Consider the following 49,949-nt stretch of genomic DNA (forward strand, 5'->3'; position numbering starts at 1 on the left):
GGCAGGGCGCCGAGCAGGCCCTCGCTGCTCGGCGCCACCGTCTGATCGGCGCTCGGGAAGATCGCCGCGGCTGCAAGGACCATGGGACCGGTGGCGAGCGTATGCGCCAGCGTGGCGTCGCCGATCGCGGCACTGCGGTCGACCAGCAGCAGGTCGATCCCCAAGACTTTCGGCTTGAACTGCACGATGGTGTCGACGATGCGCGCGAGATCGGCGCGCGGCAACGGATAGCTGCCGCCGCGCTTCACCACGGTGTCGTCGATCGCGACGATGGTGACGAGATCGGGCGGACGCTGCACGCCACGGGCGAGCGTGCGCAGGTCGGTCAGCGTGGCCTCGAGCCGATCGAGAAAGCGCAGATGGCCGCTGGCGTGGGCCGCATAGATGCTGCCGCCCCATAATGCGGTGAGGACGAGGGCCACCAGGATCTGAACGCGTCGGCTCATCATCACGTCGTACTGCAATCTTCTAGCCTTATTGTCCAAGCCTTGTTGTCCAAGCCTTGTTGACCGAGCCTTATTGACCAAGCCTTATAGTCCAAGCCTTGCCATCAAGGCGTCGATGCGCGGCTGGCCCCATGGCTTGACGGCCAGCGGGCCGGTCGCTTCCACGTCGACGCCTTCGCCGGGGCCGAGTACGACGCCGCGCCCACGGGCCCTGCGAATTACGCCGACGCGCCCATTGGCGGCGAAAACGGACGTCTTCGCGTCACCGACGTCGACCGCCCATTTAGTGCCGCGCACCGCTGCGATCGCCTGCGGCGTCAGCACCTTGAAGGGATTGCCGCCGGGCTTCTTCGGCACCTCGATCAGCAGGGCTTTGCTGCTCAACTCGACGGAGTCAATATGTCCGTCGCGGTTGGCGTCCTTAAGTTCAAATCGGGCGCCATTTTCGGCAACGATGGTGATGCCGTTGTCACAGCGCCAGGTTTGCGTGCCGGCAGCCGACGCCGAGGACGTACAGCCCGCATTGGCCGCAGGCTGCGCGGCAGCCGACCCCGTCAACACAAGCGAGCATGCCAGGGCAAAAAATCCGGCGCGCGCAACCTTTGCCATGCCAGCCTCCATTTCAGCGCTCGGCACATCTCAAGGGTGAGGTTGATAGAGAATAGTATCTTACGCGGAGGCTACCGAGAATGCGTTGCCTGCAGCTATTTTGTAGCTGCAGTCTTTGCCAGAGCGCGCGCGATCAAGTTTCGGTCAGCCGAAACGCACCAGCTTCGCGCAACGCTGGTCGCTATGAATCGACGGCATCGAAGATCACGGAATGGACGCAGTTGGATGCGTCATAGGCTGCGGTCGGAGACGCCAGATCATCGCGCCGAACCGGCCGAGAAACATGGTTAACAGTGCCGCGTAAGTCCGTAGTTCTGCGGGATTTTTCTCTAAATGGGACACCTCTGGCCGGTTGCCCCAGCTCCGCCAGAACTTAATCCGCATTTAACTAAAAGTCGCCTTAATGCCGCTCCGAGCCTCTGCGAAATGCTGTCTCCGGAACGTGACCAGCGGCACTTCGAAGGGGGACTGAGTGACACCGTCCTGGACGCAAGGCGAATGAGTACGAGTATCGCTGCGCAGAGTAACGCGGCACGGAAGCCCAAGAATCCAAATCGGAAGCCTTCCCGGAAAATGGCCACCCACAGCGGGCTTGGCGCCGCATTGATCGGCTGCGTCGTGCTTGGCGCCGGCTGGACCGTCTACACCAACATCCTCGCCGCGAGCGTCTATCCGACCGTCGGCAGCATTGGCTACGACGAGCCCGTGATCAAGCGCGCGCCCAAGGTTGCGCTGCGCGAGGCAGGTGCGGCGATCAAGGAAGCCTTCTCGCTGCTGCCCGACCGGGTGCAGGTCGTCACGCCGATCTCGCGCGAAATGTTCAACGAGCGCTTTGCTGCGGCTGCGACCCAGGGCGTGGACTCCAACGCCGCGAGCGCTGCGCCGGCAACGAAGGTCGCCGAAGCCAAGGAGTCCACTAAGGAGCCCGCGAAGCCCACCGTCGTCGCGAGGGTCCCGGAAGCGCTGAAGCCGCTGAACCCGTCCAAGGTTGCTGAAAAGCTCGCGGATGCCGCCAAGCCCAAGCGTGCCGATGCCCCGGTGCAGCTTGCTTCGGCCGATCCGGCCGAGATCGTGCCGGCGCCCGCGCCGAAGCCAAAATCCTTTGCCGATCGCGCCAAGGCTGCGGTGATGTCGATCACCGGGCCGCGGCAGTCGATGGTCGAAAAGCTCTGGGGCAAGCGCGAGCCCTCCGGCGGCCTGCTCGCCTATGCGTCGGCCGATGCCAGCGTCACCGCGAGCATCGCGCCGAAGGAACAGAACCCGATGCTCGGCGGTTCGGCGCCGTATGACCGCTCCACCGCGGTCTACGACATCACCGCCAAGACGGTGTATCTGCCCGACGGGACCAGGCTCGAGGCGCATTCAGGCCTCGGCTCCAATCTCGACGATCCCCGTTCGTCGCGCGTCCGCATGCGCGGCGTGACCCCGCCTCACATCTACGACCTTAAGCCGCGCGAAGCGCTGTTCCACGGCGTGCCCGCGCTGCGGCTGATGCCGATCGGCGGCGAGAGCGCGATCTACGGCCGCGACGGCCTGCTCGCGCACACCTTCATGCTCGGACCGAACGGCGACTCCAACGGCTGCGTGTCGTTCAAGGACTACTACGCGTTCCTCGATGCCTACCGCAACAAGGGCATCCGCAGGCTCGCGGTGGTCGCGCGGATCGATTGATCCGCGCCTAAACTGCGCCGGTCTTCCGAAGCGCGCTTTCGGTGGCGATCGCTTCCCGCACGGCGGGCCTCGCCTGCATGCGTTCGAGGTAGCTGACCAGCGACGGATGGCGGTCGATCTCGACGCGGGCGTAGCGAAGCAGCAATAGCGCCCAGGTCAGATGGGCATCGGCCACCGTGAAACGATCCCCGACCAGATGCGCGCGGCTGTTCAGATGGTCGGCCGCGAACGCCACGCTCTCCTCGATCCGCACGCGTGCCGCCTTGGCTGCCTCGTCCTTGTACCAGAAGGTCGGAAACAGAAATCCCTTGTGGATCTCGGCTCCGATGAAGCTCAGCCATTCCTGGAGCCGGTAACGATCGACGTGGCCGGGAGGCGGGGCTAGCCCCGTCTCCGGCCTCAGGTCGGCGATATATTGCAGCACCGCCGCGCTCTCCGTCAGCCGCTCGCCATTCTCCAGCACCAGCACCGGCACTGCGCCTTTCGCCGAAATGCCGCGGAAATCGCCATCATCCTCGATGCGCTTCTTGGTCACGAGATTCACGCGATGATAGCGCGCGTTCAGCCCCGCCTCCATCAGCGCGATGCGGCTGGCGAGCGAGCAGGCCATCGGCGAAAAATAGAGTTGCAGCATGTGGCCTCCCGGATCAGACGAGCGCGTCACTGCGCGCGATGAGGGCGAAATGGTCCGACCGCAAGACTACCGCGGGCACGGCCTGCCATTGTGCAGGACTATTGCAGCGTATGGCTGCGAATTTGCAGGACCAGTGGGCGCCTGCTAGGCTGGGCGGACGATGAACTGGGACGATCTGCGCATCATCGCCGCGGTGAGGGACGAGGGCACCTATGCCGGCGCCAGCGCGCGGCTGCGCATCGACGAGACCACCGTTGGCCGCCGGCTCGCGCGCATCCAGCGCGACCTCGGTGTGCCCTTGTTCGATGCCGTTGACGGCTTGCGCCGGCCGACGCGGCATTGCGAAGCCGTGCTCGAGCACGTCGGCGCGATGGCCGCGCATGTCGCGGCGATCGATCGCATCGGTGAAAGCCAGCCCGGCCCGGTCGGCCGCATCCGCATTGCCTCGACCAATACCGTGGCCGAGCAGCTGCTGGCGCCGCATGCGCCGGGCTTCCTGCACGACAATCCGGGGCTGACCCTGCAATTCCTCACCGCCAGCGGCAACGTCAAGTTCTCGCGCTGGCAGGCCGATCTCGCGATTCGGCTGCGCAAGCCGGAGAAGGGCGACTTCACGATCTCCAAGCTCGCCGATCTGCGGCTGTATTTCTTCGAGCCCGTCGACCGCGCGGGCGGCGAGCCGATCGCTTGCGTCTTTCCGGATGAACTCGACGCCATTCCCGAGGCGCAGTTTCTGCGCGCCAGGCGGTTGAAGAACGCGCGCTGCGTGACCGACAATTTCCGCGTGGTCAGGACCATGATCCAGTCGCATCAGGCGATCGGCGTGCTGCCCGAACTTAGCTGCGCCGACCTGCTCGCCGACCGCAGCCTGCGCGCAACGCTGCTGACGAAGCGCCGCGACGTCTGGCTCCTGGTGCAGAACCATCTCAAGCGCGATCCGGCGACTCGCCTTGCGATCGAATGGGTCCGCCACTGCTTCAAGGATCTGTCACGCAACTGATCGCTTGCGGAATCGGGAGGCTCGGTGCGGTTGAACGCAGCCCGAGAGCCGCACGACCAAATCGACGAAGCACGGGATTCGCCTGCGGGTTAGACGCCGGCGCGAAAATCAAGCGCTGGCGCGAGACGCTGCCGAACGGCGCCAGCTATTTGACTTACGACTGCATCGATGGCGGTTACCTCGACAACAGCAGCGTCTTCACGGTGCCAGCGGGTCACTTCTTCGCGCTCGGCGACAACCGCGACAACTCCACCGACAGCCGCATGACGTCGGCGATGAGCTTCATTCCCATGGACAACCTCGTCGGCCGGGTGACGCGGATCTTCTGGTCGCAGAACGACAGCGGCGAGTTGCGCTTTAAGCGACTGGGAAAAATTCAGTAGGCGCCTCGTCATTCCGGGGCGGCGCGTAGCGCCGCGCGGAATGTGTCCCAAACAAAAACCCCGGCATCGCTGCCGGGGTTTCGCATTCTCGAGTTTGCCTGAATGGCTGGACTTAGAAGTCCATGCCGCCCATGCCGCCGCCCGGGGGCATTGCGGGGCCGGCGCCGGCCTTCTTGGGCAATTCGGCGACCATGGCTTCCGTGGTGATCAAGAGAGCCGCAACCGAGGCTGCGTTCTGGATCGCGGTGCGGACCACCTTGGTCGGGTCGATGATGCCCTTCTTGACCAGGTCGGCATATTCGCCGGTCTGGGAGTCGAAGCCGTAGGCGTAGGTCTTGTTCTCGAGGATCTTGCCGACGATCACGGAGCCGTCTTCACCGGCGTTGATCGCGATCTGGCGAGCGGGCGCGGAGAGCGCCTTGCGCACGATCTCGACGCCGGTCTTCTGGTCGTCGTTCTTGGTGCGCAGGCCCTTGAGCTGCTCGGAAGCACGGAGCAGGGCGACGCCGCCGCCCGGGACGATGCCTTCCTCGACCGCCGCGCGGGTCGCATGCATCGCGTCATCAACGCGATCCTTGCGCTCCTTCACCTCGACCTCGGTCGCGCCGCCGACGCGGATCACCGCGACGCCGCCTGCGAGCTTGGCCAGACGCTCCTGGAGCTTCTCACGGTCGTAGTCCGAGGTGGTTTCCTCGATCTGCGCCTTGATCTGGGCCACGCGCGCTTCGATGTCGGCCTTCTTGCCGGCGCCGTTGACGATCGTGGTGTTCTCCTTGTCGATCATCACCTTCTTGGCGCGACCGAGCATGTTGAGCGTGACGTTCTCGAGCTTGATGCCGAGATCTTCCGAGATCGCCTGGCCGCCGGTCAGGATCGCGATGTCCTGGAGCATGGCCTTGCGGCGATCGCCGAAGCCCGGAGCCTTGACGGCCGCGACCTTCAGGCCGCCGCGCAGGCGGTTCACGACCAGGGTCGCGAGGGCTTCGCCTTCGACGTCCTCGGCGACGATCACCAGCGGCTTGCCGGTCTGCACCACGGCCTCGAGCAGCGGCAGCAGCTCGTTCAGCGAGGAGAGCTTCTTCTCGTTGATGAGGATGTAGGCGTCGTCCATTTCAACGCGCATCTTGTCGGCGTTGGTGACGAAGTAAGGCGAGATGTAGCCGCGGTCGAACTGCATGCCTTCGACGACGTCGAGTTCGGTCTCGAGCGACTTGGCTTCCTCAACCGTGATGACGCCCTCGTTGCCGACCTTCTTCATGGCGTCGGAGAGGAACTTGCCGATTTCGGCATCGCCGTTGGCGGAGATGGTGCCGACCTGGGCGATCTCGTCGTTCGAGGTGACCTTCTTGGAGTTCTTGACGAGGTCGGCGACCACGGCTTCCACGGCCAGGTCGATGCCACGCTTGAGGTCCATCGGGTTCATGCCGGCGGCAACCGACTTGGCGCCCTCACGGACGATCGCAGCCGCGAGCACGGTTGCGGTGGTGGTGCCGTCGCCGGCCGCGTCAGCCGACTTGGAGGCGACTTCGCGCACCATCTGCGCGCCCATGTTCTCGAACTTGTCCTCGAGCTCGATCTCCTTGGCGACGGTGACGCCGTCCTTGGTGATGCGGGGAGCGCCGAACGACTTGTCGAGCACGACGTTGCGGCCCTTGGGGCCGAGCGTCACCTTGACGGCGTTGGCGAGGATGTCGACGCCGCGCAGCATTTTGTCGCGTGCATCGACGCCGAATTTGACTTCTTTGGAGGCCATCTGAATTTTTCCTTGAGGGTTTGACTGGAGAGGGTGAGGCTCTTAGGCCGCCTTCTTCTTGGACTCGCTGACTTCGAGAACGCCCATGACGTCGCTCTCCTTCATGATCAGCAGGTCCTGGCCGTCAATCTTGACTTCGGTGCCGGACCACTTGCCGAACAGCACGCGGTCGCCGACCTTGAGGTCGATCGCGATCAGCTTGCCGGCTTCGTCGCGGCCGCCGGGGCCAACAGCGACGATTTCGCCCTGCGAGGGCTTTTCCTTGGCCGTGTCGGGAATGATGATGCCGCCAGCGGTCTTCTCTTCTGCGTCGATGCGCTTGACCACGACGCGGTCGTGAAGCGGACGGAATTTCATGCAGTCCTCCTAAGCAATTGCTCGGGTTGATGATTTCGGGGTGTTAGCAGTCGATACCCGCGAGTGCTACGCAGGCAAGCTTCAAATAGGGCAGGATTTTTGCGGGGGCAAGGGCTTCTAGCAGAAAAATAAGCACTCGGAAGCGCCGGCTGCCAGAATTCCTTGCCATCGTTAACCAGCCTTGAGCCGGGCTATAGGGACCGTATTAGCACGGTGCCCCTTCTGCTGCTAACGCATTGAATTTCAACAGCTTGTTAAACTTTTGGGCTTGAGATGGATTGTCAGTTTGCGTCACATTTGTCTCATGTGAGCGCATCTCCACCGGGTGGCTCCCGGTGAAACCGAGCCACCCCTGAATATGCGCTCCTGCAAAGGAGGTTGGCATGGTCACGCGGGTTGGGGTTGTTTCGGACGATTTCCGCAAGCAAGTGCTGGGGTATGGGCTGACGACGGCGCAAATTCTCTATCGAATGCCGGATCATCCCTCGCTGCTCCAGACCTATGTCTGGCAGAACTACGACATGTTTCCGAAATTCCCGGCGCTGAAGGATTTCCTGGCCTTCTGGCAGGAGAAGCTCGATGGTCCCCTTCATTCGGTGACCGTCGCGCATTCCAAGCTGATCAAGCCGGCCGAACTGCGCGCCGTGGACGGCGTGTTCAGGCTGCATTGAGCGAGGTCCTGCAAGGTGGGCGACTGGGCGCGCACTTCGCGCGCCGTGCCCACCATCTCTCCGCGATCGCGTTTTGCTAATGGTGGGCACGCTCCGCTTTGCCCAAGCTACGAAATCGTTTCCGTGCTAGCGTCTCCCCCACAACAAAAGCGGGAGGCGGCCCATGGCCAAGAAAGCAAAATCGCGCAGCGCAACGCAAGCCGCGGTGAAGAAGCGGAGCGGAGCCAAGGCGGCTGCGCGATCATCGGCGCGCAAGGCGGTGAAGGCGAAGGCTCGTGCTGTCACTCCGAAAAAAGCTGCGCGCCCGAAGCAGCGGATCGCGATCAGCCATTACCGCGAGGAAGACTTCAAGGCCGACGGTCTGCGCGCCTATGCGAAATACCGTGACCTCGGCATCGCCGCTGCCTCCCACGGTCTGGCGCAAGCGCACGTGATCCGCCTGCAAGGCCCCTGCAATACGGAGGAAGTGTCGAAGCTCCACTTCCATGCCGTCGACTTCCAGATGGTCTACGTGCTCAAGGGGTGGGTGAAGACCTACATGGAGGGCGAGGGCGAGACCCTGATGAGGCAAGGCAGTGCCTGGACCCAGCCGCCGAGGATCAAGCACATGATCCTGGATTATTCGGATGACGTCGAGCTGCTGGAAGTGATTTTGCCGGCGGAGTTCAAGACGGTGGAGTTGAAGGCGTGACCTCCTTGTCATTCCGGGGCGCGCCGCTTGGCGCGAACCCGGAATCCATCGGGCGGCATCACGCGAAGTGAAATGGATTCCGGGCTCGATGCTGCGCATCGCCCCGGAATGACGGCGGGGAGAAACCTACGTCAACACCCCCACCACCGCCCCCATCAAACACGTCGTCAGCGTGCCCGACACGATCGACTTCAGCCCCAGCGCGTTGATCTCCTCGCGCCGCTCCGGCGCCATCACCCCCAAGCCGCCGATCATGATGCCGAGGCTGGCGAAATTGGCGAAGCCGCACATCGCGTACAGCATGATCAGCCGCGAGCGGGCATCGAGCGCGTCCGGCGCAAGTTTTGACAGGTCGACATAGGCGATCAATTCGTTGAGGACGGTCTTGGTGCCCATCAGGCTTCCCGCCGTCACCGCCTGATCCCAGGGCAGTCCCATCAGCCAGCACACCGGCGCCATCACCAGCCCAAGCAGGCGTTGCAGCGAGATCGCGCCGCCGCCGATGTTCGGCAGCAATCCGAGGATCGCATTGACGAGATAGACCAGCGCCACCAGCACCAGCAGCATGGCGACGATGTTGAGCAGCAGCTCGAGGCCTGCGCCGGTGCCTTTCACGATCGCATCCATCGTGCTGGAGACTTGCATCTCCGGATCCTCGAGCGCACCGCCGGTGCGCTTGTCGCTGGTCTCCGGCACCATGATCAGGCTGACGAGGATCGCCGCCGGCGCGCCTAGCACGGAGGCGATGACGAAATGCGCGGCCGCGTCAGGGATCAGATGAGCAAGCAGCGTCGCATAGAGCACCAGCACGGTGCCGGCGATCCCGGCCATGCCGCCCGTCATCACCAGGAACAATTCGCTTCGGCTCATCTGCGCCAGATACGGCCGCACGAACAGCGGCGCCTCGACCATGCCGAGAAAGATGTTAGCCGCGGTCGACAGCCCCACCGCGCCGCCGACCCCGAGCGTGCGTTCCAATAACCACGCCATGCCGCGCACGATCGGCGGCAGCACACGCCAATAGAACAGCAGTGTCGTCAGCACGCTCATGACCAGCACGATCGGCAGCGCCTGGAACGCCAGGATGAAGTCGGCGCCCGGCACTTTGACCTCGAAGGGCAGGGTACCGCCGCCGATATAGCCGAACACGAACGAGGAGCCGGCGCGCGAGGCCGCGGAGATCGCGCTGACCGCGTCGTTGATGGCGCCGAAGGCGTGCGCGACGACGGGCACCTTCAATAGCACGATCGCGGTGACGAAGGTCATGGCAAGACCGATCGCCGCCTGGCGCAGCGAGACGGCGCGGCGATTCTCCGCCAGCGCGAAGGCGATCAGCAGCAATGCGAAAACGCCGAGTGCCGATTGCAGCCGCAGCATGATGTCCCCAATCCCGCAATGATTATGGCAGCGCCGGCGTTGCAAAGGCAATGCCGGGAGGCCGCCAAAACCGCCCGCTGTTGACAAGCAGGTCCGCGTCGGCCACGCGGGGCGCGTCGATATCAAGGGGCGGATCGTCCGGGCGTGACCGAACAGGCAAAGACAGAGCAGCCGATCTCAGCAAATCAGCCGGTCAGCGCCCGCGCGCTCCTCTCCCACCGCGCCTTCCTGTTCTTCCTGCTCTCGCGCAGCCTGTCGCGCTTCTCCAGCCAGATCGCGGCGGTCGCGATCGGCTGGCAGATCTACGATCTCACCGGCTCGGCCTTCGACCTCGGCATGGTCGGCCTTGTGCAGTTCCTGCCCACGGCGCTGCTGGTGTTCGTTGCCGGCCACGCCGCCGATCGCTACGAGCGCAAGCGCGTGGTCCAGCTCTGCCAGCTGGTGGAAGCGGCAACGGCGCTGTATCTCGCCATCAGCACCTATCTGGGCGCGGTCGGCGAAGTGCAGATTTTTGTCGCGACCTTCGTGCTCGGCATCGCCGGTGCCTTCGAAAGCCCGACCAGCGCGGCGCTGCTGCCGCTGATCGCGCCGCAGGGATCGCTCCAGCGCGCAACGGCCATCGCGAGCGGCGCCGGGCAGGTCGCGACCATCACGGGTCCCGCGCTCGGCGGCTTTGCCTATGCGATCGCGCCGCATCTCGCCTATGGCCTGATGCTGCTGTTCTGGATTGTTGGCATGATCCTGACCGGCTTCATCCAGCCGCGCCCGCAGGCGGTCGCCAAGGAGGATAGCACCGACAACATCTTTGCCGGCGTCCGCTTCATCCGCGGCAATCCGGCGATCCTCGGCACCATCTCGCTCGATTTGTTCGCGGTGCTGTTCGGCGGCGTCACTGCGCTATTGCCGATCTATGCCCGCGACATCCTCCAGACCGGCCCGATGGGGCTCGGCATCCTGCGCGCCGCGCCGGCCGTCGGCGCGCTGCTGATGACCATGGTGCTGGCGCGCCACGCCATCACGCGCCATGTCGGCATGCGCATGTTCCAGGCCGTGATCGTGTTCGGGATCGCCACCATCGTGTTCGCGCTGTCGTCCTGGATGTGGCTGTCGGTGCTGTCGCTCGCCATCCTCGGCGCGGCCGACACGATCAGCGTCGTGATCCGCTTCTCGCTGGTGCAACTCGCCACGCCCGACGAGATGCGCGGCCGGGTCGGCGCGGTCAACTTCCTCTTCATCAACGCCTCGAACCAGCTCGGCCAGTTCGAAAGCGGAGTGGCCGCCGCGCTGCTCGGTGCCATGCCGGCCGCGGTGTTGGGCGGCGTCTGTACCGTCGCGGTGGCGCTGCTGTGGATGAAGCTGTTCCCGACCCTGCGACGGGTGGAGAGCCTGGAGTAGGGGCCGGACGAGGCTTGAGGACGCCCGATATTGCGGCGCCCAGCCCAGAGATGTCAAAAGAGTATCGGTTCGGCATCTGAATCGTGGTGGCGGCAGCGGCCACCACTCGCTAGGTTTCGAGCAATAGCGAGAGCTGAGCAAATTCAGCCATCGGGGACGAGCCCGGATATTTAGAAACCGGGCCGGCCAGGAGGGAACGGGCATGGAACCAGACCTGGAAGTCGTCCAGATACGGCGCGGTGAGTCATTCAAGGCTTGGTCGCACGGGTATCCGTTCCATACCGTCAGGTGGCATTTTCATCCGGAATACGAGATCCACCAGGTCGTGGCGACCAGCGGTCGGTATTTTGTCGGCGATTTCATCGGCCAGTTCGACCCGGGCAATCTCGTGCTCACTGGACCTAACCTGCCGCACAATTGGGTAAGCGATCTGCCGGCGGAAACGACGATCCCGCTGCGCGGCCGCATCATCCAGTTCAGCGAAGAATTCATCGGCGACACGATGAGGCTGATGCCCGAGCTGTCGGGTCTCGCCGCGCTGCTGGAATTCTCCCGACGCGGTGTCCTGTTTGCCGGCAGCACAAGCAAGGAGCTGGCCCCGCTGATGGAGGAGATCGTGGCGGCCAAGGGCGTGCGTCGGATCGAGCTATTCATGATGATCCTGGGAACGCTCTGCCGCGCCCGCGGTGCACTGCCGCTGTCCAGCCCGAACTATTTGCCCGATCCGTCCGGCTACATGTCGGCTGGAACGAACAAGGCGCTGGCCTTCATCCGCGAGAACCTGACGCAGCCGTTCGGCGAAGCCGATCTCGCGGCGATTGCCGGTCAGTCGCAAAGCGCGTTTTCGCGTTCGTTCCGCCGGCACACGGGAATGTCACTTGTGCAATACGTCAAGCGGCTCCGCATCAATCTCGCCTGCCAGATCCTGATGAGCGACGAATACGCTTCTATCACCGACATCTGCTTCCAGGTCGGCTTCAACAATCTTTCCAATTTCAACCGTCAGTTCCTGGCCGAGAAGGGCATGCCGCCCTCGCGCTTCAGACGATTGCTGGCCGACAACATCAACGCGGCACGCGCCGCCTAACCGGGAGGAGCAAGGGAGGAGGACGATTACGGAAAGAATGACGTGGGCGTGCCGATGGCAGCCTGCGAAGGAGATTGTCTGTCCGGAAATTCCGCATGGCTTCGAAGGACTTCGGTGGTGACCGCCGTTGTCATCCGGCTGCAGAAGCAGGGAGGACGTGTCTCCGAAATATCAACGAGCAGCACTTTAACACCCAGTTTCTGAAAGGGAAGTCCGAATGACCAAGCCCTCGTTCAAGACTACATGCTCCGCCGCTCTCGCCCTATCGCTACTCGGCGCAACGGCCATGTCCTCGCGTGCCGCGGAGGTGAAAGACGCAACCGTCGCCTTCCTCATGCCCGACCAGGCCTCCACCCGCTACGAGCAGCACGATTATCCAGGCTTTGCTGCCGAGATGAAGAAGCTCTGCCAGAGCTGCAAGGTCGTCTATCAGAATGCCAGCGCGGACGCCGCGCGGCAGCAGCAGCAATTCAACTCGGTGATCTCGCAGGGCGCCAAGGTGATCGTGCTCGATCCGGTCGACTCGGCCGCCGCCGCTTCGCTGGTCAAGATGGCACAGTCCCAGGGCATCAGGGTGATCGCCTATGACCGCCCGATCCCGGATGCCAAGGCCGACTTCTACGTTTCCTTCGACAATGAAGGCATCGGCAAGGCCATCTCGGAATCGTTGGTCAAGCACCTGAAGGACGCCAAGGTCACGCCGAAGAACGGTGAAGGGGTGCTCGAGATCAATGGATCGCCGACCGATGCCGCCGCGGGGCTGATCAAGAAGGGCATTCACGCGGGCCTCGACAACAGCGGCTATCCAATTCTCGCCGAATACGACACGCCCGAGTGGGCGCCGCCCAAGGCGCAGCAGTGGGCGAGCGGCCAGGTCACCCGCTTCGGCAAGAAAATCCTTGGCGTCGTCGCCGCCAATGATGGTACGGGCGGTGGCGCAATTGCCGCTTTCAAGGCCGCCGGTATCGACCCGGTGCCCCCGGTAACGGGCAACGATGCGACGATTGCCGCGCTTCAGCTCATCATCGCCGGTGATCAGTACAATACGATCTCCAAACCCAGCGAGATCGTTGCGGCCGCCGCGGCCCAGGCGGCGGTGGAATTCCTCTCCGGCGCCGCGCCCAAGGCGGAAACCACGCTCTTTAACACGCCCTCGAAGCTGTTCATTCCGGCGGTCGTGACCCAGCAGAACCTGAAGGCGGAGATCATCGACAAGAAGATCCAGACAGCCGATCAGCTCTGCACGGGCCGATATGCCGCCGGATGCAAGAAACTCGGCATCACGCAGTAAGCGAAGCAGCATCCCGGCCGCTCGATGCGGCCGGGATGAACGAAGGGAAGGCGGGACGCGAAAATGTCCACGATCTCGGATGTCGATCACCCGCAGGAGGGGCCAGGCGAACCCGTCCTGAGGCTTCGCGGCATTTCCAAGAATTTCGGCGCCGTGTCCGCCCTTGCCGACGTCGATCTCGACGTGCATGCGGGAGAGGTCGTGGCGCTTGTCGGTGACAACGGCGCCGGAAAGTCGACGCTGGTGAAGATTCTGGCCGGCGTGCACCAGCCCACCTCGGGGACAATCGCCTTCGATGGCGAACATGTTGTCCTGCCCGATCCGGCCACGGCGCTTCGCCTCGGCATCGCCACCGTTTTCCAGGATTTGGCACTCTGCGAGAACCTCGATGTGGTCGCCAATATCTTCCTCGGCCGCGAGCTCAATCCAATCAGGCTCGACGAGGTGTCCATGGAGATCCGCGCCTGGACATTGCTCAACGAACTGTCGGCGCGCATTCCGAGCGTGCGCGAACCCGTCGCGTCGCTGTCAGGCGGGCAGCGCCAGACCGTGGCGATCGCGCGTTCGCTGCTGACCGAGCCGAAGCTCATCTTGCTCGACGAGCCTACTGCAGCGCTCGGCGTCGCGCAGACCGCAGAGGTGCTCGACCTGATCGAGCGCGTGCGCGCCCGCGGCTTGGGCGTCATCGTGATCAGTCACAACATGGAGGATGTGCGCGCCGTCGCCGACCGGATCGTGGTGCTGCGCCTCGGCCGCAACAACGGCGAATTCGGACCCGACGTTTCCAACCAGGATCTCGTCACGGCCATCACGGGTGCCGACGAGAATTCGGTCTCCCGGCGCGCCAGCCGACGCCGCGCGCAGCAACCGCGGGAGGTGCGACCATGACCGACAACACGCAACGGGTTTCGACCGCTCGGTTGCTGGACCGTCGCGACGAGCGGGTCGCACATGCGGACACGATCGGCGGCACCATCGGCGCCTTTGTCGACCGAGTGCGGTCGGGCGACCTCGGCTCTCTGCCGGTCGTGGTCGGTCTGCTGATCATCTGCACCGCATTCCAGAGCCTCAACCCGGTCTTCCTGGCCCCTGACAATCTGGTCAATCTGCTGTTCGATTGCTCGACCGTCGGCGTCATCTCGCTCGGCATCGTTTGTATCCTGATGGTCGGCGAGATCGACCTCTCGGTTGGTTCGGTGAGCGGGTTCTCCTCCGCACTGGTCGGGGTGCTGTGGGTCAATCAGGATTGGCCCCTGGCGCTGGCGATCGTCACCGCGCTGGGGCTCGGTGCCGCCATCGGTGCCCTCTATGCCTTCTTGTTCAACCGTCTTGGCATGCCGAGCTTCGTCTCGACATTGGCCGGCCTGCTGGCGTGGCTCGGCCTGCAACTCTATCTGCTCGGCTCGTCCGGCTCGATCAACCTTCCCTATGGATCTCCGCTGGTCAATTTCGGACAGATGCTGGTCATGCCACCGGTCGTATCCTACGTGCTCGCAGCACTTGCCGGCGCGGTCGTATTCGCGACCGGCTATCGGATGGCCGCGCGCAGGCGAGCGGCGGGACTATCTGCAAGTTCGCTCGGCCGCCTTCTGCTGAAGGGTGCGCTAGTCGTCATCGTGCTCGAATTCATAGTGTACTATCTCAATCTCGCCCGCGGCGTTCCATGGATGTTCGGCCTGTTCGTCGGCTTGTGCGTGGTCATGAACTATGCGCTGAAGCGAACCAAATGGGGTCGCTCAATGAGCGCGGTCGGAGGCAATCGCGAGGCCGCCCGTCGCGCCGGCATCAACGTTCGCCGCATCCATGCGAGTGCCTTCGTGCTGTGCTCCACGCTGGCAGCTGCCGGCGGTATCCTTGCAGCTGCGCGGCTCGCATCTTCCAGCCAGCAGGCCGGCACGGGAGACGTGAACCTCAATGCCATCGCCGCGGCGGTTATCGGCGGCACCAGCCTGTTTGGGGGCCGTGGCAGCGCCTATTCCGCACTGCTCGGCATCATCGTCATCCAGTCGATCGCCAGCGGCCTCACGCTGCTCGATCTCTCGTCGTCGCTTCGGTACATGATCACGGGCGCCGTACTTGCCGTTGCGGTCATCGTCGACTCGCTGGCACGACGCTCGCGTGTCTCCCATGGCCGAGCCTAGACAACTCCAACAAGAGGATCGACCGTGGGCCAGGAACTTGCAGGAAAAGTTGCCGCGATCACCGGCGCCGCCTCGGGCATCGGTCTCGAATGCGCCAGGACGATGATCGGAGCTGGCGCGCGCGTCGTGCTGGTCGACCGGGCGGAGGATGCGCTGAATAGCGTCTGTTCCGAGCTTGGCGAGAACGCGATCCCGCTGCGCATAGATCTGACCGATCATGCGAGCATGGCGGGCATGATGCCGCAGGTGTTGGAAAGGGCCGGCCAGCTCGACATCTTCCATGCGAATGCCGGAACCTATGTTGGCGGCGAGGTGCTCGATGGCGACCCCGACGCCTGGGACCGCATGCTCAACCTCAACGTCAACGCGTTGTTTCGCTCCATCCACGCGGTGTTGCCCCACATGGTCGAGCGCAAGAGCGGCGACATCATTGTCACCAGTTCGATCGCCGGTCTCGTCCCTGTCGTCTGGGAGCCGATCTACACTGCCTCGAAACATGCCGTGCAGGCTTTTGTCCATACCGTGCGTCGGCAGGTCGCCAAGTATGGTCTGCGCGTCGGCGCCGTGGCACCCGGACCGGTCGTGACCGCGCTCATCAGCGACTGGCCGAAGGAGAAGCTCGAGGAGGAGATGGCGGCAGGTGGACTGATCCAGCCGACCGAAGTCGCGCAGGCGGTGCTCTTCATGTTGACCCGTCCGAGAAATGTCACGATCCGCGACCTCGTGATCCTGCCGCAGAGCAACGACCTGTAACGCTTCCGCATCTTCGATCTGTTGCTTTATCGGTGAGGGCATCCGAGGTGACTCGTCATTTTCTTGGCATCGACGTCGGTACTGGCAGTGCAAGAGCCGGCGTCTTCGATCGCTCCGGCAGACTTGCCGGCACCGATAGGGCTGACATCACGCTTTGGCGCGAGGCCGGCGACATTGTCGAGCAATCGAGCGAGGACATCTGGCGTGCCGTGTGCCGCAGCGTGCGCGGCGCGGTTGGAAAGGCCGGCATTGCGCCGGACAGCATCGCCGGTATCGGTTTCGATGCGACCTGCTCGTTGCTGGGCGATTGGGGACGCAGCACAGGGATTTAGTCGACCTCACTCACCCTGCTTGCCTAAGGCAGCTTGCAACCCCATGCCTACTGTGCATGGGGTTGTTTTCGCAGTTTTGGTTCAGCCCCGTCCCACGAACGGCATCTTGCTCGCCATCACCGTCATGGTCAGCACGTTGGCATCGAGCGGCAGGCCGGCCATGTAGGCGACGGCATCGCCGACCGCCTTGGCATCCATGCGCGGCTCGTGCTTCATCGTGCCGTCGGCCTGCATCACGCCGGGACCGGCGACCATGCGGTCGGTCATCGGCGTTGCGGCATTGCCGATGTCGACCTGGCCGACCGCGATGTCGTACATGCGCCCGTCGAGGTTGCTCGCCTTGGTCAGGCCGGTGATGGCGTGCTTGGTCGAGGTGTAGGGCGCCGAGAACGGCCGCGGCGCATGCGCCGAGATCGAGCCGTTGTTGATGATGCGGCCGCCGCGCGGGGTCTGGTCCTTCATGATGCGGAAGGCGTGCTGGGTGCACAGGAACGGACCGGTGAGGTTGGTGTTCACCACCGCCTGCCATTGCTCGAGGCTCAGATCCTCGAAATTCACCGGCGGCGCGCCCATGCCGGCATTGTTGAAGAGCACGTCGAGCCGGCCATAGGTCGCCTTGACCTTGTCAAACAGCGCGGCGATCTGCTCCGGCTTGGTCATGTCGGCGGTGACACAGAGGCTTTTTCCCGCTGGACCGAGCTTCGCCGTCTCCTCGAGCATGTCGAGCCTGCGGCCGGCGAGCACCACGGTGAAGCCGGTGTTCATCAGCGCCAGCGATGCTGCGCGTCCGACGCCGGTGCCGGCGCCCGTCACCACTGCGATCCTGTTTGCTTCACTCATCGTTTCCTGCCTTTTCTGCTAGGTCTTGTTGACTAGGTATTCTTGATTAGCTCTTGGGCTCTTTTTCGTTCTTGTAGGGCGGCCGCGGAATGTTCTGATGGGCGGCGCGCAAGGCCGCCGACCAGCGCGAGCGCAAATCGTGGAAATACGGCTCGCCCGCCTCGATGCGATGATTGAGATCGGCGTCACAAGCGTCCGCCCGCACCACTAGCACGTCGATCGGCAGGCCGACGCCGAGATTCGAGCGCATGGTCGAATCCATCGAGATTAGTCCGGTCTTCAGTGCTTCATAGAGTTCGACGTCATAGTGCATTGCGCGGTCGAGCACCGGCTTGCCGTATTTGTGCTCGCCGATCTGCAGGTAAGGCGTGTCGGTGGTGCATTCGATGAAATTGCCGGCGGTATAGACCATGAACAGCCGCATGCGCGCGCCCTTGATCTGGCCGCCGAACAGGAAGGAGACGTCAAACGAGACATCCTCGGACTTTAGCGCAGGGCCCTCGGTCGCATGCACCGCCCGGATCGCCCGGCCGATGCGCTGGGCGGCCTGGAACATGGTCGGCGCGTTCATCAGCGTTTCGATCTCGCCCGTGTTGGGATCTTCCAGGCCCTCGGTCAGGGTGGACAGCACCGATTGGCTGATGGCGAGGTTGCCGGCGCTGGCAATCGCCATGATGCGGTCGCCGGGCTTGGTGAAGATGTGGAGCTTGCGGAAGGTCGAGACGTTATCGAGGCCGGCATTGGTGCGGGTATCGGCGATCATGACGAGCCCGTCCCGCACCAGAATTCCGCAACAATAGGTCATTTCCAATCCCCGAACGCGTTTGCGCGGAATTACTAGCCAATTTCAACAGCCGCTCCAACCCCAATTCCCGCGATCCTCATGGTGAGGAGCGTGCGAAGCACGCGTCTCGAACCATGAAGGCCCGGATCTCGCCCGCGGCCATCCTTCGAGTCGGCGCTTGCGCGCCTCCTCAGGATGAGGTGTGTGCGTGTGGCGCGGCTCAGCTCTGCCGTTGTGATTGCGATTGCGATTGTCCGCCGCGGCCGGCCTGCTCGACCTTGACTTCGACCGACAGTGTCTCCGCGCCGCCGCCGTAGCGGGTGCCGCGCACGGGTGCGGCGCCGAGATAATCGAGCCCGATCGCGACGCGGACATGGGCATCGGTGGTGCAGATGCTGTTGGCGGGATCGAAGCCGACCCAGCCGAGGCCGTCGACATACGCCTCCGCCCAGGCGTGGCCGGCCTCCTGATGCACTGTGCCGTCGGACCGCAAAAAATGGCCGGAGACGAAACGCGCCGGCACGCCGCCGGTGCGGGCGCAGGCGATGAAGATATGCGCGTAGTCCTGGCACACGCCGCGCTTGAGCGTGAACGCTTCGGCGGCCGAGGTGCCGCTGTTGGTCGGGTCCTCGTCGAAGGTCATGTGCTCGCTGATCTGCGTCATCAACGTGTGCAGGAAGCCAAGCGTGTCGCTCTCCGCCTCGCTGCGCAGCTGGCGCGTGACCGCCGCCATGGCAGGATTGACCTCGGTCAATTCGGTCGTGCGCAGGAACATGCCGGCCGGAAAGCGCTCGTCCGCGCCGCGCAGCACGCCGCCGGTGTCGTGGGTCTCGATCAGGCCCTCGGCCGTGATCCTGATGTCGTCGACGGGGCCGCAGGACAAGACATGGGTGACGTTGCCGAAGGCGTCCTCATGAGTGTCGAGCTTGGTGTCGGTCGAGACGTCGATCTGCCATTCCGCCACATATTGTCCGTCATGGCTGCACGGCGTCATGCGCAGGATCTGGATCACGCTGGTGGCCTGCGGCTCGTAGCGATAAGTCGTGATGTGCTGGATTCGCAGGCGCATGGTGAACCGTTGTTCTGGCGTCATTCCCGGACGGTGCGCAGCACCGGACCGGGAATCTCGAGATTCCGGGTCTGGTCCTTCGGACCATCCCGGAATGACGGCATGGATCAGATCAAATACTGCTTCGTGATGATTTCGCCCAGCCTGGAATTGTCCGTGATGAATTCCTGAATGAATTCATGGACGCCATGCTGGAAAATGTCGTTCATATTGCTGTGTTCGAGCCGGTTGCGGATGCCGCGGGCGTGGCGCTGGGCCGGGCCCTGGCGGCCATAGGCGACGCCGATCTGGTCGAGATTGCGCACGAGATTGCCGTAGCAGCTTGCCAGCGAGCGCGGCAGCGTGTCGTTGAGGATGAGCAGATCCGCGATCAGCCACGGCTTCAGCGTCTCGCGATAGACCCAATGATAGGCCGTCAACGCGGAGACCGAACGCAGGATCGAGGTCCACTGATAGAAATCGAGCGGGCCGCCGACATGTTCCTCCTCGGGCAAGAGCACGTGGTACTTCACGTCGAGAATGCGTGCGGTGTTGTCGGCGCGCTCTAGATGCAAGCCCATTCGCGAAAACCAGTAGGCGTCGTTGCGCAGCATGGTGCGGTAGGCCGAGCCGTCGAAGCGCAGCGAGGTCTCCTGGACGAAGCGCAGGAATTTGGCCAATTCCTCGCGGGTCGAGGTGCCCTTGCTCCAGACCTCCTGCAATTCGATCCAGGCCGAGTTGATGGTGTCCCACATCTCGCTGGTCAGCGCGGTACGCACCGAGCGCGAGTTCAGCCGCGCCGCCTCGATGCAGTTCCGGATCGAGGACGGGTTGTTCGGCGAGAACGAGAGGTATTCGACGACGTTGTGCTCGTTGGCTTCTTCATATTGCTGATAGAAGCTCGCGGCGACGCCGGCGGTGAGAAGCGCCGAGTCCCATTCATTGGTCTTGCCGATATAGGCGGCCGGCAGAGCGGTAACGCGCAAGGTCGCATCGATGGTGCGCGCGAGATATTCGGCCCGTTCGACATAGCGAGCGAGCCAGTAGAGGTTTTCGGCGGTACGCGACAGCATCTCTCTACTCGTCCAATATCCAGGTGTCTTTGGTGCCGCCGCCCTGGCTCGAATTCACCACCAGGGAGCCTTCCTTCAGAGCCACGCGGGTGAGTCCACCCGGCACGATCGTCGTGCTCTTGCTGCCGGTGAGCACAAAGGGCCGCAGGTCGACATGGCGTGGCGCGAGGCCGCTTGCCGTGCAAGTCGGGCAGGTCGAGAGCGCCAGCGTCGGCTGGGCGATGAAGCCTTCCGGCTCGCGCTTGAGCTTTTCGCGGAACGCTTCGATCGTCGCCTTGGTCGCAGCGGGGCCGATCAGCATGCCGTAGCCGCCGGAGCCGTGCACTTCCTTGACGACGAGCTCGCCCAAATGATCCAGCACATAGGCGAGGTCCTTCGGCTCGCGGCAGCGCCAGGTCTGAACGTTCTTCAGGATCGGCTCCTCGCCGAGATAGAATTTCACGATATCCGGCATGTAGGAGTAGATCGCCTTGTCGTCGGCGATGCCGGTGCCGACGGCGTTGGCGAGCGTGATGTTTCCGGCCGCATAGGCCGACATCAGGCCGGGCACGCCGAGCGCGGAATCGGGGCGGAAGGTGAGGGGATCGAGGTAATCGTCGTCGACGCGGCGATAGATCACGTCGACACGTTTCACGCCCTCCGTCGTCCGCATGAACACTTCGTTGTTCTTGACGATGAGGTCGCGCCCTTCCACGAGCTCGATGCCGAGCTTGTCGGCGAGGAAGGAGTGCTCGTAATAGGCCGAGTTGTAGACGCCGGGCGTCAGCAGCGCGACCGTCGGCTCGCCCGAAGCGCTCTGCGGCGCGACCGAGCGCAGCGCGGAGAGCAGCTCGTCCGGATATCGCTCGACCGGCGCCACCCTGTGGCGGGCGAACAGATCCGGAAACAGCCGCATCATGATCTCGCGGTTTTCCAGCATGTAGGACACGCCGGACGGCGTGCGTGCATTGTCCTCCAGCACGATGAAGTCGTTGGCGTCGACGCGGACGATGTCGATACCGGCGATGTGCACGTAGACGTCGTGCGGCACCTGCTGGCCGTTCATCTCGGGCCGGAACACCGGGTTCTGGAAGATGAGGTCGTCGGGCACGATCTCGGCGCGGAGAATGTCGCGGCCGTGATAGATGTCGCGCAGGAACATGTTGAGCGCGCGCACGCGCTGCTTCAGGCCCTTTTCCAGCAGCGCCCATTCCTTGCCGGACATGATCCGCGGGATGACGTCGAAGGGAATCAGGCGCTCGGTCGATTCGGCCTCGCCATAGACGGCGAAGGTGATGCCGATCCGGCGGAACAGGAGCTCGGCTTCCTGGCGACGATATTCGAGCGCCTCCGGAGGCGTCTCCTTGAGCCAGCGCGCCAGCTCCTGATAGGCGGGGCGAAGGTCCCCGCCGGGAATGTTCATTTCATCAAACGCGACTGCCATAGATCCCGACTGTTTTCCCCAGGCGCTGCGCCATTGCTCAGGTCGTGTCGGTCCTGGTGAAGACCGCAACGTCCCGAGGCCATGCGGCGAGAGTGCATGACTTTCCTAGGCGGTAGCAAGGGCCGGGCCAGCGCGATAAGCATGGACTTGAGACATTTGGCTGATATCGCCTGGGGCTTGCCTGAAAAAATGGCTGAGGACTGCTTATTTCGGCAGCAAAACCGCGTGACTTCAACGCGTTACCCCGGCAAATTCGGCACGACAGGTAAGGGACGTAATTTATGAGCGAGATCGTCACGGCGGGCATTCTGGTCATCGGGGATGAAATCCTGTCCGGCCGGACCAAGGACAAGAATATCGGCTTCATCGCCGAATATCTGACCAATATCGGCATCGACCTCAAGGAAGTCCGAATCGTCTCCGATGACGAGGACGACATTATCGCCGCCTTGAATGCGCTGCGGCATCGTTACACCTACGTCTTCACCACCGGCGGCATCGGGCCGACCCACGACGACATCACCGCCGACAGTGTCGCCAAGGCTTTTGGCGTCGGCATCGACCATCACCCGGAGGTGGTCGCCCGCTTCCGCGAGCGCTGGAGCGAGCAGGACCTCAACGAGGCCCGCCTGCGCATGGCCCGCATCCCCGATGGCGCCGAGCTGATCCAGAGTGCCACTATCCTCGCCCCCGGTTTCAAGATCGGCAACGTCATCGTGATGGCCGGCGTACCGTCGATCATGCAGGCGATGATGGACATCGTCTCGCCCAAGCTGAAGTCCGGCGTCCGCATGCTCTCCGAATCGGTCCGCGCCAACGCGCGGGAGGGCGACATCGGCAGCCCGCTGCGGGCGATTGCCGCCGAGCACCCCGAGACCATCATCGGCAGCTATCCTTTCATGGACGAGGACTCCAAGCCGAACACCAATCTCGTGGTGCGCTCGCGCGATGCGGACAAGCTCGCAGCCGCGATGGCGGCGGTGAAGGAAATGCTGGCAGGATTGAACATCACCCGGTAGCAGGAGCCGCCGGCAGACGAATGGCAGGAGACGATAATGGCTGGTGAACCACCCGAACTGAGCGCGCAGGAGCGCGCGGGCAAGGCCTTCCCGGTATCGTGGGACCAGTTCCACCGGGATTGCCGGGCACTGACCTGGCGCCTGAACGAGGTCGGTCCGTTTCATGCGGTGATCGCGATCACGCGCGGCGGCCTGGTGCCGGCCGCGATCGTGGCGCGCGAGCTCGGGGTACGCGTGATCGATACGGTCTGCATCGCCAGCTACGATCACACCAAGCAGGGCGACCTTCAGGTTCTCAAGGGCATTTCCGACGCGGCGATGAAGCTCGGCGGCGGCACCGGCAAGGGGCTTCTGATCGTCGACGACCTCGTCGACACCGGCAAGACCGGCAAGCTGGTGCGCGAGATGCTGCCCGATGCGCATTTCGCCACGGTCTATGCCAAGCCGAAGGGACGCCCGCTGGTCGACACCTTCATCACCGAAGTGTCGCAGGACACCTGGATCTTCTTCCCTTGGGACACCGCGCTGTCGTATCACCCGCCGCTGCGTGATGGCGCGGCGTGACTATCGCCGTCATTGCGAGGAGCCACCGGGTCCGCGCAAAGCGCGGCCCGATGACAGGCTCCGCGACAAAGCAATCCAGACTGCTTCCGCGGATGCATGTCTGGATTGCTTCGCTTCGCTCGCAATGACGGGCAGAGGCAGCCATGCCCCTGCAAAATCGCGTCACGCCGACCGGCGACATCATCGCCACGCCACATCGCGGGATGTTCACCGGCAATCGCGGCATCATCCACGATCCCGCGACCAAGACGCTGCTGAAAAGGCGCTGGTCATCGCCGGCCTGGATCACGTGCCTGTGTGAATTCCGCGGCTGGCGGCGGCCGGTGATGGCGCGGCGAAGCTGGACCGAGCTGTTCTTTCTCGATGAGGCGACAGCTCTTGCCGCGGGCCACCGGCCCTGCTTCTTCTGTCGCCGCGAGGATGCCATCCGGTTTCGCAACGCATGGAAAGCGGGGAATGGTGCAACCGACCTCAGCGCCAAGGCCATGGACGCGGTGCTGCACCGCGAGCGGCTCGATCGCGGCAACAAGCGGCTGCATGCGCTGCCGATGCCGCTCGCTGAATTGCCCGATGGCGCGATGATCCAGCAGGGCGATGAGAGCTTTCTGGTGACGCGTGGCAAGACGTTGCTGTGGTCACCCGCGGGCTACGCCCCGCATGCGGGCACCCTTGATCGCCCGATGTTGCTGACGGCACCTTCCACGCTGCGGGCAATGATCGCGGGATATCGGCCTGTGTTGCATCCGACGGCGCGCGGCTAGCGCAGCGGCTTACCGTCTTCGTCGACGCTGGTCCGCGCGTCGCGCAGCGCCCATTCGCGGATCACCTGGCGGCAGCGGGTCAGCTCGGCTTCGCTCGCAGCATGCGCATCCTTCGACGCGCGCTCGACCATGGCCTTGCAGTTGCGCAGCACGGAGCGATCTTCCGCGTGCGTCTGCATCGTGGTCGTCGCAAGCGCTGCGACAACAAAGCGCAGCCGGATCGCCGGCATCACACCAACTTCTCGCGCGCCAGCGCGGCGCCGGCGCCGAGCGCCATCAGCTTGGCTTCGGCGATGTCGCGCCGCATCGGCGCCATGCCGCAATTGGTGGTCGCGATGATGTTGCTCTTGGGCACGAATTTCGATACCGCGTCGATCACCTTGACGACGTCCTCGGCGGTCTCGACCGTGTCGCTGGCAACATCGATCACGCCGGCCTGCACGATCTTGTTCTGGAGCAGCGCGAGCAGATCGAGCGGCACCTTCGAATTTCGGCACTCGATCGCCACTTGCTGGATCGGACTCGCATCGATCGCCGGAAAAATCTGCTCATACTGCCGCCATTGCGTGCCGAGCGTTTCCTTCCAGTCGGTATTGGCCTTGATGCCGTAACCGTAACAGATATGCACGGCAGTGGCGCAGGTCAGGCCTTGCGCGGCGCGCTCCAGCGCCTTGATGCCCCAATCGTTGACCTCGTCCATGTAGACGTTGAAGGCGGGCTCGTCGAACTGCACGAGATCGACACCATCGGCCTGCAACGCCTTGGCTTCTTCATTCAGAAGCTCGGCGAAGGCGAACGCCATCTTGACGCGGTCGCCGTAGTAACGGTCGGCGATGGTGTCGATGATGGTCATCGGGCCGGGCAGGGTGAACTTCAGCTTTTTCCTGGTATGCGTGCGCGCCACGCGCGCCTCGTCGGCATGGACGCGCCCCTTGAGTCGGAGCGGCGCCACCACCTGCGGCACCATCGCCTTGTAGCGGTCCTTGCGGATGCCCATCTCGACCTTGTGGGCGAAGTCGATGCCCTCGATCTTCTCCAGAAAACCGTGCACGAAGTGCTGCCGCGCCTGCTCGCCCTCGGTGACGATATCGATGCCGGCGTCCTCCTGGATTTTCACGGCAAGCATGGTTGCGTCGCGCTTGGCGCGGACAAGCTCGTCACCTTGCGACTTCCAGGGCGCCCAGAGCATGTTGGGTTCGGCAAGCCATTCCGGCTTCGGCAAGGAGCCGGCGATCGTGGTTGGAAACAGCATGGCGGCCCTCCGGCGGGGTTGTGTTGCGCCCCTTCCTGCCATGTCTTAACGTCGAGGTACAGAACAACAAAAGTCGCGCCTCGGACCGTAATCGTCATTGCGAGCGCAGCGAAGCAATCCAGATTGTCTCTGCCGAAAGATTCTGGATTGCTTCGCTGCGCTCGCAATGACGGAGGATAAAGCGAAAGACACTCGACAAAACAGGAAACGCCATGATCGAATTCTTCTTCGACTGTTCCAGTCCCTGGACCTATCTCGCGTTCCACAACATCCAGCCGCTGGCCAAGGAGCTCGGCGCCGAGATCATCTGGCGGCCGATCCTGGTCGGCGGCATCTTCAACACGGTCAACCCGAGCGTCTACGCGCAGCGCGAGACGCCGGTGCCGCTGAAGGCACGCTACATGAAGAAGGATCTCGCCGACTGGGCGCGCTCGGCGGGGCTCGCAATCAAGATGCCGCCGACGGTGTTTCCGGTGAACAGCGTGAAAGCCATGCGCGGCTGCATCTGGCTCGGCAAGGACATGGTGCCGTTCGCGACCGCTGTGTTCGAAGCCTATTGGGGCGGCGACAAGGACATTTCGCAGGATGCGGTGCTGGCCGAGATCTGCAAGAAAGTCGGCATCGACGAGCAAAACTTCTTCGCGGGCATTTCGGAGCAGGCGATCAAGGACCAGCTCAAGGCGAACACGGAGGAGGTCGTGGCGCGCGGCGGCTTCGGCTCGCCGACGATCTTCGTCAACAAGGTCGACATGTATTTCGGCAACGACCGCCTGCCGCTGATCCGCGAGGCCCTGCTGCGCAGCAAGGCGAGCGCGGCCTGATGGTGCGGGCTGTCGTTTGCCGCGCGCTCGGTGCCCCCGAGACGTTGCGGCTGGAGGAGTTTCCATCGCGCGCCCTCGAGCCGGACGAGGTGCGCATTGCGATCCGCGCCGCCGGGTTGAATTTTCCCGATGTGCTGATGGCGGCCGGCGAATATCAGCTCAAGCCCGAGTTGCCGTTCACGCCCGGCATGGAAGCCGCCGGGGATGTCACCGAGGTGGGCGCGGAGGCGAGGGGCGTCGCCGTAGGCGACAAGGTCATCGCGAAGATGCGCCACGGTGCATTCACCGATGAAGCCGTTGTCAGGCCGTCGCAGCTCACGCCGATGCCGTCGACGTTCGACTATGCGGAAGCCGCGACTTATCTCGCCGGCCACGGCACCGCCTATCACGCGCTGATCGATCGCGGGCGGGTCGAGCCGGGCGAGGTGCTCTTGGTGCATGGCGCCGGCGGCGGCGTCGGCCTTGCGGCCGTCGAGATCGGCAAGATGCTCGGCGCCACCGTGATTGCGACCGCCTCCAGCGACGAGAAGCTCGCGATTGCCGAGACGCGCGGGGCGGATCATCTTATCCGCTACGACCGCGAGCCGTTTCGCGACGCCGTGAAGCGGATCACCGATGGCCGCGGCGCCGACGTCGTGTTCGATCCGGTCGGCGGCGAGGTATTCGAGAACTCGATGCGCTGCATCGCCTGGGGCGCGCGGCTGCTGGTGATCGGCTTCACCGGCGGCATCGGCTCGGCGAAAACCAATCTGCTGCTGATGAAGGGCGCAAGCGTCCTCGGCGTACGCGCGGGCGAAGCCGTGCGGAAAAATCCCGCGCTCGGCGAGGTGCGCCTGAAGGCGCTGCTCGCATGGGCAGAAGAGGGCAAGCTGCGTCCGAACGTGTCGCACCGCCTGCTGCTGCAGGACTATGCCAAGGCGATGCGGCTGTTGCTCGATCGCAAGGCGATCGGGCGCGTGGCGCTGGTGATGGATTAGCTTCTACCGTCGTCATTCCGGGGCGCCCGCAGGGCGAGCCCGGAATCTCGAGATCCCCAGGTGCGCAAGTGCGCACCAGAGTTCGACGCTTCGCATCGCCCCGGGATGACGCTTCGCGTCACTTGTATTCCCGCTCGCTCCACCACGGGAAATAATCCGGCATATCGCTCGATACCTTGTTCTTGAATTGCGCGGGGCGCTTCTCCAGGAACGACACCACGCCTTCCTTCACATCCTCGGAGCGGCCGCGCGCGTAGATGCCGCGGCTGTCGACCTTGTGGGCTTCCATCGGATCGTCCGCGCCCATCATGCGCCACATCATCTGCCGGATCAGTGCCACCGACACCGGCGCGGTCTTCGCCGCGAATTCCTTGGCGAGCGCGCGCGCGGTCGGCAACAGATCTTCCGGCGCCACCACCTTGCTGACGAGACGCCCGGCGAGCGCTTCCTGCGCGGGAAAGACGCGGCCCGAATAGCACCATTCCAGCGCCTGCGAGATGCCGACGATGCGCGGCAGGAACCAGCTCGAGGCGGCTTCCGGCACGATGCCGCGCTGGGAGAACACGAAGCCGAACCGCGCGGCGTCCGACGCAATGCGGATGTCCATCGCGAGCAGCATGGTGACGCCGATGCCGACCGCCGGGCCGTTGACCGCCGCGATCACCGGCTTGAGGCATTTGAAGATGCGCAGCGTCACCTGGCCGCCGCCGTCGCGCACTTGCGGATCGCTGTAGTCGACCTTGCCGTCGGCGAAGCGTTTCACCGGTCCGCGCCGCGCGTCGCGATCGAAAGTGTTGGCGCCCGAGGAAAGATCGGCGCCTGCGCAAAAGCCGCGGCCGGCGCCGGTGACGATGATGGCGCGGACGTTGTCGTCCTTGTCGGCGGCGTCGAACGCGTCGATCAACTCGGCCTGCATCTGAGCATTGAAGGCGTTGAGCTTGTCGGGCCGGTTCAGCGTGATGGTGAGGATCTGCTCGGCGATCTCGTACTTGATCGTCTCATACGCCATAGTGGTTTCCTTCCCTTGTTTCTTTGTTGATCTCTCTAGCATGTCATTCCGGGGCGCGCGAAGCGCGAGCTCAGGTGCGCAATTGCGCACCTGAGAATCCATTTCTCCACACGACTATGCGGATGAATGGATTCCGGGCTTGCGCCAAGAGGGCGCAACCCGGAATGACGAGAGAGTGTTTGTTACGCCGGCGGGCTCGGCCACGGCCGCTGCGGGCCGCGCAGGCCTTCGAACGCCTTGGCCATGCCGAGCACGCCGATGTCGTCGAAGCGGCGGCCGACGATCTGCACGCCGATCGGAAAACCCTTGGCATCGAAGCCGCCGTTGATCGAGACGGCGGGATTCTCGGACATATTCCACGGCACGGTATAGGCAATATGCTCGAACGGCTTCATCGGATCGTTGAGGGGTGAAGCCCATTCCGCCGGAAAGTTGACGTTCGGCGCCGTCGGCGAGATCAGATAATCGAGCTCGCAGAACAGTTTTGCCGCGGCAGCGCGGATCGCCATGGTCTGGTTGAAGCCACGGATCACGTCGACGCCGGACAGCTTTGCGCCAGACTCGCCCCATTTGAAGATGTAGGGCAGCACCTTGGCCTGGTCGGCGGGCGTCAGCTTGGACAAATCGTCCCACATCCGCGCGCGCCAAAAAATGTCGAGGCCGTCAAGCATCTCGCGCGTGAGGATGCCGTCGACTTCGGTGATGACGGCGCCGGCGGATTCGAACGCTTTCGCGGCCTTCACCGCGACGTCACGGACCGGCTTCTCCAGCGGCTGACCGACGCCGGGATCGAGCATCAGCCCGATGCGCAATTTGCGCGGGGACTTCTCCAGCCCCTTCCAGTTGAGGGGTTCGGCGGGCAGGCTGGTGCCGTCGCGCCGGTCCGGCTTTGCGATCACGCTCATCATCAGCGCGCAATCGTCGACGGTGCGGGTGATGGGTCCGGCGACGCGGCCGACATAGGCCGGATCGAGCGGCACCCGGCCAAAGCTCGGCTTCAATCCGACCAGGCCGCACCAGCCCGCGGGCAGGCGCACCGAGCCGCCGATATCGGTGCCGAGATGCAGCGGACCGTAGCCGGCGGCGGCTGCAGCGCCGGCGCCCGCGCTGGAGCCGCCGGGATTCTTGCTGAGGTCCCAGGGATTGCGCGCGAGCGCGTGGAAGCTGGAGAGCCCGGAGGACAGCATGCCGTAATCGGGCATGGTGGTCTTGGCGAAGATGATCGCGCCGGCCTCGCGCAGCCGTGCCGCGGGCGGTGCGTCCTTCTCCGCCGGCACCAGCTTGACGCTGGCAGCCCCCAGCGGCACCGGCACGCCCTTGGTCGCGATGTTGTCTTTCACCGTGACCGGCACGCCGTCGAGCGGGCCGGAAGGTTCGCCGCCGGACCAGCGCGCCGTCGAGGCCTTGGCGGCCTCGCGCGTGGAGTCGGGATCGAACGCATAGAGCGCCTTGAGGTGCGGCTCCCACGCGGCGACGTGCGCGAGCACATCCTCCAGCACCTCGCTCGGCGAGAACTGCTTTGCGCGATAGCCGGCGATCAGATCGACCGCGGAGAGATCGTGCAGCGGGGTGACCGCCTCTTCGACGCCCTTCTTACGCATGGGCACCCACCGGCATGCGCGTCTCGATGATGCGGGCGAACATGCTGGCGCCGATCGGCAGGATCTTGTCGTCGAGCACATAGCCGGGATTGTGCACCGGCACCGAGCCGTCGTGGCCGACCCAGAAATAGGCGCCGGGAATGGTTTCCAGCATGTCGGCGAAATCCTCGCTGCCCATCTTCGGCTGGGTGCGGGTGATCACCTTGGCGGGGTCGACCACGGTGCGCGCGACCTCCTCGACCACCTTGGACTGCTCGACCTGGTTGACGAGCACCCCGAAAGTGTCGCGGATGTCGACGTCGATCTCGCATTGATACGCGGCCGCGATGCCGGCGCAGATCGTGCGCACACGTTCGCTGATCAGCGCGCGGACTTCATTCGAGAAAGTGCGGATGGTGCCGCAGAGATGCGCTTCGCCGGGGATGACATTGTAGGCGGAGCCGGCATGGATCTGGGTGATGGACACGACGGCGGCCTGGAGCGGCTCGACGTTGCGGCTGACGATGGTCTGGATCGCCTGTGCCAGGGTGGTCGCGATGATCACCGCATCCTTGGAGCGCTCGGGCATCGCGCCATGCGCGCCATAACCGCGGATACGCAGATCGAAGAAATCGGCGCCGGCCATCGCCGGGCCCGGCAGGATCGCGATCTCGCCGAGATTGAGATCGGGCGCGTTGTGCAGGCCGTAAAGCTCGTCGCAGGGAAACTTCTCGAACAACCCGTCCTTGATCATCGCACGCGCGCCGCCAAGGCCTTCCTCGGCCGGCTGGAAGATCAGGTGCACGGTGCCGTCGAAATTCCGGGTCTCGGCGAGGTAGCGCGCGGTGCCGAGCAGCATGGTGGTGTGGCCGTCATGGCCGCAGCCGTGGAAGCGGCCGGGAACGGTCGAGCGCCATTTCAGATTGGTGTTCTCTTCCATCGGCAGCGCGTCCATGTCGGCGCGCAGGCCGATCCGCTTGCCGCTCGAACCCTTGCCCTTGATGACACCGATCACGCCGGTGCCGCCGAGGCCGCGATGCACTTCGACGCCCCAGCTCTTCAGCTTGTCGGCGACGATGCCCGAGGTGCGGATCTCCTCGAACCCGATCTCCGGATGGGCGTGGAGATCGCGGCGGATCGCGGTGAGTTCGTCGGCATAGCCGTCGATGCGGTCAATGGTGGGCATCTGTCCTGTCCAGTTAGCGTGATGGAGGATTGAAAACGGGGCCGTTCGGCTTGATGCGGATGCCCGGCCGCAGGCGCGTCCAGGGCAGGGAGGCCGTGTCGGCCGGCATCGCGCCGGGCGCGGCGCAGATCATCAGCTTCGCTGCGATCGGCTCGAAATCGGCGCGGAAATGCACCGAGCTCTTGTTGACCAAAATCTTCTGTTCGGTCGGCTCGATGCCGACATAGCGATACATCGCCTGATCGGCGAGTTGCGCCTTGTGCGAGCTCACGACGATTCGGACGTCGCCGATGCGCAAGCCTGCGGAGGGGCCCATCTCCATCTCGCGGCCGCCGTAATAAGGGCCGGGCGCGATGAAGCGGCCGTCGGAGAGGTTTTCGACCAGGAAGGTCTCGCGATAGGGCTCGTCGCCGGGAATGCCGGACTTGCCGCCGAGCGACAATGTCACGGTGGCGCCGACGCCGGCCGCATGCGCGGCCTTGGCCGATTCCGGATCGTAGATCGCGCCGGTCGCGGCACTCGCGTTGTTGCGCACCAGCGCGCGCAGCATGCCGGTGGTGTCGGAATCGCCGCCCGCGCCCGGATTGTCCTGGGTGTCGGCGATGATGATTGGCTTGCTCGCGGCCTTCGCGAGTTCCATGGCGTGGCGCACGCCCTCGTCGGGCGACCAGATCTTGCCGTCGAAATCGTCCTCGTGGCTTTCGATCAGTTTGACGATCGCATCCGCTGCGCGGTCGGCGTCTTCTTGCCTCAAGCCATAGGCGAACACGCTCGGCCCGCAATCGTGGAAGTCGGCGGCGGGGAAGCCGGGTGCGAAGGAGAGTGTCGGAATCGCATCGCTCTCCAGCGCGGCAAGCCTCTGGTAGATGCCCTTGGTCGGCTGGTCGTTGGTGCACTGCCAGCTGATCGGGATCAGGAACGGCAATTGGCGGAATGATTTTGCAAAACGCTGTTTTGTTTTGAGGAGCAGCGCGAGATGTTTGGCGCAGGAGCGGCCGGTCTCGGCCATGTCGACATGGGGATAGGTGCGGTAAGCGATCAGCGCGTGGGCATGTTCCATCATCTCCGATGTGACGTTGGCGTGCAGGTCGAGGCTCGTGACCAGCGGAACGTCGTGGCCGATGACGCGGCGCACACGCGCCAGGATCTCGCCTTCGCCGTCGTCGAGATGCTCGGTGACCATGGCGCCATGCAGGTCGAGATAAACGGCATCCAGCGGGCCAGCGGCGGCGATGCCGTCAACCATGACCTTCACGATGCGTTCGAAGGCGTCCCTGGTGACATGCGCCGAGGGACTCGCGCCGCAGGCAATCGTCGGAATGAGTTCCCAGCCGTTGGCTTCGGCAGCGTCCGCGAAGCCGGCAAGCCCGACATTGATGCGCCGCATCACCTTCAGCACGTCGGCGCCTTGCGTCATCGCCGGCCAGCCACCGCCATGCTGAAACTCTGCGAACGTCGCCTTTGTCCGGGCGAAGGTATTGGTCTCGTGCAGAAAGCCGCCGACGGCGATACGTGTCATCCAGTTCAGTCCCACGCCAAATGATGCGCGCGACGTTACCTGCCTTCGCGGCAAGAGCAAGCGACCAGACAATCGCGCCACGCATGGCCTCAAGCTGTTTTGGGAATGGTGCGAATCTTCCCACCGTCATTCCGGGGCGCGCCTTCTTAGGCGCGAGCCCGGAATCCATTGCGCGACGGAGTTTGCGGTCCGATGGATTCCGGGCTCATCGCTTCGCGATGCCCCGGAATGACGGCCGAGAGATATTACACGCTCGCCGCCACACCTTCCGCGACCGGCCGGAAGTTCGCGAAGTCCCAGCCGCGGCCGGGCGCGGCCTCGAGCAAGGCCCTGGTGTAGGCCTCCTTCGGATGAGTCAGCACTTCGGCGGCCGGGCCCTGTTCGACCACGCGGCCGTGCTGCATCACCACGACCTCGTCGCAGATTTGGGCGGCGACGCGCAGATCGTGGGTGATGAACAGGATCGCGATGCCGAGCCGCTTCTGGATCTCGTCGAGCAGTTCCAGCACCTGCGCCTGCACGGAGACGTCGAGCGCCGAGACGGCCTCATCCGCAACCAGCACGTCCGGATCGAGCGCAAGCGCACGCGCGATCGCGATGCGCTGGCGCTGGCCGCCTGAGAACTGGTGCGGGTAGCGTGACACCGCGTCGGCGGGCAGGCCGACCAGCTCGAGCAGCTCGCGCGCGCGCTTGATCGCGTCCGCATGCGAGGTGCCGTAATTGATCGGGCCTTCCGCGATGCTCTCGCCGACGGTGACACGCGGATTGAGCGAGCGGTAGGGATCCTGGAACACGATCTGGATCTTCTGCCGGTGCGGCTGCAACAGGCGCCGCGAGATGTCGGAGATCTCGCGGCCGGCCAGGCGCACGCCGCCGGAGGTCGGATCGATCAGGCGGACGATGCAGCGCGCCACCGTCGATTTGCCCGAGCCGCTTTCGCCGACGATGCCGAGCGTGCGGCCCTTGCGCAGTGTCAGCGTAACCTTGTCGGCGGCGACGACCTCGCGGCCTTTGCCGAAGAACGCCCGCTCCTTGTAGACTTTGCCGAGCTCGTTGGCCTCGAGCACCACCGGCTCCCTGCTGTCCTCGCGCGGCGCGCGCGGCACCAGGCTCGGCACCGCCGAGAGCAAATTTCGGGTGTACTCCATGGTCGGGTTGCGCAGGATGGAATCCAGCGTGCCGGTCTCGACCAGCCGGCCCTGGCGCATCACCGCGACCCGGTCGGCGATTTCCGCGACCACGCCCATGTCGTGGGTGATGAACAAAACGGCGGTGCCGTGATCGCGCTGGAGATCGCGGATCAGGGTCAGGATCTGCTTCTGCGTGGTGACGTCGAGCGCCGTGGTGGGCTCGTCCGCGATCAACAGCTTCGGTTCGAGCACCAGGGCCATCGCGATCATGATGCGCTGGCGCTGGCCGCCGGAGAGGCGGTGCGGGTAGGAGGCGAAGATGCGCTCGACCTGGGGCAGGCGCACCTGCTCCATCATGTCGAGGATGCGCTTCTTGCGCGCTTTCGCATCGAGATCGGTGTGGGCGCGCAGCACTTCGTCGATCTGGCGGCCGACCGGCACCACCGGATTGAGTGCGGTCATCGGCTCCTGGAAGATCATCGCCATCTGCGTCGCGCGGAGCTGGCGCAGCCGGCGGTCGGTCGCGGTGAGAATCTCCTCGCCGACGAGCTTGACGCTGCCGCCGGTCGGAACCAGCGTGCCTTTCGGCAGCAGGCCCATGGTGGTGAGCGAGGTCACCGACTTGCCCGAGCCGCTTTCTCCGACGAGGCATAGCGTCTCGCCTTGGTGGACCTGGACCGAGATGCCGTCGATGATGTTGGCGCCCTTCGGTTTCTTGCCGATGGAAACGACGAGGTTGTTGATGTCGAGGATTGGGTTGGTCATGCGAGGTCTCCACCGTCGTTCCGGGGCGCGCGCAAGCGTGAACCCGGAACCTCGAGATTCTCAGGTGCGCAACTGCGCACCATAGTTCGGTGCTTCGCACCGCCCCGGAATGACGGGATAAATTGTTTCACTTCCCCTCCCGCTGCTTCATGCGGGGATCGAGTGCGTCGCGGGCGGCGTCGCCGATCAAATTGATGCTCAGGATGGCGATCGAGAGCAGAAGGCCTGGCCAGAAGATCAGTGTCGGCTTGAGCTGAAAATACTGGCGGCCCTCGGCCATGATGTTGCCCCAGGTCGGGGTCTCCGGCGAAATACCGGCGCCGAGGAAGGAGAGAATGGCCTCGGTCAGGATTGCGGACGCACAGACATAGGTGCCCTGGACGATCAGCGGTGCGATCGTGTTCGGCATCAAATGCCGCCACATGATCTTCGGCAGCGAGGAGCCAAGCGAGATCGCCGCCTCGACATAAGGCTCTTCGCGCGCGGACAGCACGACCGAGCGCACCAGGCGCGCCACGCGCGGGATCTCCGGGATGGTGATCGCGATCAGCACGGTCCAGATGCTGGCGCCGGACAGCGACACCACGGCGATGGCGAGCAGGATGCTCGGCATCGCCATCAGGCCGTCCATGACGCGCATCAAGACCGAATCGACCAGCTTGAAGAAGCCGGAAACGAGGCCGATGGCGAGCCCAATGACGATCGACAGGATCGCCGAGCCGACGCCGATCAGGAGCGACACGCGGCCGCCATAGATGACGCGTGACAAGAGGTCGCGGCCATAGGCGTCGGTGCCGAGCAGGAACTGGGCCGATGAAGGCTTCAGCCGCAGCGACGGCGACAGCTGGATCGGATCATGCGGCGCGATCAGCGGCGCCAGGATCGAGATCAGCACGATCAGCGCCAGCAAGACCGTTGCCGCGGCGATGATCGGCGTCGAGGTGAGGAATCCGAAGCGCGGCCGCAGCGGCGACGTGATCGGAATGGACGACTGGGGAAGGGTATCGACCGACATTTTGTCCTTATCCTTGGCCCTAGTACCGGATCCGCGGATCGAGCAGGGTGTAGGCGACGTCGATCAGAAGATTGACGACGACATAGATCAGCGACGTCAGCAGGATCATCGCCTGGATCACCGGATAGTCGCGCGCCAGCACCGCGTCCACCGTGAGGCGGCCGATGCCGGGGATGTTGAACACGCTCTCCGTGACGACGACGCCGGAGATCAGAAGCGCAAAGCCGGTCCCGATCACGGTGATCACGGGCACGGCGGCATTGCGCAGCGCATGCCGCATCATCACGGCGACCTCGTTGATGCCCTTGGCGCGCGCGGTGCGGACATAGTCCTCGCCAAGCACGTCGAGCATCGCCGCGCGCGTCATGCGCGCGATCAGCGCGACGTAGATGAACGAGAGCGCGCAGGTCGGCAGAATGATGCGTTCGAAGAACGGCCCAAAGCCCGCGCTGATGCTCTTGAAGCCCTGCACCGGCACCCAGCGCAGATCGATCGCAAAGACCTCGATCAGGACATAGCCGATCACGAACACCGGCACGGAGAAGCCGAGCACGGAAAGACCCATCACGAAACGGTCGATCCAGGTGCCGTGCTTCCAGGCTGCGATCACGCCCAGGGGAACTGCGACGACGACGGCGAGGATGATGGTCGACAGCGCGATCGAGATCGAGGGCTCGACGCGCTGGCCGATCATCTTGATGACCGGGAGGTTGGAGATCAGCGACGTTCCGAGATCGCCATGCAGCAGCTTGTTCACCCAGGTGATGAACTGCACGATCAGCGGCTCGTTGAGGCCGAGCGAGGCACGGATGCGCTCCAGCCGTTCCGGCGTTGCATTGTCGCCGGCGAGAATCGCGGCGGGATCGCCGGGCGTGAGGCGGAGCAGGAGGAACACGAACAGCGCGACGACGCCCATCACAGGCACCGCGGCAAAGATTCGGCGAACGAGATATCCGAGCAAGTTGAATCCGTCAGATGAGAGTCAAATCGGGGGCAGCGGTCGTGGCCTGTTCTGCCACCAGCCTAACATTTCAGCAATTCCCGTGCCATCAGGGCCACAGATATTGCAGTGCGGCCCGTCGTTTTCAGCGCGACGTTCCCCGCGGCGTCATTCCAGGGTGGCCAACAGTCCCGCCATCAGGCGGCCGCGTTCGGCGAGGCTCTCGACTTCGATATACTCCTCTAACGTGTGGGCATTGCCGCCACGCACGCCAAGGCCATCGAGCGTCGGGATGCCCATTGCGCCGGTGAAATTGCCGTCGGAGCCGCCCCCGGAGCTCGCATGCGGCAGCTCAGTGCCGAGCGATTTGGCGACGCCGCGCGCCTTTTCATAGAGCGCCATGGTCCCGGCATCCGGCTCCCAGACTGGCCGCGTGACGCCGCGCGTCACCTTGAAACTCACGTCATTGCTGGTGCCGGACAACGCCAGCATCCGCTCGACGCCGCGGTCGAGATCGGCCTGGCGCTTCGCCATCGAGAGCGCCTCGCCGGTGGCGGTCGTGGCAACGCAATTGACCCATTGGCCGCCATGCACGACGCCGACCGAGAAGGTGCAGTCCTCGGTCGTCATCGCGTCGATCGCAAGAATCTGCCGCGCCATCTCGCGGATCGCCGAGCGTCCCGCCGACAGTGTCGCGCCTGCGTGACTGGGCCGTCCGGTCGCCTCTAAATTGAATCGCGCAATGGCGTAACGTCCGGTGGTGACACCGTTGTCGGCGCGCCCGGGTTCCGGCACCAGCACATATTTGTTGCGCGCAGCTTCCGCCTCGATGATGTCTCGGGTCGAGGGCGTGCCGACTTCCTCGTCCGGTGTGAACAGCACGGTGATCGGCAGCGGCGTCGTGAAGGAGGCGCGTGCGAGCTGCCGGATCGCTTCCAGCGAGAGATAGTTGCCGCCCTTCATGTCGTAGATGCCGGGGCCGTAGCACTTGTTGCCTTCGCGCCGCCATTTCAGCTTCTCGATCGTGCCGACGGGGTGAACGGTATCCATGTGCCCGGCGATCAGGATTCCCGGCTCACCCTGCTTCGGATGCGGGAAACGCGCGCGGACGACGCCGCCAAAGCCTTGCCGGCCGGCGATGCGTTCGATCGTCGCACCCATGATCGCCATGTCCCGCGCTGCGATATCGAGCATGCGGTTGACCGCGTTCGCGTCCCAGGTCGGGCTTTCGCACTCCACCCAACTGCGCAGACCCTGGAGCATGGCGTCGGAATCAAAGGGAAGATTGGTTGGATTCATCGGAAGGTCTCTCAAGCTTTGAAAGATGAAGCGCGCATCGCACCCGCGAAAGCTAGGGCAAGGGGACAGCGTTGTAGAGCTAATCCGTTGCTTGCGGAGCCCCATGCGCGCGCCGCCGTGGACTGCAGCGAAACCGGATTGACGCGCTCGACGCTGTCTGCAAGTCTCGAAAAGATAAAGGCATTGCATGAGGTTAGTTCGCCTAAAGAACAATCCGAATGCTCAACCAATAACCTGCCTTTGACCGGTTTCACGTCAGGAGAAACTTTCAATGTTCGATTTGATGCGCATGGGGCGTCGCGCGTTCGCCTCCAAGCTTGCGCTGTCGGTCCTCGCGCTCTCGACCGTGCTGGCCTCGCCAGTGCTTGCGGCCGGCAAGACCATCACCGCCGTGATGCATTCCGATCTCCGCATCATCGATCCGATCTTCACGACCGCCTACATCGCGCGCGACCACGGCTACATGGTTTACGACACGCTGATCGCGACGGACGCAAACTTCAAGATCCAGCCGCAGATGGCGGACTGGAAGATCTCCGACGACAAGCTCACCTACACCTTCACGCTGCGTGACGGTCTGAAGTGGCATGACGGCGCACCGGTGACGGCGGAAGACTGCGTCGCTTCGCTGAAGCGCTGGGCTGCGGTCGACGGCATGGGCCAGCAGATGATGCAGTTCACTGCGAGCATCGAGGCGACCGACGCCAAGACCATCACGTTGAAGCTGAAGGAGCCTTACTCGCTGGTGCTGGAATCGATCGGCAAGCCGTCTTCGCGCGTGGCCTTCATGATGCCGAAGCGTCTGGCCGAGACGCCGCCGGACAAGCAGATCCCCGAGCAGATCGGCTCCGGCCCGTTCAAGTTCGTGCAGAGTGAATTCCAGCCCGGCGTGAAGGCGGTCTACGTCAAGAACACCGACTATGTGCCGCGCAAGGAGCCGCCGAGCTGGACCGCCGGCGGCAAGGTGGTGAAGGTCGATCGCGTCGAGTGGATCACCATGCCGGATGCGCAGACCGCGGTGAACGCGCTGCAATCGGGCGACATCGACTTCATGGAAGTGCCGCCGTGGGATCTCCTGCCCGTGCTTGAAGGCAATTCCGACGTCAAGGTCGAGACGCTGAACAAGTTCGGCTACCAGACGCTCGGGCGTATGAACTTCCTCTATCCGCCCTTCGACAATCCGAAGATCCGCCGTGCAGCGCTTCTGGCGATGAACCAGAAGGACGTGCTCGACGCGCTGGTCGGGAATCCCAAATACTACAAGATCTGTGGTGCCTTCTTCATCTGCGACACCCCGTTCGCGACCGATGTCGGATCCGAATCGCTGGTCAAGGGCAACGGCATGGCGGAAGCCAAGAAGCTGCTTGCCGAGTCCGGCTATGACGGCACCCCCGTCGTGGTCATGGTGCCCGGTGACGTCGTGACGTTGAAGGCGCAGCCGACTGTCGCGGTGCAGCTGCTCCGTGAGGCCGGCTTCAAGGTCGACGCGCAAGCGACCGATTGGCAGACGGTGGTGAGCCGTCGCGCCAGCCAGAAGCCCCCGAAGGACGGCGGCTGGAACATGTTCTTTACCAACTGGGTCAGCGCCGACGTCTCCAACCCGATCTCCAATCTCTCGATCGGCGGGCAGGGCAAGAAGGGCGGCTGGTTCGGTTGGGCGGAAGACGCCAAGATCGAGAAGCTCAAGGACGACTTCGTCCGCGCTGCCTCGCTCGACGATCAGAAGAAGATCGCGACCGAGATCCAGAAGGAAGCCTATGATCAGGTGATCTACGTGCCGCTCGGCCAGTATCTGGCCCCGAGCGCGTGGCGGAAGTCGCTGAGCGGCGTGCTCGACGGCCCGGCGACCCCGGTGTTCTGGAATATCGACAAGTCGGAGTAAGGCAACGCCGACTAGAAACAGGGCGTCCTGCCCTTCGTCCCATCGTCACGCGGCGCCGCTGTCATCAGCGGCGCCGTTGTCTTTCGCGGGCGTTGTGCCGCAGGCCTCTGAGCTTTGACGGTTCAAGTCTGCGATTGTTGCTATTTGTTTCCAATCTGACCTAGATGGTCCGTCGTCAGACGACTTGCTTTCCCTCCCTCGATTCGAATCCCGTGCCGATCGATTTTGCATTCCAGGCGATGGCCGAACGATCAGATCGCGCCCCGGCGCGCTGGCGGCGGCCATTGCTGCGTTGGCTCGAGGGTGTCGAGGCGGGCTGGGCGGTGCCGTTGCTGCTGGTTTGTTTCGTTGCGGTCTGGACGCTTTACCTCGCCGTCGCCTATGCTGGCGGCGGCCTGCATCCCGACACGCTCGAGGCCTGGACGCTGGGACGGAATTTCGCGTGGGGCTATCTCAAGCATCCGCCGCTGATGGGTTGGAGTGCCGCGGCCTGGACCGCGGTGTTTCCGCTCAGCGACTGGTCACTGCAACTGATGGCGATGGCCAATGCCGGGCTCGCGCTGTTCTTCGTCGATCTGGTCTCGCGGCAGTTCGTGACCGGGCACAAGCGCATCCTGGTGCTGCTGCTTTTGATGCTGACGCCGGCCTATCAATTCCACGCCCAGCGCTTCAACGCCAACGCCGTGCTGCTCGCGGTCTGGCCGCTCGCGACCTGGTGTTTCCTGCGCACTTTCGAGACCCGCAGCACGTTCTGGGCGGTTGCGGTCGGCTGCACAACGGCGCTGGCAATGGTCGGCAAGTACTATTCGGTGTTCCTGGTGGCGAGCTTCGCGTTTGCCGCACTGGCCCATCCGGCGCGACGGGCCTATTTCACCTCTGCTTCGCCCTGGATCTCTGTCGTCACCGGGCTTGCTGTGCTGTCGCCGCACATCCATTGGCTCGCAACCACGGGCGCCTCGACCTTCGCCTATGCGCTGACCCACGCCAATGGCAACACGGTGAGCTCGCTCAGTGACGTGAAGAACTTCCTGTTGGGCCTTTTGGCGGCCATGAGCGCGGTCGCGGTCGTTTGGGTGCTCATCGCGGGGACGCGGCTGAAGCAGTTTCCGGCTGACTTCGCTGCCATGAGCCCGGGCCTGCGGCTTCTCGTCTACGTCTCGATTGGCACAATCGTGCTGCCGGTCGTGACGTCGCTCGCGATGGGCACCGATCTGCCCTCGCTGTGGGCGTTGCAGGGGCTGTTCCTGTTTGTGGTGCCGGTCGTGTGCGGCACCGGTTACCCGATCGAGCGGTTCTATACCGCCAACCTCACGGTCGTTACGGCAGTCGTCGCGGCTGCAGCCGTGTTCGTTGCCGCGCCGATCCACGCGGTGTACCGCAACAGCCAGGGCTACGAAGAGGGCCGCAATTTCTATGCGCCGGCAGCGATCGAGCTCACCCGGCAATGGCGTGAACTGACGGGCGAGCCGCTCGGCGCGGTGAGCGGCGACGATTCGCTGGCGTTCGCCACTGCCTTCTACAGCCCGGATCACCCGCGTTACGCGCGGCCCCTCGCGCATCAAGACGAATGGGGGCTACCGCGCAAGACGACGCTCCATCGCGGCTGGGCCGCGCTCTGCTTCCGTGACCAGGACGATTGTGGTCGCTGGATGGAATGGGTGTCCTCGCGCGCCGGAAATTTTGTCAGGCGCGAATTCACGGTGCAGGCGTCACTGTGGGGAAAACCCGGTTTGACGCGCGATATGATGGTGCTGATGGTGCCGCCACGTGCGAACAGGGACGTATCGCCTGAAAGCGCCGCACAGGATTTCAGCGCCAGCAAGCGCAGTTCGGACTAGAGCGCATCTCAGCAGTGGCTGTCGCGAACGCCCTCAAGCCCCTCGCTGGCGAAGGGCGGCGTGACGGGCGGCTCCGCGGGCGTACGCTGCGTCTCAGCCACGTCCGTCTCTTGATCGGCTTCGTTGAGTTCCGGTTCCATAAGGCGGCCTTTCGAATTGCTGCAGGACAACATCGAAAAGCGCGCGTCGTTCCTCACGCGATGGCGCGATGATGCGGCTTGAACAGCCGCCCCTTCTCCACGACCAGCACGATGGCCAATGCGGCAAGCGTCGACAGGAAGAAGCCGACCGAGAACGGCAGCAAGGTTCCGTCAAAGCTCTGACCGATCGCCGTGCCGACCACGATGCCGATCAGCGTCGTGATCGAGCCGTACAGCGAGGACGCGGTGCCGGCGATGTGGCCCTGCGGCTCCATCGCCAGCGCGGTAAAATTCGCGACCATCATGCCGAACGAGAACATCATCAGGGCCGACAGCACCATGAACAGCGCAAGCGGCAATATGCCGAGGCTTTCCGTCAGCAGCATCACGCCGGCCACAGCGGTATAGAGCGTCAGCGCACCGTGCGAGATCACACGCATGCCGAGGGTCCCGACAAACCGCGCGTTGAGGAAGCCGGCAATGGCGGTGCCGGCCGCGATCGCGGCGAAGGCGAGCGGGAAGTAATGGCCGAGGTGGTAGATGCCGGTGAAAACCTGCTGCGCGGAGAACACATAGGCGAACAGCGCGCCCATGACGCTGCCGGCCGCCGTCGCATAGCCGATGGTCTGTCGATTGGTGACGGTCTGGCGAAAGGCTGAGAGCACGTCGGCAGGTGCAAGCGACCTGCGCTCCGATTCGGGCAACGTCTCCGGCAGCCGCCACACGCTCCACGCCAGCGCCAGCAGGCCGTAGAACATCAGCACGACGAAGATGCCGCGCCACTGCGTCACCAGCAGCACCGCTTGGCCGAACGAGGGCGCGATCACGGGCACCGCGATGAACACCATCATCGCCAGCGACATCACGCTCGCCATGCGGCGGCCGGCGTAACAATCACGCACGATCGAGGTCGCGATCACGCGCGTTGCCGAGGTGCCGAGCCCCTGCAGCGCGCGTGCGAGCAGCAGCGTCTCGAACGAGGGCGCCGCCACCGCAAGCACGCTCGCGACCGCATAGACCGCCATGCCGCCGAGCAGCACCGGGCGCCGGCCGAACCGGTCGGACAGCGGCCCCATCACGAACTGGCCCGCGCCAAAACCGATCAGGAAGGTCGACAGCACGAGTTGGAGATGGTTCGCGTTGGGAATGTCGAAGGCGGCTCCGATATTGGGCAGCGCCGGCAGCATCATGTCCATCGCGAGCGGATTCAGCGCCATGATGGACGCGATCACGATGACGAACTCGGGAAAGCCCATCGGTCGGTGTCCCGCGGACACCCAGTCATCGGCATTGACGTCGGACAAGAAGCTCACCTCTGATTTCAGAGGCGTTATCTATCGGCCATGCTGCAATGCACAACCCATGTTTTGGGATGGCTGTCAGGCAGGTCGGTGTCGGACAAGAATTGGTGAGGAGCCGTTGCTTCCAGACGTTGGCGGCGTTCGCGCTACTGGCTGGAAACCAGGGATTCACCATAGGGGCGGGACCGCACACGGAGGAGATGAATCCGCAACCCATCCTGTCCATTGTGACCCGAATGAGCGCCGGCAAGGCGCTGAGGAATCGCCGCCAAACAAGGTACCGCCGTGTCCGACACCACCAGTACAGCACGTTGGTTGGAGCCGCCCGCCGGCATGGCGGCGAGGCGCAACATCTGGCTTGCCTGCCTGATCGCGCTGGTGACGCTGCTGGTGCTCGGCAATCTCGCCAACGACACGGCGCTGGACGTGAGATATGGCTGGGATGTTCGCGTCAATTGCGCGGCGGTCGATGCGCATGCCGACGCGCTCGATCCTTATTTCGTCAAGAATTTGAAGGGCACGAAACTCTCTTATCCCTACCTGCCTGTGACCTTGGACGTTTTCCGCCCGCTGTGCGCGGGCGGCATTCTCGTCGGTGATCACAGGGGCGTCTTTCTGGTCCTTGCCCTGCTCTGTGCCCTGCTGCTGCCTGGTCTCGGCCGCCCGCGCAGCTTGCGGGACATCGGGCTCAGGGTGCTCTGCGCGCTCGGCGCTTTCGTCGGCTTCGAGTGGGTTTTGGCGTCGGGAAATTTTGCGATCCTGAGCGGCGTCCTGACCGCCGCCGCGCTCGCGCTTCTGCTTCGTCCAGCGATGTCTGCGGCACATGGTGATCGAGCTGACGTCCCTCGTCTCGCAGGGGCTGCATTGCTCGGTCTTGTCATGTCGTTCAAGCTGGTGTTCTGCCCGGTGCTGGCGGCGCTGTATTTCCTGCCGCTGCCGCGGCGGCGGAAAATCGTCCTGATCGCGGTGGCGGGCCTCGGCTTCGCGCTGCCGATCCTGATCTCGATCCTCTTCTATTCACAGCTGTGGTCGAGCTGGTTGCTCGCGATCACCGGAGGGATCCCAGATCAGCATTCGGTCCAGCTCGAGGAAACCAATCCGTCGCTACTGCTGCTCGCGCAAAGCGTCGTGGACCGCGTCGGCCTCCCCGACAGCAAGCCGATCGTGTTCGCCGTCTATGCGCTGGCGGCGGCCGCGTCCGTTCTCGCGCCGCTCGGCTGGTCGCTGCTGCGCGCCATCCGCAACAATCAGGGATCGTTACTGGGCCGCCTCGACCGCTGGCTGATCGATCATCCGGATGCTGCGATGCGCGTCACCGTGCTCGCGATGTACGGGCTTTATCTCTGCTCGCCGCGCCTCAAGGAATACGCGTTTTTCGAACTGGCGGTCTATGCCGCCGTCCTCATCGTCGATCTTCCGGCCGCGGCCCTTGCGGCCGTGCTGACCGTCGGCATTGCCGTTCCGACGCTGGTGTCGATCACGGGGAATACGATCGAGGGCGGTTTTGTCCAGGTCGCGGTCGCGCTCATCTGCTTCTGGATCATGCTGTTGGCACAGTTCGCGCCGTCAGCTCTGGTGGTGCGGGCAGCCGGGGTCGAACCGGCACAGCGCTTGCGCACCGAGGGATTTTAAGTCCCTTGCGTCTACCAATTCCGCCATGCCCGCTTGATCCAACGAGATCAAACACTTAAGTCCTGCCCGGCGGTCTGGAATTGGCGCTTGTGGTGGCCCGGGCAGGCGGTTCTTCCTTAAGCGAGCCGGCCGCACAAGGCAAAGCCTCAATCCGGACATCTGGCCCTGCTTTAGGCATTCTCAATCCACGGGGACTATTCATCCGGCATGTCTGCTTCGCCTTCCTATCGCCTGCGCCTGTGTTGCACGACTGCCGCGCTGCTCGCGGCCGGCTTCGCGTTGCCCGGCTGCGCCAGCGTGAGCGAGACGATCGCTCCAGCCTTTGCCGATCCCGCCAGGTACGAATTGTACGACTGCAAACAGATCGAGGCCGAGCGCAAGGGGCTCGCCGCCCGCACCGCGGAGTTGCAGAGGCTGATGGACAAGGCGGAGACCGGGACCGGCGGCGCTGTGGTGTCCGAACTTGCCTATCGCAACGACTACATCGCCGTGCGCGGCTCGGCGCAGCTTGCCGAAGACGCTTGGCGCCGCAACAGGTGCCGAGAAACGCCGCCTGATGCGGTCCCAGCGGCCTCGGCGCCTCAGCGGCCGGACATCAAGCCCGCCCCGCAATCCAGAGGCACGGCTCGCTGAGCACGCTGCGCCGGCGCTCGTGCGTCACGGACGCCAGCCGTAAATCCAGTCCTGGCGGGCCAGCATGCGCTCCGGCCCGAGTGCGCGGATCGCAAGATCGCGTGCGAGCGCAAGCGGGCCGCCGAGATGATAGATGCGGCCCTGCTGCCGTGCGGTCCGCTGCACCCGCCTGACGCGGGCCTGACGCGCCCGGCCGTATTGCTTCAGCGCCACCGCAATGCCGACTGCGCTCTCGGCGGCCTCGAGGCTCAACTGGCGGGCGAGCACGGCTGCATCCTCGATCGCCATGCCGGCCCCCTGCGCCGCGAACGGCAGCATCCCGTGCACGGCGTCACCAAGCAGCGCGACCGAATCTTTATTCCAGGGGCAGCCCTCGGGCACGCCGAACAGCGCCCATTTGCGCCAGCTGTCGACGGCCGCGAGCATCATCCGCGCCGTCGGTGGCCAGCGCGGCGCGGCGAAGGCGTCCATCACCTCGAACGGATCGCCCGGCGTGCTCCAGCCCGGTCTGTTCCAGGTGCCCGGCAGCACCGCCACGACGTTGATCTGGCGGCCGCCGGCGATCGGATAGGCGACCAGATGGGCGTTTTGGCCCATCCAGAGTTGCACGCGCCGCGCGGTGTAATCCTTCGGCAACTGCGTGGCATCGAGCGTGCCGCGCCAGGCGATCAGCCCGGAGAAGCGCGGCCGCACCTCCGGAAAGATCTGCTGGCGTACCGTCGACCAGATACCGTCCGCCCCGATCAGCGCGCTGGCCAGATCGCTGCGGCGGATCGTGCCGCTGCGATGGACGACCGTCAGTCCCTTGGCGTGAGGCGCGACATCCTCGAAGGTCGCGCCGAGTTTCAACTCGACATCGGGATGGTCGGAAACCGCGCCCGCGAGCGCAGCTTGCAGGTCGGCGCGATGCACCACCCAATAGGGCGCGCCGGCGCGGTTGGCGGCGGCTTCACCGAGCGGCATGCGCACCAATTCGCCGCCGGCACGCGCGCTCATGATCGAGACCGCCTCCGGGACGACCGCGCGCAGCTTGAGCCGCTCGGTCAAGCCGAGCTCGACCAGCACGCGGCTGGCATTGGGGGAGAGTTGCAGGCCGGCGCCGACTTCCTCGAGCCGCTCGGCCTTTTCCAGCACGACGATGCGAAAACCGCGGGCCGCCAGCGCAAGCGCGGCCGTCAGTCCTCCGATTCCGGCACCTGCAATGACGATTGTTCGGGAGAGCGCCACTCCTGACCGATAGAACCGGTCAGGCCACCTTGTCCTTCAGGACGCATTCCGGCGGCCGGGCATCGCCAGCCTTCAGGTCGGCGGCGAAGCGGTAAAGCGTCGAGCAGTAGGGGCAGATGATCTCGTTGTCGTTGCCGAGGTCGAGGAAGACGTGCGGATGGTCGAACGGAGGGTTGGCGCCCACGCACATGAACTCTTGCGAGCCGATCTCGATGACGGCAACACCGGCATCGTTATGGAAGTGCGGGACGACATGATCGGACATCGTAACTCATCCTGGAGTGGCAACGGCGGTAGACACAATCAACGACTGGCGCGGCATCTTTAAGGCGCCGCGGACCATACTGGCGGGTGCAGATGATTGCTAGTCCAGCGGAACCGAAAGGTCCGCAATGCCCCATGCTCATTTGCTCATGCAAATTCGACACAATCTTGCGGCCTGAGAGAAGCCCTTCTTTCGTCGGGGACGTTGTGTCGCAATTCTGGCATACTATGTCCCTGGACGCGTGTAATTGCGGCAAAAGACGAACCATCAGGCGCAACCGATCTTAGGACCGTCCAGGCTTTGGCATGAAGTGGCTGCGAATCACCACAGCGTTGACCGGAATCGCGGCGTGCGGCCTCGTGCTCGCGCAGGTAGCGCCGCAGGCCCGTGAGGCCGGAGCGATTCTCACCGTCCGGGACGATCCGGCCGCGCTCTCCGAACTCAAGCTCGACGCGGCGCTGCGGAAGAACGACCGGCTGATCCAGGACAACATCGAGGCCGCGCTTGCCGCGGGCGATTCCGATCTCGCCGACAGTTTTGTCGCGCTCGCGCGCGACCGCAACGTGGCGCTTCCCGACGACCTGCTGAGCCGCGTCGGCGATGCGGTGAAGGAGGAGGGCTCCAGCTCGCATTTTGCAAAGCGCTTCGCCATCGGTCTCGTCACCGGCAATGCAGACGATGTTGCGAGCCTGTCCGGGACGGTGGCCGGCGATCTCTTCGTCATCGGTGATATCAGGGATGTCGTGCGCGAGGGTAAGCATCTCGCCATGGGCGAGGACACCGACCGCCTGGTGCTGGGCCTCGCCACCGCCGGGCTTGCTGTCACCGCCGCAACGTATGTGTCCGTTGGCGGCGCGGCGCCGGTACGCGCGGGACTGACGCTGGTGAAGAATGCGCGCAAGGTCGGGCGGCTCGGCGAGGGACTTGCTGCTTGGGCCGGCAGGTCCGCCCGCGAAGTGGTCGATACGCCAATGCTCCAGAACGCGGTTGCCTCGGGCTCTGTGTTGCGCCCGGGCGAGACCGTGAGCGCGATCAAGGCCGCGTTCCGCGCCGAGAAGGCCGGTGCGCTGGTCCGGCTCGGCAAGGACGTCACGCGCGTCGCCGAGAAGACCGGAACGCGCGGTGCCATGGACACGCTGCGCATTGCCGAAGGCCCGAAGGACGTCGCCCGAGCGGCGCGGCTCGCGAAAGCGCAGGGCGGTAAGACACGCGCGATCATGAAGCTGTTCGGGCGCGGCGCCTTGCTGCTGATCGGCGGCGCGTTCGATCTGGCGCTCTGGCTGTTCGGCGCGGCATTGACGCTGTTCGGCCTGTTGGCTTCCATCAAGGCAACGACGGAGCGCCTGACCCTGGCCTGGTGCGATCGCAAACGGGCGCGCCGGCTCCGCCGGGCGCAGCTCGCCGCTGAAGCCGCTCTGGCAAGCGCTGCCGTCGCGGCCTGAAGCGCGAAGCGCTTCAGCCTATTCTTTTGAGCATGATCTTGCCGGAAAACCGCTGCACAGTTTTCCGGATCATGCTCCAAGATCCACCTTCAAGATCAACCTTCAACATCAACCTTCCCCTCAACGACTTGCGGAACTGCTGATGCCGAGCTTTCACAACGGCGCCGTTGAAATTGCCTATCTCGACGAAGGCGAGGGCGATCCGATCCTCCTGGTGCACGGCTTTGCCTCGAGCAAGAACGTGAACTGGGTCTATCCGACCTGGGTCTCGGAGCTGCGCAAGAACGGCCGCCGCGTGATCGCGCTGGACAATCGCGGCCATGGCGAGAGCGCGAAGCTTTACGAGCCCGCGCAATATTCGATCCCGACCATGGCCGGCGACGTGCTCGCGCTGATGGACCATCTCGCCATCCCGCAGGCCGACATCATGGGCTATTCCATGGGCGGGCGGATGACGGCGTGGCTCGGGCTCAACGAGCCGCAGCGTCTGCGCTCGGCGATCCTCGGCGGCATCGGCATTGGCGGCCTGATCGAGGGCAGCGGGCCCGGCGAGAATGTGGCGAAGGCGCTGGAAGCACCCTCGCTCGATGACGTCACTGATCCCGTCGGCCGGACGTTTCGCGCGTTCGCCGATCAGACCCGCTCCGACCGGGAGGCGCTCGCCGCGTGCCTGCGCGGCACGCGTGAGCTGATGACGCGGGACGAGGCCGCGCGCATTGAGGTGCCCGTGCTGATCGCGGTCGGCACCGCCGACGACGTTGCGGGATCCGCGAGCGCGCTCGGGGCCATCATCCCCGGCTCGGAAGTGCTCGACATCCCCAACCGCGACCACATGCGCGCGGTCGGCGACAAGGTCTACAAGACCGGCGTGCTGGATTTCCTGTCACGCCGCGGCTGACCGTAAGCGGCCACTGGTTCCGGCGCCTCTCTCCAGATAGTACCCCACCGTGACGTCCGTTTACTGAGGTATGGCGGACAAGATTTGCTCAGGTTGAGTTCTTCGCATTTTGACCCGAAGCGGGCATTTCCGCATGGCTCGAAGCTTTCGAGCCATGCTGTCGATGTTTGGGACATTGCTGCCGGGAGGGTCGATTAACGGTGGCCCGATTGCCTGGCTTCGGCGACTAGCTTTTCGCCGGGCAACTTGCCGCCAGCCAGCAGGCTGGTGCAAATCCACCGAGACTCTCTGGGCGTCGCGCCAAGGAAACCCTTGGTCTCTACGCAGTGCGCGTAGCTGTTGTAGTTGAGTGTGTCTCGGCAGGTCGGCGAGAACGCGCTACCATCAACCCCTCCCTGGCCGGAAAGGCTACATCCAACCCATGGGGCGTTGCCGACCCTGTAACTTGTTTCGCAACCACCGTTGCAACTGCTGGCCGATCTCTCGAGCTTGGCAAGCCTGCCCAAGGCCGTATTCGGCCCGAACACCGGATTTTGAGCGGCTGACAGGCCGGTCGCACGATGGCCGGTTGCCCGATGGGATGTCGCGGTCGTTGGCCCCTGCCTCGGCACAACCGTTGGTCTTGCCTTCGGCGCTTCGACTGAGACGGCGGGAAGCGAGGAGTTTGGTGTGGGCTGCGACATTGCCGTACCGCTTGTGCTGCACAACAAGATAGCTGACAAGGTAACGACCATTGACGGCACGGCGAAGCCTAGTGACGATCTCATGAGGTACCTCCCAAATGCGGGACGGAACGGCCGTCCCAACAGCTAACGGTTGTATCACAACGTTGCGATACGGCCAATTTGGAAGGCGAAAGCCCATTTGAGGATGAGGCGCCATCGACATGATCGCTCACCGAGCGCGGGCCGCTCGCGCCGTTGCGATGTGGTCTATTGGCCCGAAGGCGAAGATCGCCGTCGTGTCCGGCACGTCGGCAGTCGAGGCCAGACCGGACCTCGGGCCGACGCGAGCAAATCGACGCGAATGACCGTGCGCCCCGAGGGCGCGAACTACAGTGAGGGAGGGTCTCACCCGGATAATTGTCGATTGGTC

Annotated in this window: 44 protein-coding genes, 1 tRNA gene and 2 pseudogenes (1 of these 47 running past the window's edge); 22 read left to right on the plus strand and 25 right to left on the minus strand. The window is 64.3% G+C overall.

Annotated elements, in window-relative coordinates; translation table 11 throughout:
• Together AC0L2O_RS18865 and AC0L2O_RS18870 are read right to left on the minus strand one after the other, a co-directional pair.
• Nucleotides 1-446, minus strand: the 5' portion of a protein-coding gene (locus AC0L2O_RS18865) for a CHASE2 domain-containing protein (protein WP_473370737.1). 1,441 nt of this gene lie to the left of the window's left edge; only the first 446 of its 1,887 coding nucleotides appear in the window; it begins with the start codon at nucleotides 444-446; its stop codon lies beyond the left edge, outside the window.
• An 84-nt stretch (nucleotides 447-530) separates the two neighbouring features.
• Nucleotides 531-1,055, minus strand: coding sequence for a FecR domain-containing protein (locus tag AC0L2O_RS18870; RefSeq protein WP_473370738.1), 525 nt, complete (start codon nucleotides 1,053-1,055; stop codon nucleotides 531-533).
• Between the two features lie 573 nt (nucleotides 1,056-1,628).
• Here AC0L2O_RS18870 and AC0L2O_RS18875 point away from each other — a divergent pair.
• Complete coding sequence (locus AC0L2O_RS18875; RefSeq protein ID WP_473370739.1) at nucleotides 1,629-2,726, plus strand: DUF2778 domain-containing protein; 1,098 nt, start codon at nucleotides 1,629-1,631, stop codon at nucleotides 2,724-2,726.
• Nucleotides 2,727-2,733: 7 nt separating this feature from the next.
• On the opposite strand, the gene AC0L2O_RS18880 is transcribed toward AC0L2O_RS18875, so the two are convergent.
• Nucleotides 2,734-3,360: a glutathione binding-like protein gene (locus AC0L2O_RS18880; RefSeq protein ID WP_473370740.1), complete on the minus strand. Its 627-nt coding sequence runs from the start codon at nucleotides 3,358-3,360 to the stop codon at nucleotides 2,734-2,736.
• A gap of 160 nt (nucleotides 3,361-3,520) precedes the next feature.
• Here AC0L2O_RS18880 and AC0L2O_RS18885 point away from each other — a divergent pair, with 160 nt between their 5' ends.
• The gene (locus AC0L2O_RS18885; protein ID WP_369722819.1) at nucleotides 3,521-4,360 is read left to right on the plus strand and encodes a LysR family transcriptional regulator; all 840 of its coding nucleotides are present in this window, start codon (nucleotides 3,521-3,523) and stop codon (nucleotides 4,358-4,360) included.
• 74 nt (nucleotides 4,361-4,434) lie between these two features.
• Nucleotides 4,435-4,743, plus strand: a pseudogene (gene lepB, locus AC0L2O_RS18890) (signal peptidase I); the annotation flags it as partial.
• A 112-nt stretch (nucleotides 4,744-4,855) separates the two neighbouring features.
• On the opposite strand, the gene groL reads toward lepB, so the two are convergent.
• Nucleotides 4,856-6,496, minus strand: coding sequence for a chaperonin GroEL (groL, locus tag AC0L2O_RS18895; protein WP_473370741.1), 1,641 nt, complete (start codon nucleotides 6,494-6,496; stop codon nucleotides 4,856-4,858).
• A 42-nt stretch (nucleotides 6,497-6,538) separates the two neighbouring features.
• Entirely contained in the window at nucleotides 6,539-6,853 is a 315-nt protein-coding gene (locus AC0L2O_RS18900) for a co-chaperone GroES (RefSeq protein WP_369722821.1), read from the minus strand.
• 383 nt (nucleotides 6,854-7,236) lie between these two features.
• Here AC0L2O_RS18900 and AC0L2O_RS18905 point away from each other — a divergent pair, with 383 nt between their 5' ends.
• The gene (locus AC0L2O_RS18905) at nucleotides 7,237-7,524 is read left to right on the plus strand and encodes an usg protein (RefSeq protein ID WP_369722823.1); all 288 of its coding nucleotides are present in this window, start codon (nucleotides 7,237-7,239) and stop codon (nucleotides 7,522-7,524) included.
• A gap of 163 nt (nucleotides 7,525-7,687) precedes the next feature.
• Complete coding sequence (locus AC0L2O_RS18910) at nucleotides 7,688-8,215, plus strand: cupin domain-containing protein (RefSeq protein WP_369722825.1); 528 nt, start codon at nucleotides 7,688-7,690, stop codon at nucleotides 8,213-8,215.
• Between the two features lie 126 nt (nucleotides 8,216-8,341).
• Here AC0L2O_RS18910 and AC0L2O_RS18915 read toward each other — a convergent pair whose 3' ends face one another.
• Nucleotides 8,342-9,592: a NupC/NupG family nucleoside CNT transporter gene (locus AC0L2O_RS18915; RefSeq protein ID WP_409188158.1), complete on the minus strand. Its 1,251-nt coding sequence runs from the start codon at nucleotides 9,590-9,592 to the stop codon at nucleotides 8,342-8,344.
• Between the two features lie 144 nt (nucleotides 9,593-9,736).
• On the opposite strand from AC0L2O_RS18915, the gene AC0L2O_RS18920 reads away from it, so the two are divergent.
• The 7 genes and pseudogenes from AC0L2O_RS18920 to AC0L2O_RS18950 form a co-directional block, all read left to right on the plus strand.
• Nucleotides 9,737-10,987: an MFS transporter gene (locus tag AC0L2O_RS18920; protein ID WP_473370742.1), complete on the plus strand. Its 1,251-nt coding sequence runs from the start codon at nucleotides 9,737-9,739 to the stop codon at nucleotides 10,985-10,987.
• A gap of 202 nt (nucleotides 10,988-11,189) precedes the next feature.
• Nucleotides 11,190-12,074, plus strand: coding sequence for a cupin domain-containing protein (locus tag AC0L2O_RS18925; RefSeq protein ID WP_473370743.1), 885 nt, complete (start codon nucleotides 11,190-11,192; stop codon nucleotides 12,072-12,074).
• 217 nt (nucleotides 12,075-12,291) lie between these two features.
• Entirely contained in the window at nucleotides 12,292-13,365 is a 1,074-nt protein-coding gene (locus AC0L2O_RS18930) for an ABC transporter substrate-binding protein (protein WP_409188160.1), read from the plus strand.
• 63 nt (nucleotides 13,366-13,428) lie between these two features.
• Nucleotides 13,429-14,253: an ATP-binding cassette domain-containing protein gene (locus AC0L2O_RS18935; RefSeq protein ID WP_409188161.1), complete on the plus strand. Its 825-nt coding sequence runs from the start codon at nucleotides 13,429-13,431 to the stop codon at nucleotides 14,251-14,253.
• Entirely contained in the window at nucleotides 14,250-15,506 is a 1,257-nt protein-coding gene (locus AC0L2O_RS18940; RefSeq protein ID WP_473370744.1) for a sugar ABC transporter permease, read from the plus strand. Before AC0L2O_RS18935 ends, AC0L2O_RS18940 begins: the two co-directional genes overlap by 4 nt.
• A gap of 24 nt (nucleotides 15,507-15,530) precedes the next feature.
• Nucleotides 15,531-16,259 (plus strand): SDR family oxidoreductase, encoded by a 729-nt coding sequence (locus AC0L2O_RS18945; protein WP_473370745.1) that lies wholly within the window; start codon nucleotides 15,531-15,533, stop codon nucleotides 16,257-16,259.
• 47 nt (nucleotides 16,260-16,306) lie between these two features.
• Nucleotides 16,307-16,573, plus strand: a pseudogene (locus AC0L2O_RS18950) (FGGY family carbohydrate kinase); the annotation flags it as partial.
• A 99-nt stretch (nucleotides 16,574-16,672) separates the two neighbouring features.
• Here AC0L2O_RS18950 and AC0L2O_RS18955 read toward each other — a convergent pair.
• The 5 genes from AC0L2O_RS18955 to AC0L2O_RS18975 form a co-directional block, all read right to left on the minus strand.
• Nucleotides 16,673-17,431, minus strand: coding sequence for an SDR family oxidoreductase (locus AC0L2O_RS18955; RefSeq protein WP_369722839.1), 759 nt, complete (start codon nucleotides 17,429-17,431; stop codon nucleotides 16,673-16,675).
• A 46-nt stretch (nucleotides 17,432-17,477) separates the two neighbouring features.
• Entirely contained in the window at nucleotides 17,478-18,236 is a 759-nt protein-coding gene (locus AC0L2O_RS18960; RefSeq protein ID WP_369722841.1) for a proteasome-type protease, read from the minus strand.
• A 199-nt stretch (nucleotides 18,237-18,435) separates the two neighbouring features.
• Nucleotides 18,436-19,284, minus strand: a complete 849-nt coding sequence (locus AC0L2O_RS18965; protein WP_473370746.1) for a transglutaminase family protein — start codon at nucleotides 19,282-19,284, stop codon at nucleotides 18,436-18,438.
• A 107-nt stretch (nucleotides 19,285-19,391) separates the two neighbouring features.
• Nucleotides 19,392-20,336, minus strand: a complete 945-nt coding sequence (locus AC0L2O_RS18970; RefSeq protein WP_369722842.1) for an alpha-E domain-containing protein — start codon at nucleotides 20,334-20,336, stop codon at nucleotides 19,392-19,394.
• A 4-nt stretch (nucleotides 20,337-20,340) separates the two neighbouring features.
• Entirely contained in the window at nucleotides 20,341-21,759 is a 1,419-nt protein-coding gene (locus tag AC0L2O_RS18975; protein ID WP_369722844.1) for a circularly permuted type 2 ATP-grasp protein, read from the minus strand.
• Nucleotides 21,760-22,040: 281 nt separating this feature from the next.
• Between AC0L2O_RS18975 and AC0L2O_RS18980 the strand changes: the two genes are divergently transcribed.
• From AC0L2O_RS18980 to AC0L2O_RS18990, 3 genes are all read left to right on the plus strand, one after another.
• The gene (locus tag AC0L2O_RS18980; protein ID WP_473370747.1) at nucleotides 22,041-22,778 is read left to right on the plus strand and encodes a competence/damage-inducible protein A; all 738 of its coding nucleotides are present in this window, start codon (nucleotides 22,041-22,043) and stop codon (nucleotides 22,776-22,778) included.
• A gap of 36 nt (nucleotides 22,779-22,814) precedes the next feature.
• On the plus strand, nucleotides 22,815-23,342 hold the full coding sequence (gene gpt, locus AC0L2O_RS18985; protein WP_369722846.1) for a xanthine phosphoribosyltransferase: 528 nt from the start codon (nucleotides 22,815-22,817) through the stop codon (nucleotides 23,340-23,342).
• Between the two features lie 143 nt (nucleotides 23,343-23,485).
• Nucleotides 23,486-24,103 carry a hypothetical protein gene (locus tag AC0L2O_RS18990; RefSeq protein WP_369722848.1) on the plus strand — a complete coding sequence of 206 codons (618 nt, stop codon included), beginning with the start codon at nucleotides 23,486-23,488 and terminating at the stop codon, nucleotides 24,101-24,103.
• Here AC0L2O_RS18990 and AC0L2O_RS18995 read toward each other — a convergent pair.
• Complete coding sequence (locus AC0L2O_RS18995; protein ID WP_369722850.1) at nucleotides 24,100-24,333, minus strand: hypothetical protein; 234 nt, start codon at nucleotides 24,331-24,333, stop codon at nucleotides 24,100-24,102. The two genes, AC0L2O_RS18990 and AC0L2O_RS18995, sit on opposite strands and share 4 nt — an antisense overlap.
• Nucleotides 24,333-25,355: a methionine synthase gene (locus AC0L2O_RS19000; RefSeq protein ID WP_369722852.1), complete on the minus strand. Its 1,023-nt coding sequence runs from the start codon at nucleotides 25,353-25,355 to the stop codon at nucleotides 24,333-24,335. Before AC0L2O_RS19000 ends, AC0L2O_RS18995 begins: the two co-directional genes overlap by 1 nt.
• A 212-nt stretch (nucleotides 25,356-25,567) precedes the next feature.
• Between AC0L2O_RS19000 and AC0L2O_RS19005 the strand changes: the two genes are divergently transcribed.
• A complete protein-coding gene (locus AC0L2O_RS19005) occupies nucleotides 25,568-26,176 on the plus strand; it encodes a DsbA family protein (protein ID WP_473370748.1) in 609 nt (202 codons plus the stop codon).
• Entirely contained in the window at nucleotides 26,176-27,153 is a 978-nt protein-coding gene (locus tag AC0L2O_RS19010; protein ID WP_473370749.1) for an NADPH:quinone oxidoreductase family protein, read from the plus strand. The genes AC0L2O_RS19005 and AC0L2O_RS19010 overlap by 1 nt, the downstream gene beginning before the upstream one ends.
• Before the next feature lie 118 nt (nucleotides 27,154-27,271).
• On the opposite strand, the gene AC0L2O_RS19015 is transcribed toward AC0L2O_RS19010, so the two are convergent.
• The 8 genes from AC0L2O_RS19015 to AC0L2O_RS19050 all read right to left on the minus strand — a co-directional run bounded on the left by AC0L2O_RS19015 (nucleotide 27,272) and on the right by AC0L2O_RS19050 (nucleotide 37,596).
• Nucleotides 27,272-28,162: a crotonase/enoyl-CoA hydratase family protein gene (locus AC0L2O_RS19015; RefSeq protein WP_473370750.1), complete on the minus strand. Its 891-nt coding sequence runs from the start codon at nucleotides 28,160-28,162 to the stop codon at nucleotides 27,272-27,274.
• A 182-nt stretch (nucleotides 28,163-28,344) separates the two neighbouring features.
• A complete protein-coding gene (locus tag AC0L2O_RS19020; RefSeq protein WP_473370751.1) occupies nucleotides 28,345-29,763 on the minus strand; it encodes an amidase in 1,419 nt (472 codons plus the stop codon).
• Nucleotides 29,756-30,928 (minus strand): M20 aminoacylase family protein, encoded by a 1,173-nt coding sequence (locus AC0L2O_RS19025; RefSeq protein WP_473370752.1) that lies wholly within the window; start codon nucleotides 30,926-30,928, stop codon nucleotides 29,756-29,758. Before AC0L2O_RS19025 ends, AC0L2O_RS19020 begins: the two co-directional genes overlap by 8 nt.
• Nucleotides 30,929-30,941: 13 nt before the next feature.
• Nucleotides 30,942-32,447 (minus strand): M81 family metallopeptidase, encoded by a 1,506-nt coding sequence (locus tag AC0L2O_RS19030; RefSeq protein WP_473370753.1) that lies wholly within the window; start codon nucleotides 32,445-32,447, stop codon nucleotides 30,942-30,944.
• A 245-nt stretch (nucleotides 32,448-32,692) separates the two neighbouring features.
• Nucleotides 32,693-34,342: an ABC transporter ATP-binding protein gene (locus tag AC0L2O_RS19035; protein ID WP_409188171.1), complete on the minus strand. Its 1,650-nt coding sequence runs from the start codon at nucleotides 34,340-34,342 to the stop codon at nucleotides 32,693-32,695.
• A 127-nt stretch (nucleotides 34,343-34,469) separates the two neighbouring features.
• Nucleotides 34,470-35,357 carry an ABC transporter permease gene (locus AC0L2O_RS19040; RefSeq protein WP_473370754.1) on the minus strand — a complete coding sequence of 296 codons (888 nt, stop codon included), beginning with the start codon at nucleotides 35,355-35,357 and terminating at the stop codon, nucleotides 34,470-34,472.
• A 19-nt stretch (nucleotides 35,358-35,376) separates the two neighbouring features.
• Nucleotides 35,377-36,318 (minus strand): ABC transporter permease, encoded by a 942-nt coding sequence (locus tag AC0L2O_RS19045; RefSeq protein ID WP_473370755.1) that lies wholly within the window; start codon nucleotides 36,316-36,318, stop codon nucleotides 35,377-35,379.
• 147 nt (nucleotides 36,319-36,465) lie between these two features.
• Nucleotides 36,466-37,596 carry a M20/M25/M40 family metallo-hydrolase gene (locus AC0L2O_RS19050; RefSeq protein ID WP_473370756.1) on the minus strand — a complete coding sequence of 377 codons (1,131 nt, stop codon included), beginning with the start codon at nucleotides 37,594-37,596 and terminating at the stop codon, nucleotides 36,466-36,468.
• A 271-nt stretch (nucleotides 37,597-37,867) separates the two neighbouring features.
• Here AC0L2O_RS19050 and AC0L2O_RS19055 point away from each other — a divergent pair, with 271 nt between their 5' ends.
• Nucleotides 37,868-39,478 carry an ABC transporter substrate-binding protein gene (locus AC0L2O_RS19055; RefSeq protein WP_473370757.1) on the plus strand — a complete coding sequence of 537 codons (1,611 nt, stop codon included), beginning with the start codon at nucleotides 37,868-37,870 and terminating at the stop codon, nucleotides 39,476-39,478.
• A gap of 239 nt (nucleotides 39,479-39,717) precedes the next feature.
• Entirely contained in the window at nucleotides 39,718-41,316 is a 1,599-nt protein-coding gene (locus AC0L2O_RS19060; RefSeq protein ID WP_473370769.1) for a glycosyltransferase family 39 protein, read from the plus strand.
• Nucleotides 41,317-41,509: 193 nt separating this feature from the next.
• On the opposite strand, the gene AC0L2O_RS19065 is transcribed toward AC0L2O_RS19060, so the two are convergent.
• Nucleotides 41,510-42,760, minus strand: coding sequence for a multidrug effflux MFS transporter (locus AC0L2O_RS19065; RefSeq protein WP_473370758.1), 1,251 nt, complete (start codon nucleotides 42,758-42,760; stop codon nucleotides 41,510-41,512).
• A 1,573-nt stretch (nucleotides 42,761-44,333) separates the two neighbouring features.
• Nucleotides 44,334-44,422: transfer RNA gene (locus tag AC0L2O_RS19070), tRNA-Leu, on the minus strand.
• A gap of 174 nt (nucleotides 44,423-44,596) precedes the next feature.
• Between AC0L2O_RS19070 and AC0L2O_RS19075 the strand changes: the two genes are divergently transcribed.
• Nucleotides 44,597-45,022, plus strand: a complete 426-nt coding sequence (locus AC0L2O_RS19075) for a twin-arginine translocation pathway signal (protein WP_473370759.1) — start codon at nucleotides 44,597-44,599, stop codon at nucleotides 45,020-45,022.
• A gap of 24 nt (nucleotides 45,023-45,046) precedes the next feature.
• On the opposite strand, the gene AC0L2O_RS19080 is transcribed toward AC0L2O_RS19075, so the two are convergent.
• Nucleotides 45,047-46,249 carry an FAD-dependent monooxygenase gene (locus AC0L2O_RS19080; RefSeq protein WP_473370760.1) on the minus strand — a complete coding sequence of 401 codons (1,203 nt, stop codon included), beginning with the start codon at nucleotides 46,247-46,249 and terminating at the stop codon, nucleotides 45,047-45,049.
• Between the two features lie 19 nt (nucleotides 46,250-46,268).
• Nucleotides 46,269-46,514 (minus strand): zinc-finger domain-containing protein, encoded by a 246-nt coding sequence (locus tag AC0L2O_RS19085; RefSeq protein WP_369722872.1) that lies wholly within the window; start codon nucleotides 46,512-46,514, stop codon nucleotides 46,269-46,271.
• 305 nt (nucleotides 46,515-46,819) lie between these two features.
• Here AC0L2O_RS19085 and AC0L2O_RS19090 point away from each other — a divergent pair, with 305 nt between their 5' ends.
• Nucleotides 46,820-47,956: a hypothetical protein gene (locus tag AC0L2O_RS19090; RefSeq protein WP_473370761.1), complete on the plus strand. Its 1,137-nt coding sequence runs from the start codon at nucleotides 46,820-46,822 to the stop codon at nucleotides 47,954-47,956.
• Nucleotides 47,957-48,098: 142 nt separating this feature from the next.
• Nucleotides 48,099-48,854, plus strand: coding sequence for an alpha/beta fold hydrolase (locus AC0L2O_RS19095; RefSeq protein ID WP_473370762.1), 756 nt, complete (start codon nucleotides 48,099-48,101; stop codon nucleotides 48,852-48,854).
• The last annotated feature ends 1,095 nt before the right edge of the window (nucleotides 48,855-49,949 follow it).

The organism is Bradyrhizobium sp. Kon10 (genome assembly GCF_055807395.1).

Bases quoted from the DNA above. Each gene is read 5' to 3' on its own strand.
- AC0L2O_RS19055 (WP_473370757.1), top strand. From the start codon at position 37,868: ATGTTCGATTTGATGCGCATGGGGCGTCGCGCGTTCGCCTCCAAGCTT.
- groL (WP_473370741.1), bottom strand. From the start codon at position 6,496: ATGGCCTCCAAAGAAGTCAAATTCGGCGTCGATGCACGCGACAAAATG.
- AC0L2O_RS18925 (WP_473370743.1), top strand. From the start codon at position 11,190: ATGGAACCAGACCTGGAAGTCGTCCAGATACGGCGCGGTGAGTCATTC.
- AC0L2O_RS18960 (WP_369722841.1), bottom strand. From the start codon at position 18,236: ATGACCTATTGTTGCGGAATTCTGGTGCGGGACGGGCTCGTCATGATC.
- AC0L2O_RS19010 (WP_473370749.1), top strand. From the start codon at position 26,176: ATGGTGCGGGCTGTCGTTTGCCGCGCGCTCGGTGCCCCCGAGACGTTG.
- AC0L2O_RS18970 (WP_369722842.1), bottom strand. From the start codon at position 20,336: ATGCTGTCGCGTACCGCCGAAAACCTCTACTGGCTCGCTCGCTATGTC.
- AC0L2O_RS18955 (WP_369722839.1), bottom strand. From the start codon at position 17,431: ATGAGTGAAGCAAACAGGATCGCAGTGGTGACGGGCGCCGGCACCGGC.
- AC0L2O_RS19040 (WP_473370754.1), bottom strand. From the start codon at position 35,357: ATGTCGGTCGATACCCTTCCCCAGTCGTCCATTCCGATCACGTCGCCG.
- AC0L2O_RS18915 (WP_409188158.1), bottom strand. From the start codon at position 9,592: ATGCTGCGGCTGCAATCGGCACTCGGCGTTTTCGCATTGCTGCTGATC.
- AC0L2O_RS18910 (WP_369722825.1), top strand. From the start codon at position 7,688: ATGGCCAAGAAAGCAAAATCGCGCAGCGCAACGCAAGCCGCGGTGAAG.
- AC0L2O_RS18940 (WP_473370744.1), top strand. From the start codon at position 14,250: ATGACCGACAACACGCAACGGGTTTCGACCGCTCGGTTGCTGGACCGT.
- AC0L2O_RS19020 (WP_473370751.1), bottom strand. From the start codon at position 29,763: ATGCGTAAGAAGGGCGTCGAAGAGGCGGTCACCCCGCTGCACGATCTC.
- AC0L2O_RS18905 (WP_369722823.1), top strand. From the start codon at position 7,237: ATGGTCACGCGGGTTGGGGTTGTTTCGGACGATTTCCGCAAGCAAGTG.
- AC0L2O_RS18995 (WP_369722850.1), bottom strand. From the start codon at position 24,333: ATGCCGGCGATCCGGCTGCGCTTTGTTGTCGCAGCGCTTGCGACGACC.
- AC0L2O_RS19085 (WP_369722872.1), bottom strand. From the start codon at position 46,514: ATGTCCGATCATGTCGTCCCGCACTTCCATAACGATGCCGGTGTTGCC.
- AC0L2O_RS18930 (WP_409188160.1), top strand. From the start codon at position 12,292: ATGACCAAGCCCTCGTTCAAGACTACATGCTCCGCCGCTCTCGCCCTA.
- AC0L2O_RS19015 (WP_473370750.1), bottom strand. From the start codon at position 28,162: ATGGCGTATGAGACGATCAAGTACGAGATCGCCGAGCAGATCCTCACC.
- AC0L2O_RS19095 (WP_473370762.1), top strand. From the start codon at position 48,099: ATGCCGAGCTTTCACAACGGCGCCGTTGAAATTGCCTATCTCGACGAA.
- AC0L2O_RS18935 (WP_409188161.1), top strand. From the start codon at position 13,429: ATGTCCACGATCTCGGATGTCGATCACCCGCAGGAGGGGCCAGGCGAA.
- AC0L2O_RS19005 (WP_473370748.1), top strand. From the start codon at position 25,568: ATGATCGAATTCTTCTTCGACTGTTCCAGTCCCTGGACCTATCTCGCG.
- AC0L2O_RS19025 (WP_473370752.1), bottom strand. From the start codon at position 30,928: ATGCCCACCATTGACCGCATCGACGGCTATGCCGACGAACTCACCGCG.
- AC0L2O_RS18975 (WP_369722844.1), bottom strand. From the start codon at position 21,759: ATGGCAGTCGCGTTTGATGAAATGAACATTCCCGGCGGGGACCTTCGC.
- AC0L2O_RS19050 (WP_473370756.1), bottom strand. From the start codon at position 37,596: ATGAATCCAACCAATCTTCCCTTTGATTCCGACGCCATGCTCCAGGGT.
- AC0L2O_RS18900 (WP_369722821.1), bottom strand. From the start codon at position 6,853: ATGAAATTCCGTCCGCTTCACGACCGCGTCGTGGTCAAGCGCATCGAC.
- AC0L2O_RS18980 (WP_473370747.1), top strand. From the start codon at position 22,041: ATGAGCGAGATCGTCACGGCGGGCATTCTGGTCATCGGGGATGAAATC.
- AC0L2O_RS18965 (WP_473370746.1), bottom strand. From the start codon at position 19,284: ATGCGCCTGCGAATCCAGCACATCACGACTTATCGCTACGAGCCGCAG.
- gpt (WP_369722846.1), top strand. From the start codon at position 22,815: ATGGCTGGTGAACCACCCGAACTGAGCGCGCAGGAGCGCGCGGGCAAG.
- AC0L2O_RS19060 (WP_473370769.1), top strand. From the start codon at position 39,718: ATGGCCGAACGATCAGATCGCGCCCCGGCGCGCTGGCGGCGGCCATTG.
- AC0L2O_RS19075 (WP_473370759.1), top strand. From the start codon at position 44,597: ATGTCTGCTTCGCCTTCCTATCGCCTGCGCCTGTGTTGCACGACTGCC.
- AC0L2O_RS19000 (WP_369722852.1), bottom strand. From the start codon at position 25,355: ATGCTGTTTCCAACCACGATCGCCGGCTCCTTGCCGAAGCCGGAATGG.
- AC0L2O_RS18885 (WP_369722819.1), top strand. From the start codon at position 3,521: ATGAACTGGGACGATCTGCGCATCATCGCCGCGGTGAGGGACGAGGGC.
- AC0L2O_RS18880 (WP_473370740.1), bottom strand. From the start codon at position 3,360: ATGCTGCAACTCTATTTTTCGCCGATGGCCTGCTCGCTCGCCAGCCGC.
- AC0L2O_RS19030 (WP_473370753.1), bottom strand. From the start codon at position 32,447: ATGACACGTATCGCCGTCGGCGGCTTTCTGCACGAGACCAATACCTTC.
- AC0L2O_RS19090 (WP_473370761.1), top strand. From the start codon at position 46,820: ATGAAGTGGCTGCGAATCACCACAGCGTTGACCGGAATCGCGGCGTGC.
- AC0L2O_RS19035 (WP_409188171.1), bottom strand. From the start codon at position 34,342: ATGACCAACCCAATCCTCGACATCAACAACCTCGTCGTTTCCATCGGC.
- AC0L2O_RS18875 (WP_473370739.1), top strand. From the start codon at position 1,629: ATGGCCACCCACAGCGGGCTTGGCGCCGCATTGATCGGCTGCGTCGTG.
- AC0L2O_RS18990 (WP_369722848.1), top strand. From the start codon at position 23,486: ATGCCCCTGCAAAATCGCGTCACGCCGACCGGCGACATCATCGCCACG.
- AC0L2O_RS18870 (WP_473370738.1), bottom strand. From the start codon at position 1,055: ATGGCAAAGGTTGCGCGCGCCGGATTTTTTGCCCTGGCATGCTCGCTT.